This is a genomic window from Gimesia fumaroli (genome assembly GCF_007754425.1).
Lineage (GTDB): Bacteria > Planctomycetota > Planctomycetia > Planctomycetales > Planctomycetaceae > Gimesia > Gimesia fumaroli.
In genome coordinates this window covers 4,242,977-4,300,647 of sequence record NZ_CP037452.1, presented here as the reverse complement: position 1 = coordinate 4,300,647, position 57,671 = coordinate 4,242,977, and the positions used below count along the sequence as shown (strand labels likewise).

37 protein-coding genes and 1 tRNA gene (2 of these 38 running past the window's edge) are annotated in these 57,671 nt (G+C 48.0%); 18 read left to right on the top strand and 20 right to left on the bottom strand.

Annotation, left to right across the window (positions count from 1 at the left end; genetic code table 11):
* The 4 genes from Enr17x_RS16250 to Enr17x_RS16235 all read left to right on the top strand — a co-directional run.
* Window positions 1-1,382: the 3' portion of a ParB/RepB/Spo0J family partition protein gene (locus Enr17x_RS16250; protein WP_198000612.1), read on the top strand. 88 nt of this gene lie to the left of the window's left edge; 1,382 of the gene's 1,470 nt are visible here — the last part of the coding sequence; the start codon falls outside the window, past its left edge; the stop codon is at window positions 1,380-1,382.
* A 75-nt stretch (window positions 1,383-1,457) separates the two neighbouring features.
* Window positions 1,458-3,530, top strand: a complete 2,073-nt coding sequence (locus tag Enr17x_RS16245; RefSeq protein ID WP_198000611.1) for a bifunctional DNA primase/polymerase — start codon at window positions 1,458-1,460, stop codon at window positions 3,528-3,530.
* A 278-nt stretch (window positions 3,531-3,808) separates the two neighbouring features.
* Window positions 3,809-4,027, top strand: a complete 219-nt coding sequence (locus tag Enr17x_RS16240; RefSeq protein ID WP_145310495.1) for a hypothetical protein — start codon at window positions 3,809-3,811, stop codon at window positions 4,025-4,027.
* A gap of 496 nt (window positions 4,028-4,523) precedes the next feature.
* Window positions 4,524-5,741: a tyrosine-type recombinase/integrase gene (locus Enr17x_RS16235; RefSeq protein ID WP_198000610.1), complete on the top strand. Its 1,218-nt coding sequence runs from the start codon at window positions 4,524-4,526 to the stop codon at window positions 5,739-5,741.
* Here Enr17x_RS16235 and Enr17x_RS16230 read toward each other — a convergent pair.
* Window positions 5,739-5,811 (bottom strand) — tRNA-Lys (locus tag Enr17x_RS16230). The two genes, Enr17x_RS16235 and Enr17x_RS16230, sit on opposite strands and share 3 nt — an antisense overlap.
* 284 nt (window positions 5,812-6,095) lie before the next feature.
* A complete protein-coding gene (locus tag Enr17x_RS16225; RefSeq protein ID WP_145310491.1) occupies window positions 6,096-7,679 on the bottom strand; it encodes an aldehyde dehydrogenase (NADP(+)) in 1,584 nt (527 codons plus the stop codon).
* 104 nt (window positions 7,680-7,783) lie between these two features.
* Between Enr17x_RS16225 and Enr17x_RS16220 the strand changes: the two genes are divergently transcribed.
* The gene (locus tag Enr17x_RS16220) at window positions 7,784-9,265 is read left to right on the top strand and encodes an NAD(P)/FAD-dependent oxidoreductase (protein WP_145310489.1); all 1,482 of its coding nucleotides are present in this window, start codon (window positions 7,784-7,786) and stop codon (window positions 9,263-9,265) included.
* A gap of 16 nt (window positions 9,266-9,281) precedes the next feature.
* Here the strand turns inward: Enr17x_RS16220 and htpG are convergent, their stop codons facing one another.
* A complete protein-coding gene (gene htpG, locus Enr17x_RS16215) occupies window positions 9,282-11,189 on the bottom strand; it encodes a molecular chaperone HtpG (RefSeq protein WP_145310487.1) in 1,908 nt (635 codons plus the stop codon).
* A gap of 310 nt (window positions 11,190-11,499) precedes the next feature.
* Between htpG and Enr17x_RS16210 the strand changes: the two genes are divergently transcribed.
* Window positions 11,500-12,393, top strand: a complete 894-nt coding sequence (locus Enr17x_RS16210; protein WP_145310485.1) for a TIM barrel protein — start codon at window positions 11,500-11,502, stop codon at window positions 12,391-12,393.
* A gap of 50 nt (window positions 12,394-12,443) precedes the next feature.
* Here the strand turns inward: Enr17x_RS16210 and csrA are convergent, their stop codons facing one another.
* The 13 genes from csrA to Enr17x_RS16145 form a co-directional block, all read right to left on the bottom strand.
* Window positions 12,444-12,641 carry a carbon storage regulator CsrA gene (gene csrA, locus Enr17x_RS16205; RefSeq protein ID WP_145310483.1) on the bottom strand — a complete coding sequence of 66 codons (198 nt, stop codon included), beginning with the start codon at window positions 12,639-12,641 and terminating at the stop codon, window positions 12,444-12,446.
* 243 nt (window positions 12,642-12,884) lie between these two features.
* Window positions 12,885-13,676 (bottom strand): MOSC domain-containing protein, encoded by a 792-nt coding sequence (locus Enr17x_RS16200; RefSeq protein WP_145310481.1) that lies wholly within the window; start codon window positions 13,674-13,676, stop codon window positions 12,885-12,887.
* 31 nt (window positions 13,677-13,707) lie between these two features.
* Window positions 13,708-15,306, bottom strand: a complete 1,599-nt coding sequence (locus Enr17x_RS16195) for a hypothetical protein (RefSeq protein ID WP_145310480.1) — start codon at window positions 15,304-15,306, stop codon at window positions 13,708-13,710.
* Window positions 15,307-15,355: 49 nt separating this feature from the next.
* Window positions 15,356-17,881 (bottom strand): ABC transporter substrate-binding protein, encoded by a 2,526-nt coding sequence (locus Enr17x_RS16190; protein ID WP_145310479.1) that lies wholly within the window; start codon window positions 17,879-17,881, stop codon window positions 15,356-15,358.
* Window positions 17,878-21,567 (bottom strand): outer membrane protein assembly factor BamB family protein, encoded by a 3,690-nt coding sequence (locus Enr17x_RS16185; RefSeq protein WP_145310477.1) that lies wholly within the window; start codon window positions 21,565-21,567, stop codon window positions 17,878-17,880. Before Enr17x_RS16185 ends, Enr17x_RS16190 begins: the two co-directional genes overlap by 4 nt.
* A gap of 66 nt (window positions 21,568-21,633) precedes the next feature.
* Window positions 21,634-22,665: a biopolymer transporter ExbD gene (locus Enr17x_RS16180; RefSeq protein ID WP_145310476.1), complete on the bottom strand. Its 1,032-nt coding sequence runs from the start codon at window positions 22,663-22,665 to the stop codon at window positions 21,634-21,636.
* A gap of 77 nt (window positions 22,666-22,742) precedes the next feature.
* The gene (locus Enr17x_RS16175; protein WP_145310474.1) at window positions 22,743-23,219 is read right to left on the bottom strand and encodes an ExbD/TolR family protein; all 477 of its coding nucleotides are present in this window, start codon (window positions 23,217-23,219) and stop codon (window positions 22,743-22,745) included.
* A 21-nt stretch (window positions 23,220-23,240) separates the two neighbouring features.
* Window positions 23,241-23,897, bottom strand: coding sequence for a MotA/TolQ/ExbB proton channel family protein (locus Enr17x_RS16170; RefSeq protein ID WP_145310472.1), 657 nt, complete (start codon window positions 23,895-23,897; stop codon window positions 23,241-23,243).
* A 20-nt stretch (window positions 23,898-23,917) separates the two neighbouring features.
* Window positions 23,918-24,817: a hypothetical protein gene (locus Enr17x_RS16165; RefSeq protein WP_145310470.1), complete on the bottom strand. Its 900-nt coding sequence runs from the start codon at window positions 24,815-24,817 to the stop codon at window positions 23,918-23,920.
* 39 nt (window positions 24,818-24,856) lie between these two features.
* Window positions 24,857-26,563, bottom strand: coding sequence for a HEAT repeat domain-containing protein (locus Enr17x_RS16160; protein ID WP_145310469.1), 1,707 nt, complete (start codon window positions 26,561-26,563; stop codon window positions 24,857-24,859).
* Between the two features lie 221 nt (window positions 26,564-26,784).
* On the bottom strand, window positions 26,785-27,051 hold the full coding sequence (locus Enr17x_RS16155) for a MazG nucleotide pyrophosphohydrolase domain-containing protein (protein WP_145314043.1): 267 nt from the start codon (window positions 27,049-27,051) through the stop codon (window positions 26,785-26,787).
* A gap of 168 nt (window positions 27,052-27,219) precedes the next feature.
* On the bottom strand, window positions 27,220-30,180 hold the full coding sequence (locus Enr17x_RS16150) for a tetratricopeptide repeat protein (RefSeq protein WP_198000609.1): 2,961 nt from the start codon (window positions 30,178-30,180) through the stop codon (window positions 27,220-27,222).
* A gap of 44 nt (window positions 30,181-30,224) precedes the next feature.
* Window positions 30,225-34,817 carry a DEAD/DEAH box helicase gene (locus Enr17x_RS16145; protein WP_145310466.1) on the bottom strand — a complete coding sequence of 1,531 codons (4,593 nt, stop codon included), beginning with the start codon at window positions 34,815-34,817 and terminating at the stop codon, window positions 30,225-30,227.
* A gap of 481 nt (window positions 34,818-35,298) precedes the next feature.
* Here Enr17x_RS16145 and Enr17x_RS16140 point away from each other — a divergent pair, with 481 nt between their 5' ends.
* From Enr17x_RS16140 to Enr17x_RS16105, 8 genes are all read left to right on the top strand, one after another.
* Window positions 35,299-37,602: an NfeD family protein gene (locus tag Enr17x_RS16140; protein WP_145310464.1), complete on the top strand. Its 2,304-nt coding sequence runs from the start codon at window positions 35,299-35,301 to the stop codon at window positions 37,600-37,602.
* Window positions 37,603-37,933: 331 nt separating this feature from the next.
* A complete protein-coding gene (rpsO, locus tag Enr17x_RS16135) occupies window positions 37,934-38,203 on the top strand; it encodes a 30S ribosomal protein S15 (protein WP_145217610.1) in 270 nt (89 codons plus the stop codon).
* Window positions 38,204-38,258: 55 nt separating this feature from the next.
* Entirely contained in the window at window positions 38,259-40,394 is a 2,136-nt protein-coding gene (gene pnp / locus Enr17x_RS16130) for a polyribonucleotide nucleotidyltransferase (protein WP_145310462.1), read from the top strand.
* 165 nt (window positions 40,395-40,559) lie between these two features.
* A complete protein-coding gene (locus Enr17x_RS16125; RefSeq protein WP_198000608.1) occupies window positions 40,560-41,294 on the top strand; it encodes a sensor histidine kinase in 735 nt (244 codons plus the stop codon).
* A gap of 163 nt (window positions 41,295-41,457) precedes the next feature.
* Window positions 41,458-42,891, top strand: a complete 1,434-nt coding sequence (locus Enr17x_RS16120) for a sigma-54-dependent transcriptional regulator (protein WP_145310459.1) — start codon at window positions 41,458-41,460, stop codon at window positions 42,889-42,891.
* A 340-nt stretch (window positions 42,892-43,231) separates the two neighbouring features.
* Window positions 43,232-43,960 carry a TetR/AcrR family transcriptional regulator gene (locus Enr17x_RS16115; protein ID WP_145310457.1) on the top strand — a complete coding sequence of 243 codons (729 nt, stop codon included), beginning with the start codon at window positions 43,232-43,234 and terminating at the stop codon, window positions 43,958-43,960.
* A gap of 51 nt (window positions 43,961-44,011) precedes the next feature.
* On the top strand, window positions 44,012-45,289 hold the full coding sequence (locus Enr17x_RS16110) for an efflux RND transporter periplasmic adaptor subunit (protein WP_145310455.1): 1,278 nt from the start codon (window positions 44,012-44,014) through the stop codon (window positions 45,287-45,289).
* Between the two features lie 67 nt (window positions 45,290-45,356).
* Window positions 45,357-48,524: an efflux RND transporter permease subunit gene (locus tag Enr17x_RS16105; RefSeq protein WP_145314042.1), complete on the top strand. Its 3,168-nt coding sequence runs from the start codon at window positions 45,357-45,359 to the stop codon at window positions 48,522-48,524.
* A 106-nt stretch (window positions 48,525-48,630) separates the two neighbouring features.
* Here Enr17x_RS16105 and Enr17x_RS16100 read toward each other — a convergent pair whose 3' ends face one another.
* A complete protein-coding gene (locus tag Enr17x_RS16100) occupies window positions 48,631-49,950 on the bottom strand; it encodes a PQQ-binding-like beta-propeller repeat protein (RefSeq protein WP_145310452.1) in 1,320 nt (439 codons plus the stop codon).
* A gap of 710 nt (window positions 49,951-50,660) precedes the next feature.
* Between Enr17x_RS16100 and Enr17x_RS16095 the strand changes: the two genes are divergently transcribed.
* The 4 genes from Enr17x_RS16095 to Enr17x_RS16080 all read left to right on the top strand — a co-directional run bounded on the left by Enr17x_RS16095 (window position 50,661) and on the right by Enr17x_RS16080 (window position 54,833).
* The gene (locus Enr17x_RS16095; protein ID WP_145310450.1) at window positions 50,661-51,698 is read left to right on the top strand and encodes a DUF1559 domain-containing protein; all 1,038 of its coding nucleotides are present in this window, start codon (window positions 50,661-50,663) and stop codon (window positions 51,696-51,698) included.
* A 113-nt stretch (window positions 51,699-51,811) separates the two neighbouring features.
* Complete coding sequence (locus tag Enr17x_RS16090; protein WP_145310449.1) at window positions 51,812-52,204, top strand: carboxypeptidase-like regulatory domain-containing protein; 393 nt, start codon at window positions 51,812-51,814, stop codon at window positions 52,202-52,204.
* 116 nt (window positions 52,205-52,320) lie between these two features.
* Window positions 52,321-53,304, top strand: a complete 984-nt coding sequence (locus Enr17x_RS16085) for a DUF1559 domain-containing protein (RefSeq protein ID WP_145310446.1) — start codon at window positions 52,321-52,323, stop codon at window positions 53,302-53,304.
* A gap of 305 nt (window positions 53,305-53,609) precedes the next feature.
* Complete coding sequence (locus Enr17x_RS16080) at window positions 53,610-54,833, top strand: pentapeptide repeat-containing protein (RefSeq protein ID WP_198000607.1); 1,224 nt, start codon at window positions 53,610-53,612, stop codon at window positions 54,831-54,833.
* Between the two features lie 30 nt (window positions 54,834-54,863).
* Here Enr17x_RS16080 and Enr17x_RS16075 read toward each other — a convergent pair whose 3' ends face one another.
* The 3 genes from Enr17x_RS16075 to Enr17x_RS16065 all read right to left on the bottom strand — a co-directional run.
* Window positions 54,864-55,337 carry a response regulator gene (locus tag Enr17x_RS16075; RefSeq protein WP_198000606.1) on the bottom strand — a complete coding sequence of 158 codons (474 nt, stop codon included), beginning with the start codon at window positions 55,335-55,337 and terminating at the stop codon, window positions 54,864-54,866.
* A gap of 89 nt (window positions 55,338-55,426) precedes the next feature.
* Window positions 55,427-56,905: an HD domain-containing phosphohydrolase gene (locus tag Enr17x_RS16070; RefSeq protein ID WP_145310441.1), complete on the bottom strand. Its 1,479-nt coding sequence runs from the start codon at window positions 56,903-56,905 to the stop codon at window positions 55,427-55,429.
* Window positions 56,905-57,671 carry the 3' portion of an HDOD domain-containing protein gene (locus Enr17x_RS16065; protein ID WP_145310439.1) on the bottom strand. The gene runs 460 nt beyond the window's last position, so only the last 767 of its 1,227 coding nucleotides appear in the window; its start codon lies off the right edge, out of view; the stop codon is at window positions 56,905-56,907. The genes Enr17x_RS16070 and Enr17x_RS16065 overlap by 1 nt, the downstream gene beginning before the upstream one ends.

Genomic DNA, 57,671 nt, shown 5'->3' with positions numbered 1-57,671 from the left:
GACTAGTCCCAAAATCAGATCAAATCCAATACATCGATATCGACTCGGTTAAGCCGAGCCCTGAAAACGACATTTTATACAAACCCGTCGATCCTGAAGACCCGGAAATTATCAAGCTTTCAAAGTCAATCTGGTGTGATGGCGTTTTGAACCCGATTATCTACACGGCAGACGGTTTTATCGAATCAGGACACAGGAGGCACTGTGCAGCCCGTCTGGCTGGCCTGGTAGAGATCCCCGCAATCTTATCAGAAATCAGACGAGGGGATGACATAGAGGCGTTTACGGCTCGCCTGGCGGAACATAACAGGCAACGTAAGAAGTCATTCGATGAAGAGGTGCGGGAAGAATTAGCGCGCCAGAACCCTGCAGATGCCTATCAGTCATTGATTGAACAACGCCAAAAATCGAGTTGTGGTATTGAAGCATTTCAGATTGAAGGACGAAAAGAACGCAGCGGTATCTCAGATGCGAAAACTCCGTTCCTGAATGCTGTACTTGATGTGATCCGAGAACGACGAGCTTATTTACCCTTAAGCGTTCGTCAGATCCATTACGCACTTCTCAACGATCCGCCGCTTAAGCATGCTAAAAAGCCTGACTCCGTTTATCAGAACGATAAGCAAAGTTATAAGAGCCTGACCGATCTTGTAGCACGTGCCAGATTAGAAGACTCAATTTCAATGAAGGCGATCGCAGATCCAACGCGTCCGGTTTCCTGCTGGCAAACGTTTGATGGTCCACAATCATTTGTGGAATCACAGCTTAAGCATTTTATGGATGGATACTGGCGTGATCTGATGCAGTCACAGCCAGATCACGTTGAAATCCTCGCCGAGAAAAACACGATACAATCCATCGTCAATCGTGTTGCCATGAAATACTGTATTCCAACGGTAACAGGCAGAGGGTACTGCAGCCTGACACCTCGCTATGAAATGGCAGAGCGATACCGACGAAGCGGGAAGGGCAAACTGATCATTTTGATTGTCAGTGACTTTGACCCGGATGGGGAGGAGATTGCCCAGAGTTTTGCTCGTTCCATGCGTGACGATTTCGGGATTTACAAGATTCATCCTATCAAGGTGGCTTTGACCGACGAGCAAGTGGATGAGTATTACCTGCAGCCGAATATGGAAGCCAAGCGATCTTCAGCACAGTACAAAAAGTTCGTCAAAAAGTACGGGAAGAATGTTTTCGAAGTTGAAGCCCTACAGCCTGAGCAGTTGGAGGCAATTTTGAAAGAAGCGATCGACAATGTGATTGATACTGATTTATTCAATCGGGAGTTAGAGCAGGAAGAGAAAGACGCAAATAAGATCTTTGCATTCAAGAAAGTGGTGAATAAATCAATGATGGGTAAAACAAATCTGGTGAATTAGCCTTAGTAGCGGATTTCTTAGGTATAGGCGATTTTCTGAATTTCTTTCATGGTTAGGGACGATATGGAACGTGGTATGATCACCCAAAATGAATTCTTACTTCAAGCAGCCCTCGAATACGCAGGACTCGGATACTCAGTATTTCCCTGTGGGTCCGGTGATAAAAAACCAATTACTCCCAAGGGGTGCCTCGATGCAACGACTGATGAAGATCAGATAATCGAATGGTGGGAGAAAAATACTTTTGCCAACATCGGCATTTCTACCAAAGGGCTTCTAATCGTTGATATCGACGGCTCTGATAATGAGTGGTTGACCAATCCCAAGATCAGGGAAAGCCTGTCTCAGGGTGTCATGTCTCAAACTCCGAGTGGTGGTCGGCATTTCATATTCAGGCAACCTCCAGACGCCAATCTGAAGAACACAACCGGTAAGCTGGCTCTCAAAGTCGATACGAGAGCAGATGGTGGTTACATCGTCGCACCGCCTTCTCAGATCAATTCTGAGGCTTATCAATGGCTTTCGGAATGTGGATTGGATGAACCGCTTGAAAGTCTTGCTGAGGCCCCTGAGTGGATTGTGGAGAAGCTGAAAGAGGTGGCACAGGAACGCTTTGAATTACCACCAGACGGTAACAAGTTGCCGAAGGGAACACAGCACACCTCGCTTTTCAAAGCTGGTTGCAAAATGCGGGATTTTGGTTGCACTTATGAAGTGATTAACGCAGCACTTCAAACTATGAACCAAAAACAATGCACAGAGCCTGGAACCGTTCAAGAGATTGAAAAGATTGCCCGAAGTGCTGCGAAGTACAAGCCTGATCAATTAAAGCAAGCTGATACCGAATGCTGGTATGAGCAAATGTTTGATCAAACGGAAAATGAAGAGCCAGAAAGCACAGATCCTGGCCCACTGGATGAAAGCCTCTTGCGTATTCCAGGCTTCATTTCTGAGGTGATGGATTACACCTTGGAAACGGCCCCTTATCCCAATCAGGTCTTGGCGTTTTGCGGTGCTTTAGTTCTGCAGGCTTTTCTAGCTGGTCGCAAGGTGAGTGATCAGTTCGACAACCGAACCAATCTTTATTTACTTGGATTAGCAAATTCAGGAGCAGGTAAAGACCGTCCTCGAAAGGTCAACGTTGAAATCTTAAGTAAAATTGGATTAATCCACTGTTTAGGTGAAAAATTCGCATCCGGCGAGGGACTTGAGGATACTCTTTTTCAATCTCCCAATATGATTTTTCAAACGGATGAGTTTGATGGCATTCTTCAATCCATCAGCCATTCTAAGGATGCACGTTTTGAAGGTATTATGAGTACTATGCTGACTCTGTTTTCCTCTGCAAACTCAGTATTCTCTATACGGAAAAAAGCGGGACTCGAACAAGCAGCCCAGATTGATCAACCCTGCTTGACCGTGTTCGGCACAGCCATCCCCCAACACTATTATGCAGCCTTATCAGGCCGAATGCTGACGAATGGCTTATTCTCTCGCATGATTATTTTGGGAAGCGGCAAACGAGGTGAAGGGCAAGATTCAAAGAAAATCGCTTTACCGGTTCGCATTCTTGATACTGCAGAAAGGTGGAAATCGTTTAGTCCGAGTTCTGGTAATCTGAGTGGTGAGCACCCGACGGTTGCAACCGTTGAATACTCTACCGATGCAAGAGCCGCTATCCGTGATGCCAGAATGCAAGCTGATTTAGAATATGACAAAGCAGAACTTAAAGTTGATTCGATAGGCATGACTGTTTGGAGCCGCGCTTATGAGCATATCTGTAAGATGTCATTGATTTATGCGATCAGCGAGAACCACAGGAGTCCACACATTGGGGAGAACGCCGTCTCGTGGGCAGTTCGACTAATCTTCCATCTTACTCAAAAGATGCTCTTTAACGCACACCACAATACGTTTGAGAATCCTTTTCAAGAGTTGTGCAATAAAGCTGTTCGTTGGATTCGAGAAAGTGAAAACGAGACCGTCCCTCACTTTGCCCTCTTAAAACATCTTAGGACAAGTGCAAATGATCTTGGTGAAATAGTCAGGACGTTGGAAGAAAGTGGCAAAATCAAAATCATTAGGAAAGCAACGAAAGGAAGACCCAGCGTGGTGTACACTACCAATCTTTCCCCCCTAGGATTGTGAATGTGAAAGAAGTTTGACACTGGTTGTGAAAGAAGGGAAAGAAGTGTGAAAGAAGTTTAAGCAAAAAACACTTATATTATAGGTTATTATTACTTTCTTCTCTTCTTTCTCCCATATACCCCCTCTCGATTTTTATTTTCATAAACCGCTTGTTTTTGTTTGCTTATGCGAGGGGGGTGTGAAAGAAGAAAGAAGTATCCGAAGTACTGTACATTGAGAAAAATTCAAGGGAGCTCTCCAGCTCTTTTCCCGTTTCGTTTTTTCAAAGGATTGAGTGAATGCCAAAGCCTATTCAAGTTTCTGTTTCAGTTTATGAAGGATATTCTGACAAAAGCGAAGTTATTGCGTTATGTGATGACGGTTCTATCTGGGCAATCCAGAACCAGAATAATGAAAGGTGTTCTCGCTGGGAACGGTTGCCAGATATCCCTGAAGGATTAACAGCAAAGGATTATCCTCATAAAGAATGGAACTATCAAGAACGGCCTAACTTTTAGCATCCTCTGAGGTGGGCGGGTCCTTTTTGAGGATCGAAATCTATGCACTAACTACGAATCAGTCGGGTTTTGTGTGTGTCTTTCCTTCTTTTTGAGCGGGTGGAGAATAACAAATATTGGCCGAACAACTGGGTTGCCAAGGACCGGGATTGGGTTTATTGGAATCAGAGAAATGAGGGGCATTCACACAACAGGAAGCCCTTTCAGTTGGTTTAGTAAAATAAGGAGATAGCAAAGTATGTCAAAGGATTTGATTGACCAATGCAAATTACTTACTCATAATCGGTCCGCAAATGTCTGGACATATGGATTGGTTTCGAGAACTGGAACTATCCCAATATCAATCACAATCGAGCCTCAGGTGGTGTAATGCGATTGATTTTCAGACGATGGATCTGCATTACAAAATGAGATTAAGCAAAAGAAAGGGTAAATTCGACTGATGGCAGCTATTAAATTGATCCTCTTCAAGAGAGACAACAGTAAGAACTTTTATGTGAAATGGGTTGATCCGGTCACATTGCGGGAACGGCGGAAAAGCACCAAAACAAAAATCAGACGGGAAGCGGAACGGTTTGCCCTGCGGCTAGAGAAAGAATTGAATGAAGGTATCTACTATGATCGATCAACGATTACTTGGAAGCAATTTCGCGAGCGGTATGAAACCGAAGTTGTACCGGGCATGGCAAAGCGAACCAGCGAAAAAATATCTGCCACATTGAACGCTGTCGAGAGAATCGTTCGTCCTCGATTACTTCTACAAGTCGACGCTAATGCAATTAGCAAGATTGTTAAACGTCATCGCAAAGATGGGTTACAAGAAATCACAATACGTAGCAATCTGGCTCACCTGAAATCTGCTTTGAACTGGGCAAAGTCAATCAGGCTGATTAATATCGTTCCAGATTTTCCAAAGCTCAAGCGGGCAAGAACAGATAAAGTCATGCGAGGGCGTCCCCTCTGTCTGGAAGAGTTTGATCGAATGATTGAAGCAATCCCTAAAGTGATTAAAATGAAAGCCGACACAGAAGTCGAGATAGCCAGAAAAGAAGTAGTTGTGCGTTCTTGGGAATTCTATCTGAAGGGGCTTTGGTGTTCTGGGTTGCGACTCACTGAATCACTGGAATTGTACTGGGATCGTGAGGACAGGCTTTCAATTGACCTAACTGGGAAATATCCGATGCTGCGAATCAGAGCAGAGGCAGAGAAAGGGAATAAAGACCGTTTGCTGCCCATCGTTCCTGAGTTTGCCGAATTCCTACAGGAAGTTCCTGAATACGAAAGAATCGGACCGGTTTTTAATCCTTTGGCTGAGAGAGAGCATATTAAGAAGCTGACAGCGCTTACCGTTTCGAAGAAGATTGCCGATATCGGAGAAAAGGCTAACATTGTCGTCGGAGACATTGGGAACAAAGATAAACAGACAGGACAGCGAAAACCCCGGTTTGCATCAGCTCACGATTTGAGACGGTCATTTGGTGAGAGATGGTCTCTGAAAGTGATGCCTCAAGCGCTGATGCAGCTAATGAGACACGAAAGCATGGAAACAACGCTCAAATTTTACGTGGGCAGAAATGCTGAAAAAGTGGCAGAATCAATCTGGAATGCAGATGCAAGTTTAGGTACCAATTCTGGTACCAGTAGCGAAATTAAAGCTATGCAGGGAAGAGGCGACGGGTTGCAAACTGTTGCCATGGAAGAAGTAAGAAAATGAGGGCGCAGGGACTTGAACCCTGGACCTACGGATTAAAAGTCCGTTGCTCTACCAACTGAGCTACGCCCTCATTTGTTCTTACTGTATCTGATTCGGCTGGAAAATTGAAGTGATGGGTTTCGCTTCAGGTTCTCGACAGGGCCGATTGATGACTGAGTCAGGATAATAGCAATAAGCACAATGACTTCACAACATTACGGGCAAAAAAAATCATTGTAAATTCATATTTTCTCTAGCCTTAGTCATACAGACGTGGATTCGCTTGCATGGGTTCGCGGAATCTTGAGTCAGATTGATTTTGAACAACGATTTTCCGAAAACATATCAGTTTCACAGAGAGAAATTAACCCTGAATCAGGAGTCGTAATCACCTTGTGTGTACATTCCATCAATATACCGCCAGATGTCGGGGTTGGGGCTTTTCGGCTTTAAGGAATCCGGCAGGCGGTGGAGGCGGACATTGTCATAGCATTGCAGCATTGAAAATCGATGGATGGCAGCAGGTATACCAACCGATGTGAAGACCGGGTGACCCGTTGACGGGAAGGGGCCACCGTGATTCATAGCGGGACTGACGGCGACACCTGTCGGCATTTTGTCGTTTAAGAGACGGCCTACTTTTTGTCGGAGTGCGGGGGCAATTTGATCGTACAGTGCATCATCCTTACCGTCGGTGTGGCTGTAAATGCAGCCGGTGAGGTTTCCTTCGAGGCATTCTGCAACTTGAGCCAGCTCTTCGTCTGAGTCGGCGAGGACGAACAGAGACGCATTTCCGAAGGCTTCTTCCTGTAGTGCTTCCGGGCTTTCGAGGAACTGACTGGCGCTGACTTTTAACAGGGTATTGGCACAGGAAAAGCCGGGGTTACCAGAGGCAGAGCCGCCTGTGACGAGAGTGGCGCCGGCGGACTGAATCGCGGCGATTCCGGACAGGAAGCCTTTCTGGACTCCTTCGCCTAACAGGATTCCGGCGGGGGCGGCTTCAAACTTTTCTTTCACCTGTTCGATGAAGGCGTCCGCGGCTGCGCCAGCTTTGAGGGCGACCAGTCCCGGGTTCGTACAGAACTGGCCGGTTCCCATCAGGCAGCTGCCTTTGAATTCTTCTGCGATCTCGGCACTGCGTTCTGTTAATGCTTCAGGGAGAACGAAAACCGGGTTGATGCTGGAGAGCTCCAAATAGACGGGTTTACCGGCTTTGTCGGCGGCTTCCTTAATGGTGAGACCGGCACTGCGGCCGCCTGTGTAGCCGATGGCTCCCATCAAGGGATGCGAAACCAGACGGCAGCCATCAGCGTGGCTGGTGCGATAAATGAGCTGGACGAAGCCGGTGGGCATGTTGGTCGCTTTGGCTGCTGCGTCTGCGGCTTCGGCGAAGATTTGTGTTGTTTTGGGATGAGAGGAATGCCCTTTGGCGATGACAGGGTTCCCGGCGGCGACCGCGGCGGCGAAGTCGCCTCCGGCGATGCTGTTGAATGCGAAGGGGAAATTGTTGGGACCGAAAACAGTAACAGGACCGATGGGCCCAAACAGGGAGCCGATGCCGGTCGCTGTATCAATTGTTGGAAGAGCCCAGGAACCTTCGCGGGCATGTGTGGCGGCTTGTCTCAACTGATTCGTGGTACGGGGGAGTTCGCCGTCTCTCAAGCGGGGGGATTCCGGATAGCCTGTTTCCAGATTTGCGGCCTCAACCAGAGCGTCGGCCCGTTTTTCAATTTCTTCAGCATAAGATTCGAGGAACGCGGCAAATCGTTCGCCGGGCCAGCCTCGCATTTCTTTGGAAGCGGCAGCAGACGCCTGGACGGCAGATTCAATTTCGTCCCAGGGACTGACGGGAAACTGTGGCTCCAGGGCTTCTGTGGTTGCCGGATTAACGGCTTGAAATGTCTGGGTACCCGTTGATTCAATCCATTGGCCGTTGATGAGAACCGGTTGAGTCTGCATGATCTATCCTTCTGAACCTGCCTTTAGGTTGGCAATCGGTTAAACTGTGTGCTTGATAATGATAGTGTAACAAAATCTGATCAAAGAAGAATCAATCCACTCTGATGCAGCAATTTGATGTCGTAATTTTGGGAGCCGGCTTTGGAGGCAGTCTGACGGCGCTGCTTTTGGACCGCATTGGTTTGTCGGTCGCGTTAATTGATCGCGGAACGCATCCCCGTTTTGCGATCGGAGAATCCTCGACGCCCGCCGCCGGGTATCTGCTCCGGTCACTCTCTGAACAGTATGATCTTCCACAATTTCAGCCATTTTGCAAGTATGGGACCTGGCAGGAGCGCTATCCCGGCTTAGCCTGTGGGATCAAACGCGGTTTCAGTTATTTTTGCCATGAGCCTCAACAAAACTTCGAAGCGAAGCCACACCATGGCAGTGAATTGTTGGTGACGGCGAATGTGAGTGATTCTTTAGCTGACACACACTGGTATCGGGCGGACGTTGATACGTTTTTTGCAGAGGAAGTTCAGAAATCGAAAGTAGTATATCTGGATCAGGCTGAGGTGATGCTTGATCGGGTGGACGGTTGGGAAATTACAGGAACGAGACAGGGGGAGCCGATTGCGCTACGAGCGGCATTTGTCATTGATGCGACGGGAGCCGCGGGAATCGTTCCAAATAAATTGGGTATTAAACGCCAGACTGAGTTTCAGACGAATTCGACAGCCGTCTATGGGCATTTTGAGAATGTGGTTCCCTGGGCTGAAGTATTGGACCAGCGTCAGATTGATCGGAGTGATTATCCATTTGATTGTGATCATGCGGCACTGCATCAGGTGCTGCGTGAAGGGTGGATGTGGCAGTTGCGATTTAATCATGGGATCACGAGCGCGGGTTTTGTGTTAAAGGGGGGACCGCAAACCGGAGTGTCTGAGGATGTTTGGAGTGGTCTGTTAGAACGTTATCCATCCCTTGCTGCACAATTCGCAGGGGCGTCGTTAGTGGCACCGGAATCGGGGCTTGTCTCTACGAGTCGATTGCAGCGCGGTTGGAAGCTGTGTGCTGGTGAGAACTGGGCGTTGCTTCCTCATACGGCGGGGTTTATCGATCCGTTACATAGTACCGGGAGTGCGCATACGTTGTGTGGGATTGAACGCCTGGTTGCTGCGTTGGAACGATTCTGGGGGAAAGTGGAATTGACATCGGCGATGGCAGACTATTCGGATTCGATTCAGGCTGAGCTATCGTTAATCGACACACTGATTGCCGGCTGTTATCACAGCTTGCCGGACTTTGATTTGTTTACGGCGAGTACTCTGTTTTATTTTGCCGCTGCGACCGGCTTTGAACATCTACGCTGTTGTGAGGGAAAGCAGCCGTTGTTTTTGTGCGCAGATGATTCTGAATTCAGACCTGTAGTAAAAGAATGGTCTGAACTGGTGGGGCAACTGGAGAAGAATGAATACGAAATTCCGCGTGCGATTGAACGGGCGGAGATGTTGTTGAAACCCTGGAATCGCGTAGGCTTATTTCAGCCTGCGATACCGAATATGTATTACTACACCGCGGCTCCGGAGTCAGAGCCGCGGTGAGGATACCGATTCAGTCCTATGTAATGATGGGAGATCGTTTCTGAGCGAGTTCTTCCATCATATTTTGGATATTGGACGTGATTTCTTCCGGACTGGTGGCGATGCCCGTCATGAGCGATGCATTCCAGAAGAGTTGTCGGCCACACTGTTTGATAAACGCGTGCTGGTCTGCATTCGACGACAGGGTACAGAGACGTTTGATTAACTCGGCATCGGGATTGATTTCCAGGATGCGTTTTGTGGTGGGGAAATCCTTGTTGTTCATACTCAAAACTTTTTGAAGCTGAGAGCTGATTGCGCCTTCGGGCATCACGAGACAGCAGGGGCTGTCTGTCAGACGATCTGACTTCGTGACCGATTCGACATCGTCTTTGAGTTCTTCTTCGAACAGGGAAATCACTTTTTCAAATTCAGGTGAGAGTGGCTCTTTCTGTTCCTCTTTCTTTTCTGATTTCTCCTCAGAATCTTCTTCCTTGTCGGTATCTCCTGGCAGTTTGACGTCGGATGAATCGATGGAAACAATATCGTGGTCTTCAAATTTCATCAGATTGGAGAGAACGATTTCGTCCATGGGGTCCGGCAGGTAGAAGACTTCGATGCCTTGTTTACGGAAGATTTCCAGGTTCGGGTTTTTGGTGATGGTGTTATAATCGTTACCGCCTAGATAGTAGATCTGTTTCTGGCTTTCATCGGCCCGTTTGAGGTAGGCTTCCAGAGAAACCAGTTCGTTTTCAGAAGTACCGTTAGAGGAAGGGAACCGCAGAAGTTTGGCGATGGTATCGCGATTTTCGAAATCGGTTCCGATTCCTTCTCGCAGACAACTGCCGAACTGGCGATAGAATTCGAGATATTTTTCTTCATCGTCCTTCGCCATGGATGCGAGGTGCGAGAGCACACGTTTGACCAATACTTTTTGGATCTTACGGAAGATCGTATTGTCCTGGAGTGACTCGCGAGAAATATTGAGCGGCAGGTCAGCCGAGTCGACAAGTCCGTAGATGAATCTGAGGTATTCGGGTAAAAGGTCTCGATTGTCGTTTTGAACGAGAATGCGTTTGGCGCAGAGGCTGATGCCGTGTTCGGTGCGACCGAAACCCATTAATTCCATATTGGACTGTGGGCAGTAGAGGATGCTGTGAAACTGGAACGGGGAGTCGCTGCTGAGGTGCAGATGCCAGCGTGCCTGTTCTTCGCCGTTATGTGCCAGATATTGATAGAAGCCGTCGTATTGTTCCTGAGTGAGTTGTGTTTTCGGTTCCAGCCAGATGGGGGGCTGGTCGTTGACGAGTTCTTCGCCGAGCTTAATGGGGTAGGGGACGAACGTGGAATATTTATTCAGGATGAATTTCAGGCGGGTGTCGTTAGTAAATTCATCCAGGTCTTTGCGAAGGTGCAGACGGATGGAGGTTCCACGTTCCAGACCTTCTTGAGGTTCAATGGTAAAGGAGCCGGTTCCGTCGGATTCCCATTTCCAGCCGGACTCATCCTGGTAGCTGCGGGTTAAGACTTCAACTTTATCAGCCAGCATGAACGCGGAGTAGAATCCCACGCCGAACTTGCCGATCAGTGAGACTTCTTCCTTTTCGTCTCCGTCTGCGTTTTTCAGAAAGTCGAGCGAGCCGCTATGGGCGATTGTACCGATGTTTTCGATCAATTCTGCATGCGTCATGCCGACGCCGTTATCACAGATGCCCAGAATGCGGTTTTCTGTATCGGGCTCCAGACGAATTTCTAACGGTTGCTCGTCTTTGATGGATGCATCGGTGAGCGCCAGAAATCGATATTTATCCAAAGCATCGGAGGCGTTCGATATTAACTCCCGAATCGCAATTTCCCGGTTTTGATAGAGTGAGTGCGAAAGCAAATCCAAGAGTTTCTTGATTTCAGCTTGAAATGTGAATTTTTCGGATGTTTTTTCGTTCATTGCCTTACTCTAAATCGTATTTAAAAAGAGAACTGAAATACCAGGGCCTCGTGATTGAGGCAGTGAATGACCTTTCGATCACGTTCATTCTGTCTTGTTTATAAATGGAATGACATTTATTGTAAAGTTGCCCAGTCCAACTCAAGGTGGCTCTTGCTAAGAAATCCCTGTAAAAGACATTTGTAATCTGTTGGTCTACTGAGTAATAATATGTTTGAGTATATTGCTCATTTCCCTGCTGAATTGATGAAACAGACTGCCTGGGCAGATTCTTCCTAAATAACTTAGACATCTCACGGAGATCTCACTCATGGAATTTTACTCACGTCGTGATTTTTTGAAAACTTCTGCGCTGAGTGGCGCTTTGACATTGGGTGGCGGTCTGACTGGTTCTGTCTTCGGCGATCAAAAACCAGCAAAACAGGCACAATATGGTCTGGTGACGTATCAGTGGGCGAAAGACTGGGATTTACCGACATTGTTGAATAACTGCAAAACGGCGAATGTGTTGGGGGTCGAGCTCCGAACGACTCATAAGCATGGCGTCGAGCGAACACTGAGTAAGGCAGAGCGCAAGGAAGTTGCGAAACAGTTTGCTGACAGTCCCGTTACGTTGGTTGGGATTGGTAGTAATGAAAGATATGATAATCCCGATAAAGCCGTTCTGAAGAAAGCGATTGTGGACACTCAGGAATTCATCAAATTGAGCCATGATGTGGGGGGCACGGGAGTCAAAGTGAAACCCGATTCTTTTCATAAAGGGGTCTCACATGAAGAAACGATTGAGCAGATTGGTCGCTCTTTAAATCAGGTCGGTAAATATGGAGCCGACTGGGGACAGCAGATTCGTCTGGAAGTCCACGGCAAATGTGCTCATCTTCCGACGATTAGAAAAATTCTGGATGTAGCTGATCACCCGAATGTGGCGATTTGTTGGAACTGCAACAAGCAAGATCTGGAAGGGGCAGGGCTGGAAGCCAATTTTGCGATGGTCAAAGATCGGTTAGGCGACACAACGCACATTCACGATCTGATTCACAATCCCTATCCGCACAAAGAATTCTTTGAACTGATGGCTGGAGCGAATTATACCGGGTGGTTAATGCTCGAAGAAGGGAAACTGCCTCAGCAGGATACTGTCGCAGCCTTAGCAGAGCAACGCAAAGTGTTTGATAAAATGTGGGCGCAAGCGCAAGACAGCTAATCGCGGGATAGCGAAAAACGAAATGCGGAATCTGGAAGAGTTACGACTTATTAAGGAGTTTCGCAATTCGAGTTGCCATGCGCATTCTGTTCTTTAATGGCGGCATAGACTTCTTCACGATGAACGGTCACATCCTTAGGAGCTTCGATTCCAAGGCGGACTTTATCGTTCTTAATTTCAATCACCATCAAAGTGATTGAATCTCCAATAATGATCTTCTCGTCTTTTTTTCGGCTGAGTACAAGCATCGCGATTCCCTGCGAATAAGTGGGGGAACATCTTTGTTACAGGCTTTTTCTGATTATGTAAAACAACATGTTTTGAAAAAGCGACACTTGAAACTTAGCGTACTGTTTTTGAGATGTCTGCTTTGATCTGAAAAAAAAGGAAGGTAATCTGGTAACCGATTCGCGCTAAGAAGCGGTTATAACGGTTATGCCTTATGGTCCGGCCTGATAATGCAGTAGACGGTCGGTGATGAGCCTCACTTATCATGGCAGAATCTGGATGAGATCTCCGGCGCGTATGATATTGGATGGCTTATCTGGCAGCCTGGTGAGTCTGGTGTTCACGGCAAGGCGATACATATTCTGGAACAGTTCAATTGGTGCCCAAGCCGGAAACGTTTCTTTTCGTTTTCGAATAAACGTTTTCATAAAGTCTGAGTCTTTAGCTCCCGTGATCGGATGTCGGGAAGGGACTACGCACCGTTTACAGGGATTGGATCCTGCCAGGGTGATGGGACCGATCTGAAACAAGACCTGGGAATCAGTGGCCGAATAGAGACGGTCTTCGCAGAATGGTGAGTCGCCTGCGATTTCCAGATTGCCGCGGAAACGAAGTCTGAGTTCATCAACGGTGATTTCCGGGAACCAGCGGGCCAGCTCTTCATAAGTCTGAGTACTGATGATGGTCGGCCCCGGTGCTTCCAGATCATCGGGAAAGCCTGACTCGGAATTCTCTTTTAAAGTGACTTGTTGATGAAAGTATACGCTGAGCCAGTTTTCCAATTCGGTTCTTTCTTCAATCAGATGAAATCGAAGTGGCTCTGGTGATGTCTCAGTTGAGGAAAGAGTGACTGTCTGATTTGCTATATCAAATTGAGAGCGGATTCGATGAATGGCCGGATACTTTTTGGCGTTGATTACATTATCGGCCTGATCAAATAAGGCGAATTGGCGATCACCAGAGAGTGCGCCGCCGGGTAGTATCTCTGTCTGTTCGAGATAAACCGGGTCGAGTGATTTGATGGGATAGACGGCGATTCGAGAGAGGGTCCACATGGTTCTTGATATTGCTCCATTGTCTTAAAAATCAACGACGTGCGTCCTGGCGTTGTAGTTGTTTCAGGTCCTGGATTTCTGTTTTCAAATCTATGATTCCAGAGGGATCCAGGAAACGGTCAATGCGGTCTGCGGTGTCTCGGCACAGGCTGGCAATGCGCGACTGGGCAGCGCGATTCTTTTGTTGTTGGGCGGCTTCAATTGCCGACACGCGAATGACACTCAGTTTTTCCTGATAGATCTGTTTCGGAGAAATTCCACCTTCCAGTTTTCGGATTCCTTCATCGACCTTCTCCCATTCGTCGTTTTTGGCCCACTTTCTGATGCGGGACATTTCCATAGAGAGTGAAGCGACGGCTTCGATCAGTTCTCCGTTCAATACCGCCAGTTCCCCTTCGACGTTCAAGCGAATTCGGTCATCGGGAATTTGAATGCTAACTTCAGGAGCGATACCCGGGATATAAGGGACATTGGCGACCAGCGCTTTTCCACTGCGGACATACAACCAGATGAGGGGGTGTTGCGGATCGGTATGCAGGGTGACTGTTCCGCTGCGGTTGGTTAAAGATTCATCGAGAATATAATCTTGCGTTATGGGTTTTGCATCTTTGTTTTTCTCTTTTTGTTTTTTTGCTTCGGTCTGCAGCTGCCGGACCTCCTGCGGATTCAGCAGCGATGTCTGGACTCGCATCCCAGCGTAAGTCTGTGTTGACGTTCCTCGCGGAATCAGTGACAGTTTTGTTTGAGGATATTCCGGTTTCACGTGCTGGGCGAGCGTTTCCACTCTGCGTCGGCTCCCGCTGAGAATGCCTCGCAGGCCGGAAGCAAGGGAACACGTGGCATATTTTCGGTTGATGTCTTCCAAAATCAAATAGGTCCAGGGGATAAACTGAATATTTTTCACTTCCCGGTCTCGATTCAGGTAGCGAAAGAAGGGTTGGAAGTAGAAGCCTTTTTCTAAAGTGCAGACAGTTGGATCGGGGGTTAAATACTGACTGCCTTGCTCGGAAACGGTGACCAGATCGTTGTTCACATTTTCAATGGTGATGACCGATGAGAATAAATCGCGAATGGATTTGAATACGGTGTCTGCTAAAAACGCCTTTTCATAGGTGTTCTGCTTTTCAAGAGGGCAGAGCTGTTGTGAGAGCACATCGAATTCTCTTCCGGAAACCTGATATCCAATTCCGTACGGCTCGATTGCAATCAGGAACAGTTTATCAAAGGTTTGTTGGGAGTAGCGTTTCAGGATGTTTTCCGAATGCAAACGTGACAAACCCACACTGGATGGAAGGGGGAGCCAGTCATTCTCAGAAATACCGACGGCTGATGGTGTGTCGGACTGTTGCTGCTTCGCTTTTGACAGAGTCCATTTTTCACCCACAGAGCGTTCGATGATCTGCTGAAGTTGTACTTGAAGATTCAGGCGGTTTTCAGGACTGAAACGGGTGCCTGGGGCGTACGCGATTTCGATTCTGATTCGGTAGGGGCGGAGGCTGATGTGCCTTGAGTCGATTTTAGGGGCAAGTTTCTTTTCCGATTGAGCAACGGCTGGTGACTCTGAAAGGGGGACAATCCCCCAGAGCAGAATCACAGTCAGGCAGAATATGAAACCATCGAATACACGCATTATATTTCCAACATCAAACTATGATTGAATTCAATCAACTTACCTTTTGTTATTTTTGAGTAAACGTTTCCACTTTCGGGTAAAGGGGAGTCGTAATCCATTGCTCTACATTATCGTAGAAAATCAACGGACGGTCTGCGTAACCTTTAATATTGGTCCGGAAAACATGGAACTGGTCAATCTCCCATAAAGGGACAATATGTGCCATGGAATAGAGTTGCTGTTGTAGTTTCTTTAAGAGGGCTGTGGCTGTTTCCCAGTCGGTTGCTTCATCAAGCTGAATTAATTTCTGTCTCATCCAGTCGGGGAAAATCTCCAGAGATTCGATCTGTGCGCCTTTTCCGACTGTCAGGAACGGCCAGAGTTCCATGACCGGTTCTGTCATGGCTACGGTGCGGTAGACGATATCCCATTTTAGGTTCTTTTTTTCTGCTTCTGCGGGAGTGTTGGGGATCAGCATGACATGAATGCCAATTCTTGCCCAGGCTTTGATTAATTCCTGTGCTGCTTCCTGTGCTTCCGGGTTCGGATCGCAGAGCATATGCAGCGGTGGAAATTGACCGCTTAGTTTTTTTTGTGATGCGACTGCTAACGCCACAGCCAGGGGGAAATTATATTCGCGTTGAGGAACCTGCTGATTATATGCCTGTAGTCCGGTGTAGTAGGGGGCCGTAATCAATCGACCGTTTAATAATTTTGATTCGTGTAACAGTGTTTCTTTTAAGATCTTGTTTCGATCAATGGCATAAGCAAGAGCACGCCGCAACTCTACAATTTTCAAAGGATTGCTTTCGGGGTTGAATTGCAGGACATGCGTTAAGGGGATTTCACTTTGGACGACATTATATTCTTCCGATTCCTGGAAAAATGAAACCAGTTTGGCTGGGAGGAACGGAAGCACAGAGACTTCGCCGAGTAGTAAAGCCTGGAATGACTTCTCAAAACTGGGGTACCTGATTTCATTGATCTGGGCAATGTTAAATTCACGTAGGTCAGCGGGCTCTGGTACCGCGCGTACATAACGCACCTCATTGGGGTTTTTCTGATCAATGATAAATCGACTTGAGACAAATACATCGGAGTTTGCCGGTTTGCTTTCTGAATCGACCGCGACGTTCTCCCAGATGGGAGACGCTTCTATGGGTAAAGCCAACAACCATTCTGTGCGTAAGGGAACCCGGTCGAAATAGATACTGAATGTAAAGGGATCGGTGGTTGAAACTGATCGTACATAGCTGTCAAAACGTTCGTCGTATTGATTGCTTCCGGGTGTGATTTTATTTTGCAGGAAACGCGTAATATCGGCCGCCAGTAACTTGGGATGTGATTCCCAGGTGGCGTAAGAATGTCGCAGAAAAAAATCGGCCCGGCGTCCCAGGTCGGTTGGTTCCCACTGTTCAAAGAAGCGGCTCTGATATTGGGGAGTCTGATCGACGCGGCCGACTTCAAATAAGGGGATCTGTGTCAGTTTCTGATGACGACGTGTTGAGTCCCGTTCCAGAAAGAACGGGGTTTTTTCTACTGCTGTTTCGAGGACACCGACATTGATCACGGGGTAACGGTTATGGTACCGCAGCAATGATTCGCGAATGCGAGGGTTGGCGGGCCAGACAATTGACGCACGGGAGACGAGTTGGACTGCTTCCTGGAACTGATTCTGTTTTGCGATCTGTTCTGCCTGATTCAAAATGTCGTTAGACTGATTGAGAAACGATTCTGTCCATTTGGCAACCGTTTGTTGCCTGGGGAACATCGTCGCCAGACGTTTTAAGTAGTAATGCGCCTTTCGAAATGCGTTTTCTTTAACGGATTGAGTAATAATGACATCAATTACTTCGCCTGCCAGTTTACTCAAGCCTGGGTATTCCGGGGAACGGCCGTGTAAATCTTCAATGAAAGCAAGCGCATTATCGTATTGTTTTGATTTCTGTTTGTCTTTGGCTTCCAGGAACATCAACCGTTGTTGACGCTGGTCAAATCCAGGCCAGTCACGATGTTTACGATCCAGAACCAGTAACATTTCAAATGCCGTTCTTAAATCATTCGACTTCAGCAGTTCATCGATCCGTTTTAGAATCTGGTCTTCATGGTGGACGACTTGTTTGACATTCTTTCTCTGGATCCGGTATTCGGGGTTTTCTTTATCGTCCACCAACGTTAATTGGAGGAAATTATAGGATGCTCGAAGTTTACGTTGTTCGTCAATTTCTTCTTTGCTTCTTGGTTTGGGCCAGTTATAGCTTTCTTTCAAAGCAGCCTCGAGCTGACCCAGTGTATCAGGTCGCGGATAGACTGGTTCCACGACCAGGACGTAATCATTTTCCAGTACGATCCAGTCAACGGGCGGCTTCTTCAGCAGTTCATCGACCGTCGGTATCTGCATTTGTTCAATTTTGGGTAATGGAGGCTCTTTTTCTTCTTCGGGGGGACTCGCTTCTTTTTTCTCGGGATCTACTTTCGCAGGTTTTTCCCCGTCGGGAGTTTTGTCTTGCGCATCGGAGGCTGGTTGCCCCACGACAAATAGCAGCATGCTCAAAAAGCTGATCTGCAGCATGATCGTTTTGAAGGGAATCATAGTGATGCTTGTCCTTTCTGCTGCAGGACCTGATCAATTCGATACAAGCTTCCATCTACGGTTGGTACGACGAAAAGTTTTTCCAGATTCACAATGGATCCACTGGCAGGTAAGGGAACATCGGCTTTGGAGTGAATTTGACCGGATTGCGGATCAACTGACAGCAAGGTCCCATTCTGGAGCGAGAGTAAAAGCTGTTTGTCGATCATTGAGGGGGCACCTGCCAGAGAAGAGTCGGGCAGTTTGAGATCCCATGATTTTTGCAGACCCTCTTTCATGCTGAAGCAGCTTAAATTTTGTTTGGATTCGACAAACAGAAGATCATTCATGATCCAGAGATCATTGGTGGCCGGGGTTGGCAGCTGATGTTTTGCTTTCACTTGAGTGGTTTTTGCGTCGAGCAGTTGCAGTTGACCAGAAGCATCGGTGATGGCGAGAAGGTTGGTGCCTTTTGCTGCTTTAAAGTCGATGGGCTGTTTTAAGTCAGCGATTGAGAGTACAGCAAGATGCCGAACGGGGGTCGTACGGTATTGCAGGGAGATGATTTGGCCGGTGGATGTGATTGCGATGCACTGATCTTTGGAAACTGGGATCAGTTGCTTCCACTTTGCGTCTGCAGCAATGTTTTCCGGGAGGACGAACTCCTGAACAGTATTGAGTCCTCGTCCTTTACGAAAGACGGCGATTTTTTTCTCGAACGGAAGGGCGATGCCGTCTCCCAGTAAAATGGGCATCGTATACAATGGGGCTTTCAGTTCGATGGTTTGTTCGAGTTGACCAAATGAATTGAGGATCCAGAGAGTTGGTTCCGGTAAACCACAGGATACGGCTATTTTTCCGTTTTCAAACTGTGTTGTTTTCAGTGGCGCGGTGAGGCCTTCAGGGAGCTTTAATTGTGTGATCGTTCTCTCGATGAAACTGGATGCGTCAGCTGCAAAGTCGCTATCGCGAAGCCGAAAAATATCTCCATCCGACGTAAGGCAGAGTAAGCCACTGGTTTGTTTATCTCCATAAGGGTATGTTGCCAGAATGTCGGTGCCTAAAATCGATTTCCAGGTGCTGGACATCTCATCGCGATTAGCGATGGTGAAGATGACTGAGTTAGAAGAAAGCAGTCGGCGGGCCAGATACAGATTATTGCCAATCAATTGCATCGGTTGAGAACCCAGGCCATCGGCAATTTTCTTCTTGTCCATTTTGATTCCGGTATTCATCAGTGTGAATTTTCGTAGCGCTGAACTACTCATCCAGAGTTGACCGCCCGATCCTGCGGAAAGGTAGATCTGGCAGGAAAGCGGATCCTGAAGTTGATATGAGGCGATTTCAGACAATTTTCGTTTGCCTTCCTCGTCTGTAACGGTGAATGCGGTTATACGCTCAGGAACGGTGGGGAAAAATAATTGTTTGCCGCGAAGGACGGGCATGCTTTGCACATGTCCTTTGATCCGAAATTGTTCCAATTCGTTGAGAGTGGCATTTTCGCCATTTCCATCGAGGACGTGCAACAGGGCTGAATCAGCGCGGTCGTTCTCACAGACCAGCAGTAATTTTCCCATAGAAATGATCGGGATTTGAACGGTTCCGGGGCGATGTCCCAGAGAGGCGACTTTCTGGCACTCGAAGGGACGCAGGGAGACCAGATAGACGACGGCTTCATATCCAGCGACCGCGACTGCCTGTTCGCCGTAGACCAGACCGGGAGCACCAACCAGGGGCTGGGCGAATTTGAGTTGTGAATTGATATTCCCGCTGAGCAAATCCATGTTTAATAAATCACCCGAACGGCAGGCAACGACAATCAATCCCTGGTGAATCAAAGGTTTTCCGGAAGGGGGAGATGGTAGTTTCTGTCGCCAGACTAGTTGTCCGTCTTTTTGAGTGACGCTTAATAGTTCCTGATGACGCGTATCATAGAGTAGCAGAGAAGGTTCTTTGCCCGAAAAGGTGATGGGGGCAAAGGGGGAATCCTGGCCGATTGGACGTCGCCAGATGGGATCACCGGTAACCGAATCGATACCAAAGCAACTACCGTTGGCCAACGCAAAGACATTGCGGCCGTCGGAAATCTGATTGGATCGAGATCGGGTATGAAGTGCCAGAGTAACCGCTTGTGGAAATTGATCTGGGTATTCTTCGACTGATGCAGTGACGGGCTTATTATTGACTTGGATCAGGCTTTTTTCCGTTTCGAGGATTTTGGCGAGCGTTGTTGCCATCTTGCGATCATTTTTATAGTAGGGATAGCGATCCAGAAGCAGGCGCCTACGCTGAATTGCCTGGAGCGTATTCTTTTGTTTGAGGGCTGCTTCAATTTCATTGACGGCGACGTCGAATACTTCTTTGCGTAAGATCTCTGCTTCTGCTTTTTCGTAGCTGGATTTGATTCTGGCTAACATTTCAGTTGGTGGGGCATCCTGCGGGCTATAACGCGTGAGAATGGTCTCCGCATTCTTGGAAACGGTTAGCAGTTCACGTTCTTTCGTGCGGCTGGCTGTTTCGACTGCACCGAGGGCAATCCGCTGCCCGTAATCTACAAGCGTAGGATAGAGTTCTTTGAAGTTTGCGTCATCGCGGTGTTTTTTGATGAACTTGTTTGTTGCATCGAGCCCCGCATTCCAGGCCGGTGTGGAACCAGAGATCTCTTTTTCCACGAGGGATTTGCTCAATAAAATACGTGCTTCGTCGGAGTAATCGCTTTTGTTATAATTTTCCAGGAAGTATTCGAAGAGTTGAATTGCCTGAGCATATTTCCCCGCTTCCATTTCCTGGACGGCGGCGTCATAGTGACGTTTCGCAGTATCACGACCGATAATGAACCAGAAAGTGAGTGCTGTCAACGTTAGCAGAACAGCACCGCCGGTGAGTGACAGCACCAACGGTGATCGAACAATTTGACGTTCTCCCGGGCGAACTGCATTGCGAGACGAACGGTGCCGAATACGATCTTTCAGTGAGAGCGTACTGCTTTTATCTGGTTGAGCTGCAGTCTCGGGTTCGTCTGGTTCATCAGTAGATTGCTCTTTGGAGCGAGATAAAAATGGTTTTGGTGCGGCTGACACTGGCTGGTCCGGCTCGACCTCTACAAGGAGTTCTGCCGCAGAGACCAGATCCAGGTCATCATCGTCGTCGGAGATCAGTTCATCCTCTGAGAATTCTTCAGGCTCTGGAGGTTTCTTCTCTTTTTTTGTTTTGGACGATTTCTTCTTTTTCGATTTTGATTCTGTTTTGGAGGCGGGTTTTGTAGTTGATTTCGAACTGGCTTCTTCTGTTTCTTCCGGCTGCTTAGATTTGTTCTGTTTTAGCTGAATCATATCCTGGCTAACCGGTTTCAGATCGTACATGGAACTTTCCTGGTCGCCGGTGACGTCAGGCAGGGGCGCATTCAGATCCAGCAGGTCAACTTCATCAACGAACAGAATGTCTGCTTCCCCAATGCGGATTAAGTCCCCATCTTTCAGGAGCGATCGTCCGGACATGGTTCCATTAATTTCAATTCCGTCACTGGTTGCCGCTAATGCCTCATAACTTTTTTTGTTCCAGCTGATCCGGCATTGCATTGAAGCTACACCGTCATCTTTAATCTGTAAATCATTCGATGCATGACTGCCGATGGAAACTGGCTGTTGTTTGGAGAGCTCAATGACTTGAGTTTTTCCGGACAAGAATGATATTTCTAAGCTGGCCATTTCAATTACTTATCTTTACAGAATTTCGTGAAGCGGTTAATGCAGGGGTACGATACCGATCTGGTGTCAGTCTTCGGGACCACGGTAAGTCGCGAGTCTGATTTTCTGCATGCCGACTTCGTTGGCTGCATCAACGACGGCAACGACTGTTTCGTGACGAGCCGCTTTGTGTGCGCTGAGCACTAATTCCCGTTTGGGTTTTCCGTCCTGATCCCGGCGATCCAGTATTGCTTGTACTATTTCAGATGGATTTGCAAGCTTGGTGTCATCGACATAAATTCCATTGTTATTATCAATCTCAACGATGATCGATTCTTCGCGAAAATCATCGAGCGTTTGCAGTGATTGTGAAACGCCATCTTCATCAGGGTTGGGAGGGGGCACCTGAATGCTCTTTTGCAGGCTGAAGGAAGCAGTGATCATAAAAAAGATCAACAGAAGAAATGTCACATCAACCATCGGGGTCAGATCCATCTCTTCAAAATCGGATTCAGCAGAGCGGATTGAAAACCCATCATCATCGTCGTCTTCATCCTCCTCTTCATCGTCAAAAGTCGGTGCTACGACGCTTGGCGCTGAAGTCGGTACGGGGACTGATGGCGTGGCTTTCTCTATTTTGCGATCGTTTTTCTTTGCAGAGGGAGTGGGCTTCGGAGGGGCAATCTGTTTTTCTTGTGAGGGCTCGACTTCTGAAACAGGTTCCCGTGTTTCAGACGCAGCAACTTTCTCAACCTCTGGTTCCTCAAACCGTTCTTCCTGTTTTTTGGCTACCGTGGGCGGTTTTGTTTCTTCGGCAGCAGTCTCTTTCGAGTCAGCTTCCAGGATTTCATCCCAACTTTCTCCGAGTGGGCCTAAATCATCCAGGTCGTCGAGGAGTTGATTTTGCTCCTGATCTAGTGGGGCGGTGACCTGGGGAGTCAAATCTGCTTCTGTGGGAGGTGCTGGTGTTTCTTTCGACTGTGGGGGACGCTGGGACTGACTTTCAAATGGAATTGTAATCTGGCCGCTGCAGGCAGGGCAAGAAACGGACTTTCCTGCTTTCTTTCTGGCTACGCTTAGCTTTTGACCACATTGATTACAATAAAATTTGATAGGCATTGCTAAATCAGAATCTCACTTCTTTGTTGAAGGGAATTGTTCCCCGAGGTTGTTGCCTGATGTTGATTGATTTTCAATTATTTTTTCTTTTCTTCTATTCCGATATAAAATTTGACGCCGTCGACTTCCGTAACAGCTTTCGTCACCTCCTGGACGAATCCATGAGGCACACCACGGTCTGCTTTGATAATCACATCCATGACTCCCCCTTGAACCCGCTCTTGGATTCGTGCAGTCAATTCTTCCAGTGTGACTTCGACAGCACCGCCCGCTTCTTTGAACTCCACAACGCTCGTTCCGTTCAATCCATTGCCGTCATTATGAACCAGGACAAGCGATGACCCGCGGGTATCGACGCCTACTCCGTGGCGGGCGACCGGGACGTCGGAATCCTGTGTGGCCTGCATGGTTGAGGTGACCATGAAAAAAATCAGCAACAGGAATGTAACATCAATCATGGGGGTGATATCCAGATCGTCTCCACCTCCACCTGATGTGGACTTTTTCTTCCAACCATCGTCGTCTGAGTTGAATAATGATTTTTTCTTAGCCATGTTCGATTACCCTTACCAGAATCATGACTTTCGTGACGCTTCGAGGATGTCCAGGAATTCTCCCGTGTGTTCCTGAACCGAATCCTGCAGTTTTCCAATACGAACGTGAATTAAAGCACCAGCCATCACCAGTGGAATGGCCACCGCCAGGCCTGCGGCTGTGGTGAATAACGCGAAACTGATCTCGCCGGCCAGTTGACTTGGATCGCCGCCTGATTCCTGCATGTTCCCAATTTTGTCAAACGCGTTAATCATCCCGATCACAGTACCTAACAGACCCAACATGGGAGCACTTTTGACAATCGTGCTGATCCAGGAAACGCGATATTCGAGGTCAGCCAGAATATCCCGCTCAAATTTTTCAGCGAGCATCTGTCTGAGTTTTTTCGCCGGGCGTTCCATATTGGCCATGGCGACCAGAATTAACTGGGGAACTGCCTTACTCCAGTAGGGGGGGGAATCACAAAGATTGACGATCGATTCATAGTCTTTTTTCTCGATATCTTCGTGAATCTGATCCAGGAATTCATTGGCGGCATTTTGTGTTAAGAATCGTTTCTGGGAGATTTGTCTGACCAGAAGAATTACACAAAAAACGCCATATAAAGCAGTTAACCCCAAGGCAACATAAATGGCGATTCCGGCAACGTTTAAAATAGGAGCGAGTGAGTAGTTCATAGATGCCTGCTTCTGCGTCGTTATCGAAAATAAGTTTGACGAGTCACTTCGAAATCGTATCCTCGACGATCACCGCGCACTGTAAAATAAGTACGGCGGATTTCATCAAATTTCTTGTTTCTATATGCTTTTTCTTTGGTAAGTAGCTTGTTTTCAGTTTCTTTGGGGTAAAAGTGAAACAAAATGGCCCCCGTGACGTCATGGCCTGCTTTTTTGAACAGGCTAAGGTCACTGGTTCTGCGTTGGCCTCCCTGCCAGGTCATGTAGAGCCGTTTTTCATTTGCCCCGGAAGATGCTGTCCTCGTGACGGGTTTGTCAGATGAGACATTCGACAGGTAAATCATCTGACCGTTTTTCAGTAAGGCTCCCAGCTCAATTTTAAAATAATCTAGTTGTTTCGCATAATCGATCAGAGATCCGCGATCAGAAAACTTGATGAACCAGCGTTGCTCACGAGGGAGCCCTTTCTTACCGGGACCAAATCCTAAAGCCCGTTTTCCAGTGCCGGCGGCACTTCCCATTTTTCCCGAGTTGGTCAGGTCCGTTTGTGTTTGCTGTTGAACCTGCTGTGTTGCTTTGTCTGAAAGTTCGACCACACTGTCCAGCATTTCTTCCACCTGATTTTCTTCCTCAGGGGTATCGATCTGGGAAGGATCGTCAACAGGATCTTCCGGTGACTCTACCAGTAACGATTCATCGGGCGAGCCATCCTCTGCACCTCCCGCCAGGTCAATCATTTCCAAAGCAACTTCATTTTCGGTTTGAGGCAGTCGATTAGTAATCCAGACAATAGAGAGCCATAAGACGGCTATAATCAACGCGATCACAACAGCGATCAATGAAGAGCTTACCTGGTCATACTGCGTAACTCGCATGACTGGTGCCTTTCGATGATCTGGTTGTGAAGTCGGCTTTGCCATTATTTCAGACGATCCTGCTTTCGAACATATTCAGTGTGCTTATTTGTTTTTTGATTGAGGGAGCTGATTCAGAACTTCATAGAGGTCAAATTTTTCTTCGAAGGGTTTAATACTGTTGTACCATTTCTGCCAACGGCTGGTTGCTTCATCTGACCACGCCTCGACCAGTTTCAACCGTTCCGCTTCAGGCAGATTGAGAGGGGCATCCGCTAGCGGGTCTTCTGGCATTCCCAGACCACGGATTTTCCGACTGAGAGTACACAACCCGTTTCGGGCTTCGATCCGGACACCCAGGTCAGGGTCTTTGAGTGCCCTGATCAGGTGAGGAGCCATACGAAAATCATTTGTACGTGATAGTGCCCAGATCGCGGTTCGACGGACATCGGGAGATCTGGCGTCTATGAGTTTTAAGACGCGGTCTTTCTGCTGAATCAGTTTTTCTCGATCTCCCAAGGTGATTGTTTCAACCAGTGTTTCCTGAGTGGATTCCAGGTCGGCATTGGCGGGGTTTTCCAGTTGCGCGAGTAATTCGCTCAAATCGCCGGAGAGTTTTTTGCTTTCCACTTTCCCGTTTCTCATCTGAACTTCAGCCAGATTCTTGGGGAGACCTCTGCCGCCTGCCAATAGTCCTGCTCCCACAGGCTCGGGTTTGTATCTGCGGCCCAGTGTTTTCACTGTTGCTTTTGAGAGAAAGATGATCGCCAGGCAGGTAGAAGCGGGAATATTTCCGACACCTTTCCAGCTTCCGTCATCCCGTTGTGTTGCTAAGAGTTGTCGTGCACCATCGGCGTACCAGTCGTGAGGCCCCAGTTTTTCCACGTTGGCGAGTGCAGCAATTCGTTCAATTCCATAGAGGTAATAGTTCGGCCAGCCTGTGGGAGAGCGAACATTGTAGTTATTCACGACCCAATTGGCGCCTTTTGCTTTTCCCCCCTGAAGTGCGGCATAACTGATTGTCGGTTTGGTAAAGAGGTTTTTTTCGTCTTTTCCTTTTTCCTTTTCTGTGAGTTCAACTTTCTCCAGAAAACCAAATCGTTTTTTTGAAGGAGTACTTTGTTTGGTGACTGGCCCCGAACGCAATTTGCCATCGGGGTAAAGTTGCATCGAAATGACATACATACTGCCCGTTCCCGCGACCGACATTGTGTGTTTGGGGGCACTTCCGGCGCGGTCTCCAGGATGATAGCTGAAAGCACCAGTAGGTAGCTGTGTTGATAAATGCCAGCGAGCTGCTTTATCCCAGACGGTTGTGGGGATGGTCATTCCAGCACGCTCTGCTGCCCAGAGCCCCAGGATGGCGTATTGAGTGATACTGGTATCGCCGTTGTTAGGAGTGTCTTGCGGATAAAACCAACCGCCCCCCGGGAGTTGTGTGTTGATCAGAAACTCCGCCGTTGCGCGGATTTCCGCGTAGTAAAGTTCCGGGCTGAGTGCTTCAAGAACCATCAATTGGACCCCGGCGCAATAGTTGTAATCGCCGCCTGGTTTGTAAATCGGTTCCCCGTTCTTGTCTTTCTGTTGATGGTCGGCCAGAATGTTTTTTACGCATCTCTGAATGTAAGCAGATTCCGGTGATTCTCCCGACTTTAACAGAGTGTAAGCAACGAAGGCGTTCATTCCCGTGCGGCCGTAGTCTTTTTTTTCTTTCAGGTAGGCAACGCCACGTTTGATTGCTACATCAATTTCTGCTTTGGGTGGCTGTGAATAAGCGTTGCTCTGAAACGCCAGAAAGACGATCAGTGTCATCAGGCACGGTGCCGTGCTAAGACGAGCACGTTTGCCAGCCGAAAACAAAGTTTGAACAGCGCAATAATGATTCATATTGATGCGATAGCAATCTGAGATGAGAGAATATTGCTGAAAGGAGAATGAAGCTGGTGCTCCACCGCATTACTCCAGTCTAAATTCAGGGATCAAGCAGTGTCAATCTATATGCCTCAAATCTTGACAGGAATCGCATTTACGTTTCATGGTTTGCGGGAGAGGTCACAGGTACAGACCTCTTGATGACAGCGAGGGCACCCTTGAACATATTTTCGGGTAACCGCCTGTTCCAGATCGATGTCTGCGACATTTGCCATTGTCGCTAACCAGGCCAGAACATCGGCAAATTCTTCAGCCAGATTCTCCCGGTCGTTGTTATCCCGCAGTGCTGAAGCCAATTCCCCAACTTCTTCCATAAACCACATAAAGGTGCCTTCAATACCTCGAGACTGATCTTTTTCGAAGAACATTGTATGAATGACAGATTGGAATTGTGTTAAGGTTAGTCCGTTGGTTTCCTGCTGTGATGTCGTTGATTTTGCAGCGGAAGCATCAGATGGGTGATCGGTCACTGGGGATCCTTGTGAGAAATGTTGTTGGTTTCTGATTTGAGATGATTCAGTTGAAACAGAATCAGTTCAGAGTTTTTGTTTTAATGTGCGTGCTTGAACGTGATCGGGGTTTTGTTTCAGTAATCGATCGAGTTCAGTGATGGCTTCCTGTTTTCTTCCCGAATTTAGTAATGTCTTTGTCAGTAAGAAACGGACGTCTTCATTTTTATCATCCAGATGTAAAACCATATTTAATTCCCGGATTGCCAGTTCTGTTCGTTTCAATTTCAATGCGGTTTCGGAAAGCGATTCATGTGTTTCCGGATCAAGTACATCGACATATAACGCTTCCTGTCCCCAGTGTAGGGCGTGTTCCCATTTTTTCTGCTCAATATAAAGCTTCATCAATAGTTTCAGACTGGTGGCATCCGCGGGGTCCAGATGAACCAGCTTTAGCAAGGCGGCTTCCAGCTTTTTCGGGTCGTCTTCATGTTGGTAGATGATCGCCAGTCCCTGGAGCCATTCGGTCTGATAGGGATATTTTAAATGGCCCGTCTCATAGACTTTGACTGCATCACTGAATTTTTCCTGTTTCAACAGAATTTTACCGGCCAACTCCAGGACTTGCACGTCTGGGGAATCCGTTTCCAGCGCCGGTTGCAGAATCGCATGTGCTGCTTCCAGATCTTCCGAGAGGAGTTCCAGGCGGGCGATCGTTAAAGCGGCTTGCGCCTGTTCGGGCTGTTGGCTCAATACGGTACGGGCGAGTTTTCGGGCTTCCTGTTTTTTTCGGTAATGAAGCAGCCGGTAAGCATATTGCCCGGCGATATCCATGTCGTTTGGATTCTGTTCGTGTTGTTGTTGCAGTTCACGGAAACTGAGTGTCGATGGCGTGTGGTAGCCTTTGAGTGTTGCCGTCAGTTTTTCCAGATAGCGATGATAGCGTTTCTCAAATTCTTCCTGACTAATCTGAAAGGATTCCTGGATTGCATTCGGTGTCGAACGCTGATTCTGGTATGCAGTTAATAACTTTTTCAATGCATCATCGCCAAATTCCTCTACCATGAAGTCGGCACATAGCAGACTTTGGCAGTACGCAAAGTCCCAATTATCTGAAGACTTGGGACGTACAAATACACCGTCCAGTTCATCCAGAGAATAGATGTCTCCTTTAGGAACACGTTCCACGAGCAGTTGGTTAAATCGCTGGGGGCGCGCTTTACCTTCACTTCTGACGGCGAGTGCCTCTGTAAACCAGTGTGGTATTTTGTATTTCGTTTGTTGCAGCGTAAAGACATGCACCAGCTCATGTTTTAAGACAGCCGCCCAGTTATAAGGCTCTTTCATGGCAGTGGGTGACGTTAATGCAACGACGGCGCCAGTCGAGGCACCAATTGTCTGGATCCAAGGCAGACCGATCATCCGGGCACTAAACCATTGATGGGCGGCGAGCCCTTTGGCGTTATGATAAATTTCAAATTGGGTTTTTCCCGGCGGCTCAAAGCCGAACTGTTTTACCATCTCGGGATATATCTCTTCCAGATAATCGGCCATATAACGGCCAAGAATATAGTCGGCTTTGGAGTCGTAACGAATGACAAAGTGGTCCGTTAGGATAGCGCCATAAGATTCCAGCACTCCCAGTACTTTACGCATATTACTGACACGTACATGATAGGGATCGGCTTTGAACGCGTCATTTAATGTCTGTTGGGCGAGATCTGTTTTACCCATTTGCATATACAACATGCCCAAAGAAGTTTTGGGGCCAGAGAGTTGAGGCATCAGAATTTTGGTTTTTAAGTATGCAAATTCAGCAAACGTAAACTGGCGTTTCATCTCCATCAACTGGCCCAGTTCGTATAAGAAATACCCCGGTTTTGGGTTATCTTTCAATAAAGTCGTTACGAGCTTCACGAAGCGGGACGACTCAGGTTTTATTATTTGTGACTGATCTGGGACTGCTGACGTGTCAAACAGCAGAGTCAACGTTTCGGTATCGGGAGCCCCATCCTGCAGAAGATAGCAGGCTGCCTTTCTGGCCAGAACGGATTGGGCACGGTTGTTGAGAGCGGCAGCGTTTTCTGCAGACACCAATGCTTTTAGATATTGTCCATTAATCAGGTGTAAATCACACTGTAACAGTAAGGCTTCGACTAACTGGGGATTGGTTTTCAAGGCACGGTTGATGAGCTCGATACTCTTATCAAAATCACGGACTTCGATAGCGGAGCGTGCTAACGCGGTATAGACAATTGCGGCTTGGGAATTTGTTTTGAGGGCTGCTGTAAACTCATCAGCGGCTTGGGGGCGGTTGTATTTTTCTTGCAGAATTGAACCGCTCAAGTAAGACGCTTTCCAGGCCAGAGGATCCGCTTTTAATGCATCGGGGCAGACTGTGTTGATGACGAAATTAAAAATTTGGGAAACGCTATTCCAGCGTGCGTACTGCGTCGCTCCTTCGGCAATCACCAGCAGTGTCTCTGCATCTTCCGGTTGGGCCCGGTTGTAATACCGAACAAACCAACGATAGGCTTCGTTGGCTTCGTCAATTTTTCCGGAATCAGTGAGCAGATGGGCTTGGATCAGATGTGCCAGAGGTTGGTCCGGATTGAAAGAGAGGGCTTTGGTGACGTGTTTATCAGCGCTGGGATAATCTCCTGTTTCATAATACAGTTTTGCCGCCAGCGCATGTAAATCTGCTTGGTCGGGTAGTTGTTTCAGTCCTTCATTCAAGCGATCCAAGGCCGATTTTGTCTGCCCGGTTTCGATGTCGATTTGCGTTAATCCACGGAGCAACTGCCACTGGTGGTCGGCGTTTTTCTGTTTGGAATCAGCGAGTTGTTTTTTTGCTTGAGCATAGACTTCGCGGGCTTCAGCATAACGGCCGTGCTGCTGGTGTTCGCGTGCCGTCTTTAATACCACCTCAATTGACTCTGCTTGTTTTTCTTCCGCCATGACCAGACGGTTCGAATGCATGTGAAGCGGTAGCATGACTGCCAGCATGCAAATTGTAAGTCTGATGATTCGGGGTAGGCCGTTTGACATTTGTTGATCCAGGTGATGCATAAACACGTTGTTGTTTAATATGATTAGAGAAAGGAAGGGCGTGGCGATCTTTTCTCTTCTTTTTCAGTGCTGTTACTATTGGGGATTAACAGTTCGTTCTCTGTAGCAGCAGGTTGATGTTCTAGTGGTTCGATGGCCGGTTTTGAACCAGCTGTGGCTGTTTCATTAATATTCGTACCGTGGATGGGAAGCCCAAATCCCAGGATCAGTTCGCGTTTTGTTTTTTCATTGACGTTTGCGAGTAAAAACAGTTCTTCGCTCCGCGAATAGGCAATCAGACTTCCATTCCAATAAGCGAGACGGTTGTTAGCAGTGCTGGGGATGCGCGCCTGTTTCGTCAAGATTCCCACGAGATTCAACGGGTCGGCGGCGGAAAGAATCGTCAGCGCATCGGTCGCTGATTCATCACGGAGTTTCCGCAATTCCTGAATCGTTCCCGACATCGCAAATTGTTCCCCTGCGACTCCAGATACGAAACGACCGCCGCGAATTTCTCCCCGGGCTTCGAGACGTCGATAAATTTGCAGTAATTCGAACCAGCGTGGGGCACCCGATTCTTTCACCAACAAATCGCGGAAGACCACTCCCCAGCGTCTTAGCAACTGCCACGCCCATTGCTCGACGTATTCATAATATTGCAGGCTGCGTTCTTCAATTTCAGCCGCAAGTTCACGTCGCCAGATCGACCAGCGTCCTGTATTGTTCGGGGTGCTGCGTTTGCGTACCAGACCGATTCTTGATTTGCGGGCAGCTCGGCGGTTTTTAGTGGAACGGTCCTGGGTAAACTGTCGCATACCGGAGAAGCTGTCGGAGGTCACTAACCCGCGGGAGATGAGTTCTCCCAATGCATCGGCGACCTGTGTGGGAAGGGATTCTGTTGCAGCCATTAAGTCGGTGGCGAACAGAGCCCCCTGTTGCGTGAGTAGTTCCTGGATTTCTACAGCCGGGCTGCTCAAATAATTCTGGTCTTCGGTGTTCTGCGTTGACGCCTCACTAAAATACGTCAGCCAGGGAATATCTTCTCTTAAAAAGAATGAGACAGGGGCATTGCGAGTAATGCCAGTCATCGGTTTGCCTTGATCGGCGGTTCGTTTGGGAGGATAGAGTCGTCCCCAGCCAATTTCGCCTGTAAAGCAGAGTTCGTCGAGTTGATTATTCTGGTAATTGGAAAGTCGGGCCGGCAGGATGTCGCGTTCCCAGCAAATTGCCGGGATATCGATTCCCTGGAGCATGGAGAGGATTTCAAATAGGCCGTTTGTTCCCGACCGCTTTTCGTCACCCGACATGCCGTGAAGCCGTGTAAGGTATTGAATGAAGACAGTCGTATCGACTGGCTGCACTTGCGCACGCAATCCTTGTAGAGTGAGTCTGTGAATTCGGGCCAGCAAACGTCGGTGACACCACTCTTTGGGAAGGGCGTTGGCGGGAGTGGTTTCTTTTTCTTTGGCAGAATCATCTACACTTTGATCCCAGTTGGGATCTTTGACACGGAAGAAGCCTTGCATGGCGATGCCTTCGCCTTCGAGCGCCATCAGTGCCGCTTCGGTTTGCGAATCGGTCATACCTGCTAGATTGGCGATTTCTGCGACGGTCAACGGGCCACAAGTATCGAGCAGGCCGCGAATAATGGCGGTGCGGGCTTCTGCCGATTCCCATTCCTGACGCACACCAACAGGAACGGTGACAGGCGGTGCATGCTGGCTCTCGGGGAAGGCAGCCAGTGCTGCCGGGAGACGCTCTGTTGCGACCCAGCTTTCGGTGCAGCGGTTCGCTGATTGATTCTCTGTTCTTTGTAGTGTTGTCGCACGGCCCGTTGCTTCCAGTTCCTGATACCAGTCGGCCCAGTCCGGCTGTTCATTTATGGGAATATGAATCCGCCCCAGTAGCAGATCATGGAATTCATCGGCGTTTCGTACCAGTGGTTGTGCTTCCTGGCAAACCTGTGCGATTGCTTCGGGGGAGAGTCTGCCCAGGTCTTCGACACTTTCGATGGAAAGTGTGTGGCGTGTTGCGACCGCACGGGCGCGGCGTTCCTGTGCTTCGCCACCATCCAGAAACGTATACGGGCTGGAGTTCAATAGTTCGTAGCAAAAAGGAGAAGGCTCTCTGGTATCGCGGGGAATCAGTTTGACGGTCCCCTGTTCGATTTCCTGGAGCACGGTTTTGAAGCCTTCAATATCGAGTTGCTCATTCAGGCAGTCATACAATGTCTGGTCGACCAGAATATGATCGGGGCGGACGATTTCCCCAATTTCATTTTCGGGACAACCAGTCAGACGCGGGAACACAGCGGTGAGCAGGTCTTCGGCTCGAAAACGTTGGAGCGGTGGCGGTACTTTTTTACCATTCTGCATCCGTGAGACCAGCAATGCCCGGGTCACATTCCAGCGCCAGCGGACATGAAACATAGGGTGGTCCAGAATCGCCTGCTCAGAGAGTTGTTGAACGTTTCTGGTATTCAACATTGTAAACAGACTCTCCAGAGGGAAGCTATGCTGTGGGCCGAGCGAGAGGATAATCCCATTATCGTCGGCGGTTGCCTGCAGTTCAAAATTATAAGAGCGGCAGAAACGCTTACGCATGGTGTAACCCCAGGCACGATTGATATCGCCACCAAAGGGAGCGTGGATCACCAGTTGCATGCCCCCTGATTCATCAAAGAATCGCTCGAAAACAATGCGCTTTTGAGTCGGGATGATGCCCAGCGCCGCCTTTTCTGTTTGAACGTAATCAACAATCTGTTTGCTGCCCCACTCGTCCGTATTGGTTTCCTGACTCAGCCAGAGAATGGCTTGTTCCGGGTTTTCGATCTGGCGTTCAAGCTCTTCGCGCAGGTGCGATATTTCGGTTGAGAGTTCAAGGGAGCGTCCCGGGGCTTCACCAAACCAGAAGGGGATAGAAGGGGGCGCGCCGTTGGCATCGACCACAGTGACATCGCCGCCACGGACATAGCGAATTTGCCACGAGGTATTGCCTAGAAGAAAAATGTCACCTGCCATGCTTTCGACGGCAAAGTCTTCGTCGACTGAACCGACCACGGTCTGGTCGTCTTCGGTGACCACGCGATACGAGGCGATTTCCGGAATCGCCCCTCCGTTCATCGTGGAGACGAGGCGGGCATTTTTTCTGCTACGGACACGGCTCTGGACCTGGTCGTGATGTAGATAGACGCGACTACGGCCGGCCGTGGTGCTGATGCCTTCGCTCAGAAATTGAACTGTGCTGTCAAAGACGGACCGTTTCAGGTTTCGATAAGAATAGGCGCGCGTCACTGTTTCGAATAATTTGTCCGTGTTCCATTCTTCACAGGCGACTTCGGCGGTGATTTGTTGTGCTAGAATATCCACAGGGGCTTCCGGCATACGAACGGTATCGAGGATACCTTGTTTGATCGATCGGACCAGCGCCATGCTTTCCAGTAGTTCATCCCGCGAGAGGGCAAAGATGCGTCCTTTGGGAACCAGTCCGAGAGAGTGTCCTGATCGCCCGATGCGCTGGAGAAAAGTAGCGATGCCACGGGGGGAGCCGATCTGCACAACCAGATCGATGTAGCCGACATCAATTCCCAGTTCCAGTGAGGCGGTCGCGATAACGGCTTTGAGTTCGCCGCTTTTCAGTTTTTGTTCCGTGCGATGTCTGATTTTTGCAGAGAGGGAACCGTGATGGCTGCCGACGACGTCTTCGCCCAGGCGTTCGGTTAACTGATGAGTAATTCGCTCGGCCAACCGCCGCGTATTGACAAAGATTAGTGTGCTGTGATGCGATTGGATCAGTTCGATGATCTGTTCCAGTACTTCAGCCCATTGTTCGTGAGAACAAATCGCACTCAATTCCGATGGGGGAACCTGGATGGCGACGTCTAGCGTGCGGGAATGACCAATGTTGACGATGCGGCAGGTTTGTTCGGGAAGCTCGTTATCTGATGTTTGAGGTAGCTCTTCAGTGATTTCAATTTCCGGCCGATTTCCGACCAGATATTGTGCCACCCGTTCCAGCGGTTTTTGTGTGGCGGACAGACCGATCCGCTGTAGAGGATGATCAACTAATGCTTCGAGGCGTTCGAGGGTAAGTGACCAGTGCGAGCCCCGTTTGTCCCGCAGCAGGGCGTGAATTTCATCTACGATGACCGTTTCGACGGTTTTCAGAGTTTCCCGGCTTTTGGATCCGGTCAACATTAAATAGAGGGATTCCGGAGTGGTAACCAGAATATGAGGAGGCCGCCGGACGAGTGCTGCTCGTTTCGAAGAAGGGGTGTCGCCTGTTCGCAGGCCAACGCGAATGGGAGTGAATGTGTAGCCTTCTTCTTCCAATAGCTGTGAGATTTCTTCCAGAGGCTCTGTCAGGTTGCGGTGCATGTCATTCGAGAGTGCCCGTAACGGGGAGACATAGATCACCGAGATTTCATTTTCCAGCTCTCCATCCAGAGAACGTTTCACGATACGGTCTATCACAGACAGAAATGCGGTTAGTGTTTTACCACTTCCGGTGGGGGCCGAGATCAGAGTGTGCTCACCACGATTGATACAAGGCCAGCCTTGCTGTTGAGGTTCTGTCGGACCCTGGAAGCGATTTTGAAACCATTTTTCAATGATCGGGTGATAACCGTAAAATGACATAACCGTCCTTTGGTGTGTTTGTAAGAATTGCTCCTGTATTGTAAGAGGGAAACGCGTAAAATTTAACTGGTTTTCTGTGAAATTCTTTAGGGCACTGTGAATCGATGGCTTTAGATACGATACAGAGACTTTGATGATTTGTTGGGAAAGCCTGAAATCAGGGAATTCCGGTCCCGTTTCGAACATGTCAAGTTGTGAGATTGTCAATCCGGAAAACGAATGAATTGAGGAGATTTCTGCGGTAAATGATGTTGATTAAATCAAAACCTTATTTCCCTGCTGGAAATCGTCTATAATTTTATAGAATGAAATGATCTGTCTGGTGTATTCTTTCGTTAAAATGAGTAGACCAGTTGATCAGTGTCTGTTTTGATCAAGAGTTTCGTCAGACAATGAATCCTCCCGATCGCAAGGTGCCATCAGCGAGGACTGAATTTACACGCTTTGCATTTCTTTTTCTGACAACGGTGAAAGTCACATAATGAAAAATGTCAACCAGATGTTACTGGCCTTTATTCTGGGACTTTTAGTGCTCAACGGAAGTTCGTCGCTTCAGGCTGATCCAGCGGCCAAACCTGTTGTGAAACCGCCTCAGAATGCGAAACAGGCGCCCGATGCGAATCTGGATGAGCCACCATCTCAGCCTGTTTTGTTCATGACAATTGACAGCCCTGTCGGTGAAGTGACTTACGGGCGGGTGACCAATGCTGCGCTGGCGTTACAGAACGAAGCGGCACAGAGTAATGAAACCGGGTATCTCGTATTGAAGATTTCGCCCGGATCCAGTCCTTTTCATCAGGTACAGGGGTTAGCCAAGTTTTTAGCATCTTCGAAGTTGTCAAATTTAAAAACGATTGCCTGGATCCCTGAAACCGTGATTGGTAATAACGTTGTTCTGGCGCTAGCCTGTGATGAGATTGTGATGCACCCGGATGCCGAATTGGGGGATATTGGATATGGGAAAGCCATTGATCGAGATGAACGAGAATTTGTGCTTTCGATTGTAGAGAAGCGTCATAATAACAAGCTTAGCCGTGCGCTGACCTTGGGAATGATGGACCCGCAGCAGGCGGTTTTGAAAATCAAGATTCAACAGGGAGAAGGGGAGAACAAGCAGATTGAATCACGCATTGTGACTCCCGAGGAGTTAAAGCGACTGCAGGATAATATGGCTGTGATTCTTGATGTTGAAACGATCAAAGAAGTCGGTTCACTGGGGGTATTCTCCGGCAGTAAAGCGCGGGCTCTGGATGTGCTCGTGCAACAACTGGCTCAGAATCGGGGAGATCTGGCGGAACTGTATGGAATACCGCGTGAAAAGTTACGCGATGATCCTACGATGGGGGATGCTCCCAAGACGATGCTGATTCGAGTCGATGGAATGATTGAGCCTATCCTGGAAGCATTTATTGAACGACAGATTAATCGTGCCGTCAATTCCGGTGCGAACATGCTGGTGTTTGAGATTACTTCCGGCGGCGGATACTTAATTTCGGGAACCAATCTGGCGAATATGATCGCCGACCTTGATGCGCGAAAGGTGAGGACTGTTGCTTATGTACCCGAATATGCGATGAGCAGTGCGGCGATTATTGCGCTGGGCTGTGATGAAATCTTTCTGAAACCCGATGCACAGATTGGTGATGCCGGCCCAATTGAAATGAAAGAGGATGGCCAGTTTGAGCATGTTCCTGAAAAAATACTGAGTCCTTTACGCGTGACACTCAAGGAGTTAGCAGAGAAAAAAGGGAGGCCCGCTGCTGTCTGCGAAGCCATGTCCGATAAAGATCTGGAGATTTTTGAAGTGACCAATAGTAAAACCGGCCAGATTTGGTATATGACCGCAGAAGAAATTCATGAGTCCAATGGGGAGTGGATCAAAGGGCCCGTTGTTCGCGAATCACGCAAAGCAAATCTGTTAACTGTGAACGGCAATCGAGCCCATACCTTAAAAATTGCAGAACCTCCCGTACGGGACATGGAAGAATTGAAGCAGCGACTGGGGATTCCGGTTGATACAAAGCTGATTGCTGTCGGACGGACCTGGGTAGATACGCTGGTTTATGTTCTTAACTCTTCCTTTGTCACTGGATTAGTGTTGGCACTTGGAATTCTGTTTGTCTATCTGGAACTGTCTACGTTAACAGGCATGTTTGGAATTATGTCGGGCGTCTGTTTCGGCCTGTTTTTCTGGAGTCATATTCTGGGAGGGACGGCCGGTTATCTGGAGATTGTTCTATTTGCGATGGGACTGATCTGTATTTTACTCGAACTTCTGGTGATTCCCGGCTTTGGTGTGTTTGGGGTTTCAGGGGGGCTGTTGGTCTTTGCTTCCTTCATCATGGCCAGCCAGACGTTTGGTGACTTTAATACCCTGCGTCCTGGTTCTGATCTTACCACAATGACGAATACGGTTGGCACGGTGAGTGCGTCCTTAATTACAGTCATTATTCTGGCGATTGGCTTGAATCGGTTTCTACCCGAGTCCCGTCTGATGAGTTCTATAATTCTGGCACCTCCGGGTGAAAATCCTCGGTCCGGGGCACATGAAATTCAGTTGGATCCGGGGTTGCTTGAAGAATCGGGGACATTGAAACTGCCAGGGCTCGATTTACGGGTTGGGATGCAGGGGGTTACCATCTCTGTGCTCAGGCCCGCAGGACGGGTCGAGATTGAGGGGGTCTGGGTGGACGTTATCAGCGAAGGTCCCTTCATACAGCCAGGTGCAGAAGTGGAAATTGCACAAATAAATGGTAATGAAGTGATCGTACGTGAGGTGGTCTGAAAGTTGTCTGGCCATATTGCTTCTGGCATGATAGTTGATGGTGAGTGTACGTAAGGATATTTGCTGGGGCGATTTTAAGTGAAATTTACCTAACTGATTCTATTCAAAAAGGTTTTCGTTTTCGAGGTAGCGTATCCATTGAATAATCTATTCAAAATGCTACATTAGTTACCTTTAATGCCCTGAAAGCTAGCGTAATAGCTTGGTTTTCTCTCGCCATTACCAGTCTAAAAAGTCAAGACACGGAACGTAGTGGCTATCTTTAGCATTGGGTAATCCCCGATCTTCTCTGTTTGTCATGTAGTTTGTTTTAAAGGTTTAGGTTAGAAGAATGTCAGTCACACAGGAACGAAGAGCAGAATTGATTCAAGAATATCAGTCCAAAACAGGGGATACCGGATCTGCTGAAGTGCAGATTGCTGTACTTACAGAACGGATTGTCAATTTAACAGAGCATTTACGATCAAATTCAAAAGATCATGCCAGTCGGAGAGGCTTACTGCAGATGGTAAGTCGTCGACGTGGTCTGCTTGATTATTTGCACAAAAAGAATGCAGAAAGCTACAGGGAAATTCTGGATCGGTTAAACATCCGAAAATAGTTTCGGTGTTCGCTGATCTGAGTCGGTTTGTCGGAAAAAGAATTAGGAAATTATTGTGAAAGTAGTTGTTGAATGTGAGGTTGGCGGACAGAATCTAAGTCTTACAACTGGTCAGTTAGCGAAGCAGGCCGCAGGCTCTGTATTGATTCAATATGGTGAAACAGTTGTTTTTGTTGCTTCAGCAACAGGACCAGCAAGACCCGGGATAGATTTTTTCCCATTAACAGTTGATTATCGGGAACGAACTGCCGCAGCAGGTAAGTTTCCTGGTGGGTTTTTAAAACGCGAAGGGCGTCCCACAACGAAAGAAATTTTGACGGCTCGTTTAACAGACCGTCCCATTCGTCCGCTCTTCCCAAAAGGGTTTAATGACGAATTACAAATCCAGTCTAATGTCATGTCATGCGATGGCGTGAATGACCCGGACGTGCTTTCTATCAATGCAGCCAGTGCTGCTCTCTGTCTCTCACCTGTTCCCTTCAAGGGACCCATTGGTGCAGTACGAGTCGGTCGCATTGACGGTGAGCTGATTCCCTTCCCGACACGCGAACAGATTGCGGAAAGTGATCTGGACCTGATTGTCGCCGGAACAGTTGAATCTGTGTTGATGATCGAAGGATTTGGCGATCAAATTCCTGAGGACGAAATGGCAGCCGCCATTATGTTCGCTCATAAAGAGCTGGGTAAGATCTGCAAACTGCAATTGGAATTGCGGGATAAAGCAGGTATTGAACCATTTGAGTATGAAGCACCTCCGGAAAATCCCTTCATCGCCAAGTTGGATGATGCGATCTATCAGCGACTGAACTCTGCGATGCAAAGCACAGTCAAAGCAGAACGACGTGAAGGTGCCAAAGCCATTCGCGATGAACTGATTGAAAAGTTCTTCCCGGAAGAAGCCGAGACAACCGAAGATGGTGCGACTCGTGGCCAGTTCGGCGAAGCGTTTCATGATCTCGAAGAGCGAGCCGTGCGTGAGCTGGCTATGTCAGGTCGTCGTCTGGATGGACGTACTCCTGATATGCTGCGTGATGTTTCCTGTGAAACAGGACCTTTACCACGCGTTCACGGTTCAGCTTTATTCACACGAGGTGAAACCCAGTCGATGGCTACCGTCACATTGGGAACATCTCGTGACAAGCAACGTGTTGATGGTCTGTTTGAAGAAGAATTGCAACGATTTATGTTGCATTACTACTTCCCTTCGTTTTCTGTGGGGGAATGCCGACCGATTCGAGGACCAGGACGTCGCGAGATTGGTCATGGTTGTCTGGCAGAACGTTCTGTGGCACCTGTTATGCCAAGCGAAGAAGATTTTCCTTATACAATCCGTGTGATTTCCGATATTCTTGAATCCAACGGAAGTAGTTCGATGGCGTCTGTCTGTTCAGCGACATTGGCTCTAATGGATGCCGGTGTTCCTTTGCGTCAGCCTGTCGCTGGGATTTCAATCGGTCTGGTGACCTCTGGTGATGAGTTTAAAGTTCTGACTGACATCATTGGTGATGAAGATCACTTCTGTGATATGGACTTCAAAGTTGCCGGAACCCAGAAAGGGATTACAGGAATTCAGCTGGACCTGAAGAATGAAGGGATCAGCGAAGAAATTATTCGTGCGACCTTGGATCAGGCCAAAACAGCCCGACTGGATCTGTTACGAACGATGTTGACTGCCATTCGTCGTCCTCGTGCTGAGATTTCTGCTTATGCACCTCGACTGCATCAGACTAAGATCAATCCTGAAAAGATTGGCTTGCTGATCGGACCTGGCGGAAAAACAATCCGTGCGATTCAGGAAGAAACTGGTGCGACTATCGATATCCAGGATGATGGTACTGTTACGGTATCCGGTGGAAACGTTTCTGTTGTTGAAAAAGCGATGGCACACATCGAAGCATTGACCGAAGAAATTCGTGTAGGTCGTATTTATGATGGTGTGGTCAGCTCAATCAAAGAATTTGGTGCATTCATCGAGATTGCTCCAGGTAAAGATGGCCTGTGCCACATCAGCGAACTGTCTGACGGATTCGTTAAATCAGTTGGTGATATCTGCAAGATGGGTGACCGCTTGCAGGTCAAAGTGATTGCCGTCGATGATCAGAACCGTGTTAAACTTTCCCGTAAAGCTGTTCTGGCGGAACAGGCGGCAGAAAGCAACGGAGATGGTGAAGCGGACGCTGAAGAAGAATAAAAGACGTTTGTCTTTGATCTGATAAAACTATAAAACGATGAAGGAGCTCGACGTGAGATGACTTCATCGTTTTATTTATATAGACATGAGACTAGTAATACATAGATCAATCGAAGTATGAGTCGTTTGCACTTCAATTGAATGTTGAATGGTTGGGAAGATTCAATGTCGAGAACATCTGCAATGAATGAGAGCCCGTTAAGCGTTGGTGAACGCGAAAAGTTTGAAGCACAGTATTCGGAAATCGCGACCCTTGCTGGTGGCCTGGCTCACGAAATCAAGAATCCTCTTTCGACCATGAGCATGAATCTGGAGTTGCTCACCGAAGATCTGGATTCTCTCGATGTTCCGGCGAAACATCGGATGTTGAAAAAAGTCGAAAGTGTGCAGCGGGAATGTAAGCATCTGCAGGATATCCTGGATGCATTTCTGCAATTTGCCAGAGTCGGTAAGCTGGCTTTGAGTGCAGCGAATCTGAATGATCTAGTCAGTGATTTTATCGACTTTTTTCGACCGCAGGCACGAGAGGCGAATATTGAGATCAGTCCGCACTTTGATGCAGATTTGCCACCGATTCAGGTGGATCAAGCTTTGTTTCGGCAGGTGCTGATGAACTTGGCTCTAAACGTGATTCAAGCCATGCCCGATGGTGGACTGATTGAGTTGCAGACCTATCACAAAAACGGAATGGTTTATCTTGACCTGATTGATAATGGGAAAGGCATTGATGAAAAAGTGAAGTCACGAATGTTTGATGCTTTCTTTTCTACCAAATCCGGAGGCAGCGGCTTAGGTCTGCCGACGGTCAAAAAAATCATCGATGCGCATCATGGGACGATTGAATGTGAAAGTGAACCAGGGCGGGGAACTCGCTTTACCATCTCGTTTCCGGTATGCTGAAGACGCATTATTGAACGCAGAGATTTGTTTTCGACTAGAGTCAGATGTGGCTTGTACGGGTGGTGATTGACTCGTTTTAGGCTAAAATTATCTTGAGAAAAAGTCACTCCCGGCGGGAGTAACACCTTCCTATTTGAATCAGTAAAGGCTTAGAGTCTGCTCGATGAGCTCAAAAGACACAAAGGATACAGACCTCGAATCGATTGTGATTCGGGTCTTGATTATTGATGACGATGAAGCCCATGCACAGGCTGTGGCAGAAAGCCTGGAGCGTGTGGGGTGTGAATGTAAGATTGCGACCTCTGGAGAGCAGGGGGCCAAACTGATTGAGCGTGAGACAGCTGACATTGTCATCACTGATTTACGTATGGATGGGGTAGATGGCTTATCGATTCTCAGAACAGCCAAGGAAGAGCTACCCGATGCAGAAGTGATTGTGCTGACCGGGCATGGTTCGATCAATTCCGCCGTGACCGCAATGCAGCTGGGCGCGTATACGTATCTGACGAAGCCACTCGATATTAGCGAGCTGCGTAACGCCGTAGAGAAGGCCTCGACTCGAGTGCGACTGATGCGTCGGAATGCGGAGCTGCATCGTCGGCTCGATGAAAAATTTGGCTTTGAAGGGGTGATTGGTAATACGCCCCAAATGCATAAAATTGTTGACAAACTGAAGAATGTGGCGTCAACCAACAGTACCGTTTTGATTGAAGGTGAAAGTGGGACTGGCAAAGAACTGGTAGCTCGTGCGATTCATCAAAACAGCGAACGGAAAAGCAAACCATTTGTGCCTCTGAATATATCGGCGTTGCCCGATAGTATTCTGGAAAGTGAACTCTTCGGGCATGAACAAGGTGCGTTTACCGGTGCCGTGGGAAAGCGGATTGGTAAATTTGAGCATGCGAACGGAGGAACGCTGTTTCTCGATGAAGTCGGTGAAATGCCGATGCAGACGCAGATTAAGTTATTGCGTGTGTTGGAAGATCGCAAAATTGCCCGGCTGGGCACGAATGAAGAAATCACTTTGAATGTACGACTGGTGGCAGCTACAAATGCTGACCTACTAGAGATGGTCAAGCAGGGATCGTTTCGGCAGGACCTCTACTACCGCTTGTCTGTGGTCAAAATTGAGCTGCCTCCTCTGCGAGAACGCAGGGGAGATATCCCTTTGCTCACCGATCACTTTTTGAAAGAACTTTCTTCTCAGTACGATAAACCTTACGAAGGAGTTTCTCGCGCTGCCCGCCGCGCTCTGATGGCTTATGACTGGCCGGGAAATATTCGTCAGTTGCGAAATGCAGCCGAGCGAATGCTGGTTCTTGATACGGATGGCGTGCTGGATTTAGATGATTTGCCTGAAGAAATTGTCCCATTGGGAGGGCCGGAAGGCGACAGTAGTTATACCTCCGATCGTTCGGGGGCTGATTTTCTGATCGGCCGACCGTTCGCGGAAGTGGAACGGTATTATATTGAACGGGCCCTTGATCTGGCTGATGGCAAACGTGAAGAAGCGGCGAAAATGCTGGGCATAGGCGAGCGAACACTTTATCGTAAACTCAAAGAATACCAGAAGCAGAAAGAAGAGCAGAGCAAGTAAGTCTTGCCGTGTGACTGATATCGAGGACATGCACTGGTTCTCTAATGATTCGTACCGCTCCCGCTGAAGTGATCACCGTGATTCTGATGGAATTGACGTCGTGAATGGTCAGCTGTCTGCTTTCTCTAGACCTCCGACGCGCTTCGAGGGCTGCTTCGCTCTCAATTCAGCGATGAAGAACAATGTTGAGTTAAGTTCAATTGCACTAATGGCTAACGTCAATAATAATATGGTGCCTAAGCAAGCTTTTGAAGTTCTGACTGGGGAATCTGTGCGGAAACTCAAATAAACCAGAGAAAAATGTTGACAGAAATTGACGATCCGTCAAAATGAGGATGTTATGAAAACCAGTGATCGCAAACAACGTGAAATTCAGGAACGTGAAGCGAAGATTCTCGAATGCGCACGCCCCATGTTCATTGAAGGGGGCTACAACGGCCTGAATATGGATCGTCTGACGAGCATGCTCGAATATTCCAAAGGGACGATTTATAACCACTTTTCCTGCAAAGAAGAAATCATCATCACGCTGGCGATTCAGACGCTGGAAAAGCGGTTGGCGATGTTTGAAAAGGCGGCTTTGTTTCAGGCAACATCACGCGAGCGGATTGCTGCGATCGGGACGGCAGCCGAGTTATTTGTGAAGACTTATCCCGACCATTTTTGTGTCGAACAAACGATTCGCCTGGATTCGATTTGGGATAAAACCTCCGAAGAACGACGTAATTTAATGTCAAATTACGAACATCGCTGCATCGGCATCGTGGGTGGAATTGTGCGTGATGGAATTGCCAGAGGGGACGTTCATCTAGTTGAGAATGCCTCACCCGAAGAAATTGTCTTTGGGCTGTGGTCGCTTTCGGTTGGTGGATATTCGATTATTACCACCAGCAATTCGCTGGGGGAGTTAGGGATGTCTGATCCTTTTAATATGGTACGCCGAAATTACCATCGTTTTTTGGACGGGATTCAATGGCAGCCGCTCAGTACCGAAGTCGATTATGACGCGGTTTTTGATCGCGTGAGTCAGGAGGTCTTTGGAAATGAGCTACCACAGATCCCTGTTTAAACGGTGTTTTTTTGACAATAAAATGACGTTTCGTCAAAATGTGTGGTTCTTATGAAACGCTTTCAACTTCTGTTATTCACGTTTATTCTGATTGGTGTGCCGGTGGCATTCTGGGAGTATTCTGAAGTCGCTTTCTCTACAGAATTAGCGGATACCAATACAAAACAGGTGGGGGTTCCCGTTGAAGTTGTCAAACTGAAGCCCGTCAAATCGTTTGTACGTCAGCGAAGTTATACCGGGCGCGTAGCAGCCGCACGGACGAGTGAGCTGGCATTTGAAAGAAGCGGAAAACTGATCAACGTTGCTGTGGATGAGGGGGATACGGTTCAGGAGAATATGGTTCTGGCCAATTTGAATACACGGCATCTGGAAGTGGTGCGATTGCAGCTGCAGGCAGAACGGGCGGCTGCTCAGGCCAAGCTCAATGAATTAAAGGCGGGCCCGCGTCAACAAACGATCGCCGTTGCGGAAGCGGAGGCCCGGCAGCTGAGTTCCAGGTTGAAAAATCTGAAAGCCGATCATGCGCGTAATGAGGAACTGCTGAAGCGAAATGCGATTTCCAAATCTGTATTTGAAGCATCTCAGTATGATGTGGAGCAACAACAGGCACAGTTAGATGCTGCTCAGAATCGTCTGTCTGAACTAAAGGAAGGGACGCGGAAAGAACAGATCGATGCCCAGACCGCGGTCGTGGCAAACCTGGATGCATCGTTAGCTGATAATCAGGTCGATTTGGATGATGCTGTCTTAAAGGCACCATTCAGCGGACGCATTTCGAAACGCTATGCGGACGAAGGTACGGTTATCCCGCTCAATGTACCTTTATTTCGACTGGTAGAAGATCAAAAACTGGAAGCACACATCGGCGTTCCCGTTGAGATGGCCGGGAACCTGGAACGAGGTACGCAGCAGGCAGTTCAGTTGAATGGAAAATCATATGAGGCCACGCTGAAGGCGATTTTGCCGGAACTCGATCCCGTGACACGGACTCAGGAGGTTGTGCTGGCGTTGAATTCAAAGGCTTCTCAGTCTCTTGTTCCCGGACAGGTGATTCGAATTACCATTTCCGAACCGATTCAGATGCAGGGGTTCTGGCTGCCTTTGAGTGCATTGGCGCGTGGAGAACGCGGCCTGTGGTCTGCTTATGCTGTGGTTGATGGAACACAGGAAGAGGAGACCGTATTAGAGAAACGTCAAATTGAAGTATTACACACGGAAGGAGATCGAGTACTGGTACGGGGGACACTTCAGACAGGCGATCAGATCGTAGTCGATGGAATTCATAAGCTGGCCAACAGGCAGCCTGTTGTAGTTAAGTCGATCCGCTAAAAGACAGCATTGTTGCAATTATCGAAACAGAGGAAAACCTTTCAGGGAATCAATGGGGAATTCAATCATGCTGGAAGGTTTGTTCTATCGAAATCGACGATTGCTGATATTGTTGATGGCGTTGATTACGGTAGCTGGTCTTTCCAGTTATTACGTGCTGCCGCGGATGGAAGACCCTGTACTGACCCAACGGGTCGCGCGAGTGAATACGCGTTTTCCCGGCGCTGACGCGACACGCGTGGAATCGCTGGTTTCTGAAAAGATCGAAGAGGAACTTCGCGAGATCGATGAGATCAAAGAGCTGCGTTCCATCTCCCGGACCGGCATGTCATCAATGACGATTGAGTTGCGGGATGATGTGTACGAAGTCGACGAGGTCTGGTCGCGGATTCGGGATAAAATTGACGATGCACGCGTTGAATTTCCAGCCGGCGCAGAGGAACCCGATTTTGAAGAACTGGAAGTCAAAGCATATGCTTTGATCGTGGCTTTGGTTTGGGATAATCCGAATGATGTGAATTATGCTGTGTTAAGGCGGACGGCAAAGCAGCTGGAAGACCGTTTGCGAGCGATTTCCGGTACGGAAGACATCGATACATTCGGCGATCCTGAAGAAGAAATTATTGCGGAAATTCAGCCTGATCGTATTGCGGCTCTGGGCTTAAGTGTTCAGCAAATTGCGAATCAGGTCGAATCGTCGGATGCCAAGTTGACAGCAGGCTTACTGCGTGGGCGGAAAAGTGATTTGACGATCGACGTGGATTCTGAACTGGATTCCCTGTCGCGGATTGCCAACACGCCGGTTCAATTTGGTGCGGAAGGCCATTCCGTGCAGTTGGGAGATATTGCCACGATCAAAAAAGGAGTCGCGTTGCCTCTGAACAGTCTGGTGATTGCAGATGGAAAACCGGCAGTGACTTTAGGTATGTTCGTGCGGGATAGCGTGAGGATTGATCACTGGAGCCAGGCAGCGACCGCCGCTATTAAAGAATTTGAACAGAGGCTGGCCAATGACGTGAAAGTGCAGACATTATTCGATCAAAACCGCTATGTGGAAGCACGCCTGGATGGCCTGGTCTGGAATTTATTGTTCGGTGGGCTGGCCGTCATCGCGGTGATTGTGTTTATGATGGGCTGGCGGAATGCGCTGGTGATTGGAACGGCGTTGCCTTTGTCTGCCTTTATGGTTCTGACGGGATTGCGTTTTCTGGATATTCCCATCCACCAGATGTCAGTCACAGGACTGATTATTGCGCTGGGGCTGTTGATCGATAATGCGATTGTCGTTGTCGATGAAGTGCGATCAAAATTACATTCCGGGATGGCCCCCGATGATGCGGTTATCTCGACGGTTCGTCATCTGGCAGTACCCTTGTTGGGGTCGACATTAACCACAGTATTAGCGTTTGCTCCGATCGCGCTGATGCCTGGTCCCGCGGGAGAATTTGTCGGTTCGATTGCCGTCAGTGTGATTCTGGCAATCAGCAGTTCCTTCTTCCTGGCGATGACCGTTATTCCCGCAATTGCTGCGCTCTTTGCAGATCCGGAAGAAGACCCGCTCAACGCTCACTGGTGGCAGATTGGTTTCAGTCATGCGGGAATGCGCGACGCATATCGGAAGTCGCTGGACATCCTGTTTTCTCGCCCGTTACTTGGCGTGGCGGTGGGATGTGTCTTGCCTGTTTGTGGGTTTATGGTGGCAGGATCGTTGCCCGAACAGTTCTTTCCTCCCGCAGATCGCGATCAGGTGAATATCGAGCTGGAGTTGAATGCGCATGCTTCTCTCGCGGAGACAAAGGAAACGATCGAAACGATTCGCCGCGTGGTTCTGGAGCATCCTCAAGTGAAGGGGATCGAATGGTTTCTGGGAGAGAGTGCACCACAGTTTTATTATAATATTATTGCCAAGCGTGAAAACGCGTCTAACTATGCCCAGGCCCTGGTACAGCTCAACTCGGCATCAGGTGGGCAGGAGCTGATCCATGAGTTGCAGCGGGAACTTGACCGTAAGGTACCGCATTCGCGTGTGCTGGTGAGGCAGTTAGAGCAGGGACCTCCATTCGATGCGCCGATAGAAGTCAGGTTATTTGGTCCGGATCTGCATCAGTTAAGTCAGAGTGGTGATGAACTGCGTACGATTTTGAGTAAGACCCCTGATGTGCTGCATCACAAAGCGGAGCTGGCCGACCCGTTACCGAAGCTGACGTTGAAAATTGATGAAGAACAGGCACGTCTGGCAGGCCTCGATCATGCTGAAATCTCGCGCCAGTTGGATGCCGCACTGGAAGGGGCACTGGGGGGCAGTATTCTGGAAGAGACGGAGGAACTGCCGGTTCGGATTCGTGTACCCCATAATCGACGGGGCTCTATTAATGACATTGCCTCGTTGCAATTGATTTCCAGTAAAAAAACAAGCGATGGTCAGTCTCAGTTCGTACCGCTGACTGCGATTGCCCAGGTGCAGATGTCGTCTGAAGTCGCAGCCATTTCGCACTTCAATGGAGAACGCATGAACGAAGTGCAGGCTTATATTAAAGCGGGGGTCCTTCCGGCGAAGGTGTTGGCAGACTTTCAGGCGAATATGAAACAGGCCGGTTTTGAACTGCCCCCTGGCTATCGACTGGAGTGGGGGGGCGAAGCCTCGAAACGTGACGATGCTGTAGGGAACCTGATGGCAAATGTCGGCGTTTTAATGGTGTTGATGGTGGCGACACTGGTTTTGTCATTTTCCTCCTTTCGTGTGGCGGCTTTAGTCGGGACGGTGGGGCTGCTTTCGATTGGTCTGGGGCTGGGCATGCTCTGGCTGTTCGGGTTTCCGTTTGGCTTTATGGCGATCGTCGGTTCGATGGGCCTGGCAGGGGTCGCGATTAACGATGCGATTGTGGTGCTGGCAGAATTACGAGCGAATCCCGAGTCACGAAAAGGGAACCGGGTTGTGGTGCGCGATGTCGTGCTGCGTTCGACCCGGCATGTGGTGGCGACTTCACTGACGACGGTCGCCGGTTTTGTGCCGTTAGTCATTGCGGGTGGCGGTTTCTGGCCTCCACTGGCGATTACGATTGCCGGCGGCGTGGGAGGCGCGACCTTACTGGCGCTATATTATATCCCTTCGGCTTACATCCTGGTGATGTGTCGAAATTGTCCGCTACGGGCGACTGTCGGCGAACCTGTGAGCGAGGAACAGGGGGCCACACTGCTCTCGAAATTGAAAGAACGGTTGCCTGTATTACGGTAAAGGGTGAGGCTACTTGATAAATTCTCTACCAGTAAAATGAAAGTACCTCTAAGATCAACAGAGAAATCTCAGAGGTACCGTTCAGATCAAATATATTTTGGGGTTACTACTTTTTCAAACTCACGCGGACGAGTTCTTTATCATTGCGAGCGAAGAGAGATTGGTTGGCGAATGCGGGATGGCTCCAGACGACAGGGCGGCCGAAGGCTTCGTTAGTTGGTTCGAGAACATGAAAGCGGCTGATCTCTTTGTAGCCGTCGGGAGACAGATCGGCGAGAACCAGGTCTCCTTTTTCTGTGAACAGGAAGAACTTGTCATTGTGCTTGACGATGAACGCGGTCGCATGGCGATCGCGGCGGCCCGCTTTTGTCACTTTTTTGGTGGCCCAGAGACGTTTGCCGTCTTTCAGGTTGACGGCGATGAAATCCCCCGATTGAATATCGCTGCCGTAGATCGTATCGCCTTCAATAAAAGGAGTGCTGTTACAGCAGAACAGAGCCTCTCGGGTTTTGCCTTTCCAGACGATTTCGGCGGCAGGTTTGGGATCGCTTTTAAGCTCAATCCAGGCGGCTTCATCACCAATGCCGGAGACGTAGAGGAAATTCCCGTGTTGCCGAGGAACCGTGACGGACATGTTATAAGCGGGTTTGAGTGGAATTGACCAGTAGACTTTGCCTGTTTCTGGATTGAGTGAATTCAATGAGGCAGGGTGCCAGATCAATAGTTGCTTTGTACCGTTGTGCGTGATCATGGTCGGGGGACAGTAGCCGGTTTCTGCATTATCGAGCGATCGCCAGAGTTCCTTGCCGGTATCTTTATTAAAAGCGACCGCAAGCGAGTCTTTGCCGCCAACGAGACAGTACAGAGTATTCCCGTCAACCAGTGGACTGGCAGAGTGCCCCCAGAAAGGTGTTTTTGCCTGATAGTCGGTTTTAAAATCTTTACGCCAGATAACTTTGCCATCGTTTGCATCCAGACAGACTAGATTTCCTTCCGCTCCCAGGGCATAAACTTTGCCGTCAGCAACAGTGGGGGTGCAACGAGGGCCGGCTGCATAGGAGATGTTGTAGGGGCAGTCATATTTATATTCCCAGATGACTTTTCCTGTGTCAGCGGAGAGGCATTGAATTCTCTCGTCTCCTTCAATCTTTGAAGGACCTCCGGGATTATTTGCAACCTTTCCTGATTTTTTGATGTAGTCCTGCACATAGACTTTATCATCGACGACTGCCGGGCCGCTGTATCCCAGACCTACAGGAACCCGCCATTCGACTTTGAGCCCCTCTTCGGGGAAGGACTCTACTATACCGGCAGCATCCCAGGTACTGGTGCGATCGGGACCCAGCCACTGGGGCCAATCGTCAGCGTTTGCGAACGCAGAACTGAATAACAGCAGGGTAATGGCAGATAGAATACGAAGGGGCATTAGTATTTTTCCTTTAGTTTGGCGGCAGCGCGATGTCTATCGGTTTGAATTCAGAAGCGATCCGTGCGTCGCACTATTTACTGTAAGTAGTGTCGTCGGAATGATCAATGTCCCGATTATATCTTGCTTAAAATCACAGTTCGCAAAGTTTTCAGTAAGAGTCTTAATTTGTAGCTGGAACGGGACTGCTCAGCAGGCTGGACAGTTAATAATCAGACTCCCCTGCGCTACGACCAGACGTCTGAAATTATGTCGAACCCGGCAAAATACATCATGATTTTCTTTCCTACTTCTAACCAGAACTCAGGGACTCAGCCCTGATTTTCTCTAACCATCTTCATCTTTTTTTCATAAATTGCTTCCTGATTTGGCCAGTTGTTACCAGAAATGAAGACAAAGTATACAGCTCTCCAGGATTTAAGGACGATTGGAAGTGACTGGTATCAAAGGGATTAAGGTGGGATATGGGGAATTATTTTGACAATTGAAAATATTTTGCTTAAATAAACGAATGAATATTAATGGAACTATGTTCTATATGATGTTGGAGCAAGAAGTTAAGAGGAATTCACTTGGTTTTCATACTCGCTTTTCCATCTGAATATTCTGACAGCGTTTCCAGTCCTTTCTTGTTCAATCATTTTGAATTCAAGTTGTTTATTTCCGGAAAGCTATGTTCTTTTTTCATTTCCAAATATTGAGGAGTTGCTATGCAAATTAAACACATGAGCAAACACAAGACGGGGTTTACACTCATTGAACTGTTGGTCGTGATCGCAATTATTGCGATTTTAATCGCGCTGTTATTACCGGCCGTTCAACAGGCGCGTGAAGCGGCCAGGCGTAGTACTTGTAAGAACAATCTGAAACAATTCGGAGTGGCATTACATAATTATCATGAGACGCATGGCGTCTTCCCACCTGGTTCTGTTGTTACCCTTACGAATGGTGTTTCCGGAGGTGCAGTTCGTTATCGTGATTGGATGGAAGCAGGTAATACAACGTCAGTCAATGCACATGGTACGAGTTGGATGCTTCAGATCCTGCCATTTGTCGATCAGGCTAATATTTATAATCAGTGGAATTTCAATACGAATGTGATGGGCAATCGGGCAGTTGCAGAAGTTGACATCCCGATATTTTATTGCCCTTCCCGTCGTAGTAAAGTTCGAAAAGTTGATCAAAAAATGCAACTCGATGAAACTCCGGGCTCCACGACAATCACGAATCCGTTTACAAAGGGGGGGACCGATTATGGTGCCTGCAAAGGTTCTGGTAACGGATTTGGCGATGGGTTTTCAGGTACAGGTCATGAATCGTTGGGTCCTGGAGCAAGTAATGAATGGGCCGGGACTTTAGGTGGAGGATGGTTGGGGATTTTCTATTCCAATAGTGATACGCAAATGCGTGACATCAAAGACGGTACTACGAATACACTGATGACCGGAGAGATGCAGCGGTTAACGGGAAGTAATGCCACTCTCAGTCTGGACGGCTGGGCAGCAGGGGGGGTTGCTAACATATTTGATACTGATATGGGACAACTTACCAGCCCAACTGAAAGTGGAAGTGGAAATAACCTGGGCATCAATGGTGGCCAGTATGAAGCACCTGGCAGTGACCATGTCGGCGGTGCACACTTCGGTTTGGCAGATGGTTCCGTCCGTTTTATCAGTGAGAATATTGATACCAGGACATTCAACCGAATCGGCACGGCTGATGGTGAACGAACCGCAGGTGAGTTCTAAGACCCTCACGTCTTACTTTCAAATGAGAGCACAGAGAACCGGATGAGTTCTCTGTGCTTGTCTAAATTCTGAGAACGACTCTCGTTTTGTTTCTTGATAAGGATTCCTTGAGCATGCATCAGTTAAGAACATTCATTACAGCCTGCGTTTGTTTCGGATTTGTAGTCTCATTGGCGGCCTGCGGTGGTGGGAGTAGTGATGCTCCCGATTTAGGGCAAGTGTCAGGAACGATTACAATGGACGGTGCTCCCCTGGCTGACGCCAATGTGACATTTATGCCAGAAGGGGTACGATCGTCTTCTGCTACTACAGATAGTGCTGGAAAATATGAGCTGATTTATATTCGCGATGAAAAGGGAGCCGCGATTGGCAAGCATAAGGTTGTCGTTAGTAAACTGGATAATGAAAAAGAGACAATCCCAGCCAAATATTGCGTTGAATCAGAACTCACTGCTGATGTCAAAGAGGGTGCGAACGAATTCAATTTTGATTTAACGTCAAAATAAAAAATTCTGAAACAGCAAACTCATCGTCAGATATGCTTGTCTGTTTCTCAGGTCAAATACAATGATTTAGATAAAATATTCATGCGATTCATTTCTATTATCTAAAGGGCCCTGTCATGCGTTGTCCGAAGCAGAGTCGCGGTTTCACGTTGATTGAATTATTGGTCGTGATCGCTATTATCGCGATTCTGATTGCTTTACTACTACCGGCTGTTCAACAGGCTCGAGAAGCGGCGCGCCGTACCACATGTAGAAATAATATGAAGCAGTTTGGCTTGGCGCTGCACAATTATCATGAAACGCATGGTTTGTTTCCGCCTGGAGCAATTGCCAACACTGCAACATCAAGTGCATATGATGTTTGGGGCGATGCCGGGAGTACGACAGAGCCTGGTTTACATGGCACAAGTTGGTTAGTTCAAATTCTCCCCTTTCTCGATCAGGCCGTGATTTCGAATCAATGGGATTTTTCGACGAATGTCATTGGAAACCGTTCTATTGCTGAGGTAAATGTACCAATTTTTTATTGTCCCACTCGGCGCAGTAAGGTTAGAAAAATTGATGATACTATTATGCTGGGGGAAAATCCGCGTAATGGAAAACCGGTCAATCGCTTCAACCAAGGGGGCTGTGATTACGGTGTTTGTATTGGAGGAGGAAATGGTTGGGCCGATGGAAACATTATTCATCTGACTCACCGGACAGATGCTCTGATTGGTTCATTTGGTGGTAGCAACGCAATTTTGGGAATGTTTTCGGTAAACAGCGACACCGTGATCCGTGATGTCGATGATGGGACCTCCAATACGATCATGACCGGAGAATTGCAGAAGCTACGCGGGCCGGGGGCGCCGAATACCAGTCAGGACAATTGGGCTGCAGGAGGCGTGGCAACGATGTTCGATACGGGGATTTCCGGAGGCACCTCGGGTGGATTCAATAATAACTTCTATCAATCAGCCGGCAGTGATCACGAAGGTGGCGCGCACTTTGGTTTTGGAGATGGAGCCGTCAGGTTTTTGAGCGAGAACATGAGTTCTCAGGTTTTTAAAGAACTGGGGACCGCGGCTGGAGATGAATCAACTAATTTTAGCCCTTAATTCGGCCATGTTAGAGTGATCTCTTCTCAGGTAAGTTCCCTCTGCCCAATCATGTTGCGCCAGATGATGCTTTTTTTGATATCGTGTGAACACTGATTTTCTTTTCTCACTAGCTAATCAGATCCTGAATGGGGTCTTACACGAAGAGATTTCCCTCCTTTTTCTTCTAGGTGCATGTTACCGGCTTCAGTTAAAAGCCGTTCGTGTATCTTCTCTTGCTCCGAATGGAACAGGTTTTCATAATACCGCTTCAATTGTCTGCAGGTATCAACTATGGAGAGTGATTCATGTCTAATCCGGAACACGTGGAAATTGTCAGGCAAGGGACGGAAGCCCTGGCGAAGTGGCGGTCAGAAAACCCGGAAACAATACTTGATTTGAGTGGGGCTAATTTAGGTGGTGTGGAATTGGGAGAGGCTAATTTGCATGGGGCGAATTTATGTGAAGCGAATTTGTTTCACACAAATCTGAAGAAAGCCAACTTAAGCAAAACCGATCTGAGCAAAGCGAATTTGTTCCATGCTGATCTCAGTGAAGCAAATTTAAGATATGCTAATTTGATTGAAGCGAATTTACATGATGCCCAACTGGGGCAGGCAAATCTGTTGAGCGCTGACTTAAGTAAAGCGCAGATGTTTAATGCGGAATTTGTAGATGCCAATTTACTCAATGTCAATTTAAGTCAAGCCAACATGAAGATGGCTATCTTCAAAATGGCAATCTTACGGGAGGCCAATCTCACTGAAGCAAATCTAAGTAAAGCTGATCTGAGCTGGTGTGATTTAAGTGGCTCGAACTTAACAAAAGCGGATTTGAATTCAGCTAATTTGAGCGATGCAGATTTGAGTTGGTGCAATATGACTGGCGCGAAACTCAATGAAACAAATTTCACGGGAGCAACCTTGAATGCAGCCGATCTCTCATTAGCTTTGTTGCAAGGTACTGTTCTGGAGTCGGTCGAATTGACCAATGTGATTGTGGATGCCAGAACCTATTTCAGCGGATGCAAATTCAATAAGAAGTCTGATGCTACAGGGACAGCTTTGCGTACCGCCCGGTTTAATCCGATTACCGATTTAAGTTATCTTGAATGGAATATGCGTCGCCAGATGTGGGAAAAGAAATATCAGGAAATGCCTGTGGTTAAGAGATGGGCGATACAGGCTTTCTGGTGGACTTCAGATTATGGGAATTCGACTCAACGTATTCTGACCTGTATTGTAGGGTTTGCCTTCCTGTTTGCGATGATTTACAGCAGCTCTATCTTGCTGGATGATTACATCATTTCTTCTGAATTCCCGTTTGTCGAACTTCCGAATAAGTTGGTGGGAGCCAGTATTTTTATGCGCATGTATTCCTGTTTGTATTTTTCCTGCGTCACCATGACCACTTTGGGGTTTGGTGATATTCATGCGAATCCGTTGAGTGTGACGGGCCAGGCATTGGTAATGCTGGAAGTTCTGATCGGTTACATTCTGCTGGGCTCGCTGATAACCAGACTGAGTGTCAGCTTTACTTCAGTCGAATAAACCAGCATCCCTGAGCTCATTGTCTTCAATTCAAGACGTCGAGCTTTCGTGAGTGATCTGTTCTTCGGCTTTGTCTGTCAGATCTTTCAGAATGGATTCTCGAATTGCCTGCACACGGGATTCTCGATCTTTGGAATGCAATGCACTGAGTACAGCATCCAGCAACTCTGCATTGTTAAATGGTTTTGTTAAATAGGCGTCCACGCCTGCGTGGTTGATGGCTCGCATCGCAATCGAAACAGAGATATCCCCGGTTAAAACAATTCTTTTGGTATCGGGGGAGTTTTCTGAAATCCAGGCCAGTAATTCTGTGCCGGACATACCCACCATGTTTTCATCGGTCACGACGACATCGATACTGTGTTTTTCCAGTAGTTCAACGGCTTCTTCTGCCGAAGTACTGGTCCAGACGATGACGCCTTTTTTTTCTAAAGGCCGCAGTAATCGTCGGACGCATTTCAGTAAGATTGGTTCGTCATCGACTAAAAGAATGGATTGGCTCATAAACTCCTCCAGATTGAAAAATGTTAGACTGAGTTTCTCTGATGAATATTTCATCATCACTATTTCACGATAAGTCAGATTCCAGTTCCTTAAACATGAACTGGTGTCTTCAGGGGAGTTTCTGCGGGGACAGAACTGGTTTCGTCTGTTGTCATTTCTGGCTCGACAAAAATTCGATCAGAAATCGGGTTAGCCAGCGAAAGTGATTTCAGATTCTCCAGGTGTTTTGGGGACAATATGGTTCCACGAGGGAGTAATAGACCGCCGTTATTTGAGAATAGATCGCGCGAAAGCGTCATGCCCAGTTTGAGTTCATAAGGCCGCACATGGCGATCATGTTCTACAGTGACGTCCAAGTCCTCGTTAAGAGGGTGATCGTCTCTGGTTTGCTGATTTGGCTGTTTCTGAAGCAACGTTTCTGCTTTTGGTGTTTGTGATACTGATTCCTGTCGCGGGTTGTCTGCAGTTCGGTCTTTGAAGTATTTCAACAAGACGTTTTGCTGCTCATCTGGAAACAGGTATTGGTGAAGCGCAGCTACGACTTTCGGGTCAAACCAGGTTCCCGTCAGTCTCCCCATTGATTCCAGTATCGCCTCGGGAGACTTTTGTTGTGCACTGCTGCGACTATTTTGCAGATGGTCATAATAGTCAGCCACACCTATGATACGTGATCCCAGTGGGATTTCCTCGCCCTTCAAACCATCAGGGTAACCAGAGCCATTAAAGCGTTCGTGGTGATGGCGGATCAGGACGGCCGCTTTTTCTAAACTGGGTACCATTTGTGCGATCTGCTCACCAAGTAAGACATGGTTTTGCACCTGTCGCTGTTCGGCTGGAATCAATTTGTCGTAAGGCTTTGATAAGAGATTTCCCGGTAGCTCAATTTTACCGATATCGTGCAGTAATGCTGCGGAGTTGATTTGAAACAGTTCATCCAGATTGCAGCCGAGCTGTTTTGCAACCTGCCCGGTCATGACGGTAACCCGTTTTGCATGTTCCCCCAGGTCAGAACTGTGCATTTCTCCCAGTTGTGCCATTGCACGAATGGAGCCGATGAATCCCTGTTTTAACTGCTGGTTCAGGAGCGTGACTTTTTCCGTTCGCTCTTTAACTTTTAATTCCAGGTTCTGATTTAGATCACGTAGTTCTTCGTTTTGAGACTGAGTCAACTCCTGGAGTCTTCGATTCTCCTGTCTGAGCATGTACTCGTCGATTGCCCGTTTGACTTCATTTCGTAATTCATCATCGTTCCAGGGTTTCGTTAAAAAACGATAGACTGATCCCTGGTTGATGGCTTCGATGGCGGCATCTTTGTCTGCGTAACCGGTCAGGATAATACGAATGGTTGCAGGGGAGAGATCCCGTACGCGCTCCAGCAGTTTCGTACCTTCCAGTTCGGGCATACGTTGGTCTGAGACAATTAATGCGAAGGGCTCTGCCTGTACCAACTGGCAGACTTCTTCTGGTGATGTCGTCGTGACGATATCAATCTGATCTTTACGAAACAGTCGTACAAAGGCTTTTAAAATGTGTGGTTCATCGTCGATAAAAATGACTTTAGGATTCATTAGACTAATTCCTCCGAAGCAGAAGCTGGGAGTTGCTCATTGAGCCAGATGCGGAGTTGTTCGACATCAATTTCAAAGGCTTTGTCTGGCTGTAATCCCTGCTGGTTTGACTCGGCAGAATACTGATAAGTGATGATGTGCTGAGACCATCCTGCTGGTAGGGATTCCGGATTCAATTCCGAATCTGTAAGGACGGCGATCATTTCTGATTCAGCCGGAATCTGCTCTTGCTGTGTGACCGGAACAATGCCCTGGCTTAACAGTAATAAACTGATGATTTTATACAGATCAGGATTCTGAACGATGACTCCAATACAGAAGTGACCTGAATCCGCGAAATTTCCATAATCGGATTGTGACGTAATATTAAACAGGTGCTCGGTATGTGCTACTTCTGATGGAAGAATTTCCAGCGTTTTTTGAAGTGCCTCTGAAAGTGATCTGTGTGAGAAGGACGTCTGTATGCAAAATGGGGTAACGCATGCATTGCCACTGAAACCGATGCCTGAAACTTTCGCTAAGTTATTAGCGGTATTTACCAGGAACAGTAGTTGATCCTGCTTTGTGGTAATGGGCCTGTCACAATTCCAGTTATGGTGATTTTGTACGGTGTAAGCGACTGATTCCGGAATCTTCCATCGTTCGCATAGAGCAAATCCGACATCAGTATGCGTAAAACCGAGTTGGGATTCTTCAAGAATGTGGAGAGGTTGATTATTCGATTGCGCTACTCCAATTATTTCCTCATACTGTTCTGTGCAGGATT

Excerpts from the sequence above, each read along its gene's own strand:
- Enr17x_RS16245 (WP_198000611.1), top strand. The coding sequence starts at position 1,458 with ATGATCACCCAAAATGAATTCTTACTTCAAGCAGCCCTCGAATACGCA.
- Enr17x_RS16240 (WP_145310495.1), top strand. The coding sequence starts at position 3,809 with ATGCCAAAGCCTATTCAAGTTTCTGTTTCAGTTTATGAAGGATATTCT.
- Enr17x_RS16225 (WP_145310491.1), bottom strand. The coding sequence starts at position 7,679 with ATGCAGACTCAACCGGTTCTCATCAACGGCCAATGGATTGAATCAACG.
- Enr17x_RS16220 (WP_145310489.1), top strand. The coding sequence starts at position 7,784 with ATGCAGCAATTTGATGTCGTAATTTTGGGAGCCGGCTTTGGAGGCAGT.
- htpG (WP_145310487.1), bottom strand. The coding sequence starts at position 11,189 with ATGAACGAAAAAACATCCGAAAAATTCACATTTCAAGCTGAAATCAAG.
- Enr17x_RS16210 (WP_145310485.1), top strand. The coding sequence starts at position 11,500 with ATGGAATTTTACTCACGTCGTGATTTTTTGAAAACTTCTGCGCTGAGT.
- csrA (WP_145310483.1), bottom strand. The coding sequence starts at position 12,641 with ATGCTTGTACTCAGCCGAAAAAAAGACGAGAAGATCATTATTGGAGAT.
- Enr17x_RS16200 (WP_145310481.1), bottom strand. The coding sequence starts at position 13,676 with ATGTGGACCCTCTCTCGAATCGCCGTCTATCCCATCAAATCACTCGAC.
- Enr17x_RS16195 (WP_145310480.1), bottom strand. The coding sequence starts at position 15,306 with ATGCGTGTATTCGATGGTTTCATATTCTGCCTGACTGTGATTCTGCTC.
- Enr17x_RS16190 (WP_145310479.1), bottom strand. The coding sequence starts at position 17,881 with ATGATTCCCTTCAAAACGATCATGCTGCAGATCAGCTTTTTGAGCATG.
- Enr17x_RS16185 (WP_145310477.1), bottom strand. The coding sequence starts at position 21,567 with ATGGCCAGCTTAGAAATATCATTCTTGTCCGGAAAAACTCAAGTCATT.
- Enr17x_RS16180 (WP_145310476.1), bottom strand. The coding sequence starts at position 22,665 with ATGCCTATCAAATTTTATTGTAATCAATGTGGTCAAAAGCTAAGCGTA.
- Enr17x_RS16175 (WP_145310474.1), bottom strand. The coding sequence starts at position 23,219 with ATGGCTAAGAAAAAATCATTATTCAACTCAGACGACGATGGTTGGAAG.
- Enr17x_RS16170 (WP_145310472.1), bottom strand. The coding sequence starts at position 23,897 with ATGAACTACTCACTCGCTCCTATTTTAAACGTTGCCGGAATCGCCATT.
- Enr17x_RS16165 (WP_145310470.1), bottom strand. The coding sequence starts at position 24,817 with ATGGCAAAGCCGACTTCACAACCAGATCATCGAAAGGCACCAGTCATG.
- Enr17x_RS16160 (WP_145310469.1), bottom strand. The coding sequence starts at position 26,563 with ATGACACTGATCGTCTTTCTGGCGTTTCAGAGCAACGCTTATTCACAG.
- Enr17x_RS16155 (WP_145314043.1), bottom strand. The coding sequence starts at position 27,051 with ATGTTCTTCGAAAAAGATCAGTCTCGAGGTATTGAAGGCACCTTTATG.
- Enr17x_RS16150 (WP_198000609.1), bottom strand. The coding sequence starts at position 30,180 with ATGTCAAACGGCCTACCCCGAATCATCAGACTTACAATTTGCATGCTG.
- Enr17x_RS16145 (WP_145310466.1), bottom strand. The coding sequence starts at position 34,817 with ATGTCATTTTACGGTTATCACCCGATCATTGAAAAATGGTTTCAAAAT.
- Enr17x_RS16140 (WP_145310464.1), top strand. The coding sequence starts at position 35,299 with ATGAAAAATGTCAACCAGATGTTACTGGCCTTTATTCTGGGACTTTTA.
- rpsO (WP_145217610.1), top strand. The coding sequence starts at position 37,934 with ATGTCAGTCACACAGGAACGAAGAGCAGAATTGATTCAAGAATATCAG.
- Enr17x_RS16125 (WP_198000608.1), top strand. The coding sequence starts at position 40,560 with ATGTCGAGAACATCTGCAATGAATGAGAGCCCGTTAAGCGTTGGTGAA.
- Enr17x_RS16120 (WP_145310459.1), top strand. The coding sequence starts at position 41,458 with ATGAGCTCAAAAGACACAAAGGATACAGACCTCGAATCGATTGTGATT.
- Enr17x_RS16115 (WP_145310457.1), top strand. The coding sequence starts at position 43,232 with ATGAAAACCAGTGATCGCAAACAACGTGAAATTCAGGAACGTGAAGCG.
- Enr17x_RS16110 (WP_145310455.1), top strand. The coding sequence starts at position 44,012 with ATGAAACGCTTTCAACTTCTGTTATTCACGTTTATTCTGATTGGTGTG.
- Enr17x_RS16105 (WP_145314042.1), top strand. The coding sequence starts at position 45,357 with ATGCTGGAAGGTTTGTTCTATCGAAATCGACGATTGCTGATATTGTTG.
- Enr17x_RS16100 (WP_145310452.1), bottom strand. The coding sequence starts at position 49,950 with ATGCCCCTTCGTATTCTATCTGCCATTACCCTGCTGTTATTCAGTTCT.
- Enr17x_RS16095 (WP_145310450.1), top strand. The coding sequence starts at position 50,661 with ATGCAAATTAAACACATGAGCAAACACAAGACGGGGTTTACACTCATT.
- Enr17x_RS16090 (WP_145310449.1), top strand. The coding sequence starts at position 51,812 with ATGCATCAGTTAAGAACATTCATTACAGCCTGCGTTTGTTTCGGATTT.
- Enr17x_RS16085 (WP_145310446.1), top strand. The coding sequence starts at position 52,321 with ATGCGTTGTCCGAAGCAGAGTCGCGGTTTCACGTTGATTGAATTATTG.
- Enr17x_RS16075 (WP_198000606.1), bottom strand. The coding sequence starts at position 55,337 with ATGAGCCAATCCATTCTTTTAGTCGATGACGAACCAATCTTACTGAAA.
- Enr17x_RS16070 (WP_145310441.1), bottom strand. The coding sequence starts at position 56,905 with ATGAATCCTAAAGTCATTTTTATCGACGATGAACCACACATTTTAAAA.